We start from the raw sequence: 56824 nt of genomic DNA, 5'->3' as shown, positions 1-56824 counted from the left end.
CTGCGGATAGCCGGTCTTGGTGACGTTGTAGCCGTCGACCACCAGATGCGCCTGCGGCAGGGCGAGCAACTGGTCGAGGATGGCCGGATCATGCTCGGACAGGGCGCGCGCCGCGATGTCCTTCGGGCTCATTCGTCCCGGTTCGACCGCGTCGACCGTCTCGGCGGGCCGCACGGACACCGGAGGCAGGGCGAGTTCACGGCGCAGCCCCTGGGTGGCATCCAGCAGGGTGTCCAGCAGCAGCCGTACCCGCATGTCCTCCACACTGCGGCCCTCGCGGGCCGCCCGGCGGGTGGCCTCCAGCGCGGCCTCCGCCTCGCCCAGGCGGGCCTTGAGCCGGCGGGACTCGCTCTCGGCGGCCGACACCTGCCGGTGCGCCTCCGTGCGTACGGCGTCGGTCTCGCCGCGGGACTTGCGCAGGGCGGCCTCGCCGCGCTTCACGTCGCTGAGGGCGGCACGGAGTTTACGGTGCAGCGACTCGGCTTCCTTCCTCGCCGACTCCAGCTCCGTGCGCAGCCGTTCGGTCTCGGCGCGGGTGTGGTCGCGGGCCTGGGCCAGCTCGGCGCGCAGCCGCTCCAGCTCGGCCCGGCTCTCCTCGTCCGCCCGCTCGGCGTCGGCGCGCTGGGCCTCCTCACCGGCCGCGGCGACGAGCTTCACCCAGCCCGACGGGCGCAGTACATAGGCCGCGGCCGCCACGTCGAGCGGGTCCGCGGCCGGGGGCGGGGAGCCGGAGTCGAGAGCACCGGCGAGCTCCGGCTGGGCCTCTCTGAACTTCTCCCCGATCCGCTGCCGGAACAGCGGATCGGTCTCCAGCGCCGCCGCCATCGCGTTCCCGGCGAACTTCGCCCGGCGATTGGGGGCGAACCGGGCGTACTGCCGCAGCTGGGCGGGCAGTTCCACCATGGTCAGCCCGCCGAAGGCGTCCGAGACGATCTGCACGACCCGGCGGCGCACGCCGTCGGGCAGCGGACGGTCAAGCACCTCGGCGGTGCCGTCGCCCGGCCCCCCGCCTGTGGTCTCCACCATCCGTCACACCCCACTCGGTCTGCTACTTCTCCGCGGCCGCTCCGCTCAGGAGCCGGCACCCGGCCTGTCCACGAGTTCCACCTGGTCCACCGCGTTGCACCAGCGGCAGCGCACCGACTCGATGGTCTCACTGACCACCTCGCGCTCCTCCACCGTCGGCTCGCCCGCCAGGTCGAGGTGGACATACTCGACGACCTTCGAGGAACGCGTCACGTCGAAGCGGGTGAGGTTGCCGCACAAAGCGCAGCGCCATCGGGTCGTCGCGGTCGGCAGGGGAACCGTCATCGTGGGTGTCCGCTTCCTTCTCGTCTCGCTCCCGCGCCGTCGCCCGACGCGTGTGGCCGTAACCCTACGGCCTGCCGGGGACTCGCCGCCCGTCCGTCCGCGGCGGCGAGGCGGTCTGTCGGCTTGCGTCCCGTTACGTCATGCTCTGTGTTCATGATCAGCGAGTGGAGCACGGCGGCCGGCAGGGCCCTCAGAGCGGTCCGGAGCGCCCCGGCACCCATGACATACGTCCTCATCGGGCTGTGCTGTCTGCTCTTCGCCCTGGGTCCGGCCGCGGGGCTCGCCCCGGGATACGGCTCCGGGGACGCGCTGCTCGCCGCGCAGCGGGCGTACTTCCGGCGCTGGGGCGTGGTGCCGGCCGAGCTGTTCGCCAGACCGGCGCGCGCGGCCCTCACTCCCGCCACGGCCCTGTTCGTGCACGGCAGCTGGGTGCATCTGCTCGGCAACATGCTCTTCCTCTTCGTCTTCGGCGTGCTGACCGAGGAACGGATGGGCCGGGTCGAGTTCACCCTGTTCTACGTCGGCTGCGGCTACCTGGCCCTGCTGGGCTACGCGGCCGCCAACGCCGCCTCCGAGCAGTCGCTGGTCGGCGCGTCCGGGGCGATCTCGGCGGTCCTCGGAGCGTTCCTCTACCTGTTCCCACGCGCCCGCGTGACCAGTCTTCTTCCCTTCCTGTTCTTCCTGCCGCTGCGGTTCCCGGCGTGGGTCGTGCTGCCGTTCTGGGCGGCGCTGCAGTGGGCGGCGGCACGGCAGGCCTCCGACGGCCCCGGGGTGGCGTATCTGGCGCACCTGGTCGGCTTCGGGCTCGGCTTCGGCTACGCATGGGTGCGCTACGGCCGTACGACTAGAGTGAGGTCCGCCCCAGCTCCGGCACCCGAGGGAGAGAACCAGCCGTGATCACCGCGATCGTCCTCATCAAGACCAGCGTGGACCGGATCCCCGAGATCGCGGAACAGATCGCCGCGCTGGAGAGCGTCAGCGAGGTCTTCTCGGTCACCGGCACCTACGACCTGATCGCCATGGTCCGGGTCGGCCGGCACGAGGACCTGGCCGAGATCATCCCCGGCCGGATCAGCAAGATCCCCGGCGTCGAGGTCACGGACACGCACGTCGCGTTCCGCACCTATTCCCAGCACGACCTGGAGGCCGCGTTCTCGATCGGCCTGGACAACTAGAGGCTGCGCCGCTCAGCCGGCGATTCAGCCCGGTGGGGCGGGGCGCCGACGCCTTCGCGCCTGCCGGGCGCGGTTCATGTGCGGGTGCGAGTCCGTCTTGGGTCGCTCGCGCAGTTCCCCGCGCCCCTTCGGGGGCGCTGCCCCCGACGCCTGCTTCACACCGCCGGCACGCAGCGGCCGTCCTCCGTGCGATACGTCCACTGCGCGCCCTCGGTCACCAGTTCCTTCACCGCGGTGACGAAGCGCTCGACGTGTTCCTCGGGGGTGCCCGCGCCGAAGCTGACGCGGATGGCGTTGAGGGACTTCTCGCCCGGGGCGGCCTCGGGGGCGCCGCATTCGCCCTGGGTCTGGGGGTCGCTGCCGAGGAGGGTGCGGACCAGGGGGTGGGCGCAGAAGAGGCCGTCGCGGACGCCGATGCCGTACTCGGCGGAGAGCGCCGCGGCGAAGTGGGAGCTGTTCCAGCCCTCGACGACGAAGGAGATGACGCCGACGCGCGGGGCGTCGTCGCCGAAGAGGGACAACACCTTCACCTGCGGGACCTCGGCGAGGCCCGCGCGGACCCCGGCGACCAGGTGCTGTTCGCGGGCGACCAGGGTGTCCCAGCCGGCCTCGGTGAGCGCCTTGCAGGACGAGGCGATGGAGTAGGCGCCGATCACATTGGGTGACCCCGCCTCATGCCGCGCGGCGCTCTCGTGCCACTCCACGTCCACTCCGCCGTCCTGACGCCGGGTCACCTTGCGGCTGGCGCCGCCGCCCGCGAGGTACGGCTCGGCCGCGCGCAGCCAGTCGGCGCGGCCGGCCAGCACACCGGAGCCGAACGGGGCGTACAGCTTGTGGCCGGAGAATGCGACCCAGTCGACGTCCAGGTCGCGGACGGACACGGGGTGGTGGGGGGCCAGCTGGGCGGCGTCCAGGACGATCCGGGCGCCGTGCGCGTGCGCCGCCGCCGCCAGTTCGCGCACCGGCCACAGTTCGCCGGTGACGTTGGAGGCGCCGGTGACGCAGACCAGCGCCGGGCCGTGGCCCCCTTCAACGGACACGGTGCGGTCGGCGAGGGCGCGCTCCAGGGTCTCGACGGCCTGCTGCGGGGTGCGCGGGGCGTTGAGGTAGGTGACCCTCGCGTCCTGCCAGGGCAGCAGGGAGGCGTGGTGCTCGGTCTCGAAGACGAAGACCTCGCAGCCGGCGGGGAGGGCACGGGCCAGCAGGTTCAGGGAGTCGGTGGTGGACCGGGTGAAGACCAGCTGGTCGTCGGTCCGGCAGTCCAGGAACTCCGCGACCGTCCGGCGGGCGTTCTCGAACAGGTCGGTGGAGAGCTGGGAGAGGTAACCGGCGCCGCGGTGGACGCTGCCGTAGTACGGGGCGTAGGCCGCCACGTCGTCCCAGACACGCTGCAGGGCAGGGGCGCTGGCCGCGTAGTCGAGGGCGGCGTAGGTGACCTCGCCGCCGGTGACGAGCGGGACAGTGACATCCCGGCCCAGAACCGGCAGAGGGGCACAAACGGACTGATCGGCGGCAGCGGTGAAGACGGACATGGCGAACTCCCGTGAGGACATACGCCCTGAGGGCGCAGGAAGAGAAAAGGGTGTGCGGAGGCGGGGCTCTGCGGCCCTATCGCATTCGCTTGCTCACGGAAGGCTCCCTCGAACGACCAGGACCCCTGGTCCCGCGCTCTCAGAAGCGCGCGAGGGGTCCGCGCTTGCCGTAGACCTCGCTGCCTACGGCCTGGTCTTCACCCGGGGCACCCCGCCACGGACGGAGGGTTGCCGGACAGTCGGCCGGGGCCTCATGACTGTCACTCATGACCTGGTACAGGAACGTACGTGAAACGATCGTCGTCCCGCAACCCGCGTCCGGATCGCGGGACGACCGTCGGTGGACGCTATGCGTTGCTGGCCGCCACCCAGCGATCCAGCGTCCGCTTCGCCGCACCGGAGTCGATGGACTCCGCCGCCCGGTCCATCCCGGCCCGCAGCTGCTCGGCCAACGGCGCGTCCACCGGCCGCAGCGCGACGAGCGCCGCCGCCGAGTTGAGCAGCACCGCGTCCCGTACGGGCCCGGTCTCACCGTCGAGCAGACGGCGGGCGACCTCCGCGTTGTACGACGCGTCCGCGCCGCGCAGGGCCTCCACGGGGACGAGGCCGAGGCCGACGTCCCGCGGGTCGAAGGACTCCTCGGCGACCTTGCCGTCCCGGACCACCCACACCCGCGAGGTGGCGGTCGTGGTCAGCTCGTCCAGGCCGTCGTCGCCGCGGAAGACCAGGGAGGAGTTGCCGCGCTCGGCGAGGACACCGGCCACGATGGGCGCCATCCGGAGATCCGCCACCCCGACGGCCTGGGCCCGCACCTTCGCGGGGTTGGTCAGCGGGCCGAGCACGTTGAAGGTCGTACGGATGCCCAACTGGCCGCGCGCCGCGGCCACATGGCGCAGCGCCGGGTGGAACTTCACCGCGAAGCAGAAGGTGATCCCGGCCTCTTCGGCGACCTGCGGGACCCGCTCCAGCGGAAGGTTCAGATTGACGCCCAGCTTCTCCAGCACGTCCGAGGCACCCGACGCCGAGGACGCGGCCCGGTTGCCGTGCTTGACGACCTTCGCCCCGGTGCCGGCGACGACGATGGACGACATCGTGGAGATGTTCACCGTCTTGGCACCGTCACCGCCCGTGCCGACGATGTCCACGGTCTGCCCCGGCACCTCGATCACGTTCGCGTGCGCGTACATCGCGCGCACGAGCCCGCTGATCTCCTGCACCGTCTCGCCCTTGGCACGCAGTGCCACGGCGAATCCCGCGATCTGCGCGTCCGTCGCCTCGCCGCGCATGATCCGGTCCATGGCCCATGCCGTGGCGTCCGCGCTCTGGTCGCGGCCCTCCAGCAGGGCGTTCAGTACCTCGGGCCAGGAACGGCCCGCCGCGGTGTCGCCTCCAGCGGGGGTCACAGCGCTCATAGCCGCTCCTGGTGTCGTGAGAACAGTGTGATCCCACCCTATCCAGCCGCGGACACGGCGAAGGGCCCCGTCCGTAACCCGGACGGGGCCCTTCAGCGTGGCGTGGCGACGCGGGGATCAGTGGTGGCCGTGGCCGCTCGCGATCTCCTTGTACTCCTCGACGGTCGGCTTCGGGATCTGGTTGTCCTCGCCGTAGTAGGCGTTGGACAGCTTCGCCCGGAGCTTCTCCGAGGCCGGCACCTTGCGCTCGACACCGTTCTCGTCGACCGTCGGGCCGATCTCGGCCGGCGCGTACTGGTGGTGAGCCGTGAGGGTGTGCAGCTGCTCCTGGCTGAGCGGCTCGTGCACCTCGATGAACTCACCGTGCGGCAGGCGCTTGATGATGCCGGTCTCGCGGCCGTGCAGCACCTTGTCGCGGTCGCGGCGCTGCAGGCCGAGGCAGATCCGCTTGGTGGCGATGAACGCGACGACCGGTCCGACGAAGAAGCCGATCCGGACGAACCAGGTGACGGCGTTGATCGACAGGTGGAAGTGGGTGGCCCACAGGTCGTTGCCACCGCCGACCAGGCCGATCATGTAGACCGTCACCCAGGCGACACCGAACGCGGTACGGGTCGGGGCGTTGCGCGGGCGGTCCAGGATGTGGTGCTCGCTCTTGTCGCCGGTGACCCAGGACTCGATGAACGGGTAGACCGCGATCGCCGCCAGGACGAGGCCAAAGAGCACCAGCGGGATGAACACACCCAGGACCAGCGTGTGACCCCAGAAGTTGATCTCCCAGCCCGGCATGTAGCGGACCAGACCCTCGGCGAAGCCCATGTACCAGTCGGGCTGGGCGCCGGTGGACACCTGGTCCGGGCGGTAGGGGCCCATGGCCCAGATCGGGTTGATCTGGGCGACCGCCGCGATGGCCGCGATGACACCGAAGACCAGGAAGAAGAAGCCTCCGGCCTTGGCCATGTAGACCGGCAGCAGCGGCATGCCGACGACGTTCTTCTCGCTCTTTCCGGGGCCCGCGAACTGCGTGTGCTTGTGGTAGAAGACCAGGATCAGGTGCGCCACCATCAGGCCGAGCATGATGCCCGGCAGCAGCAGGATGTGGATCGAGTAGAACCGGGCGACGAAGTCGTGGCCGGGGAACTCGCCGCCGAAGAGGAACATCGAGATGTACGTGCCGACGATCGGCATCGACAGGATCGCGCCCTCGGTGAAGCGCACACCGGTGCCGGAGAGCAGGTCGTCCGGGAGCGAGTAACCGGTGAAGCCGGTGAACATGCCGAGGACGAACAGCAGGAAGCCGAACAGCCAGTTGATCTCACGCGGCTTGCGGAAGGCGCCGGTGAAGAACACGCGCATCATGTGCACGAACATGCCGGCGAGGAAGATCAGCGCGGCCCAGTGGTGGATCTGCCGGACGAGCAGACCACCGCGCACGTCGAAGGAGATGTGCAGGGTCGAGTTGAACGCCTCGGACATCAGCTGCCCCTGGAGCGGGACATAGCTGCCGTGGTACTCCACCTCGTTCATCGACGGGTGGAAGAACAGCGTCAGATAGACACCCGTCAGGATGATGATGATGAAGCTGTACATGCACACTTCGCCCAGCATGAACGACCAGTGGTCGGGGAAGATCTTGCGCATGTTGGCCTTGGCCAGGGAGTAGATCCCGAGCCGGCCGTCGGCCCAGTCGGCGATCCGCTCGCCGGCCGGTGCCTTCCCGCGAGAGCGGCCCGCCGCGCCGGCGGCAGATGAATTCGTGTCGTTCGCTGCAGTACTCATCCGCGCTCCCAGAATGCAGGACCGACGGGCTCCTCGAAGTCGCCGAGCGCCTGGAGGTAACCCTCACTGTCCACGCCGATACGCAGCTGCGGCAGGGCGTGGCCGGCGGGGCCGAAGATCACTCGGGCACCGTCGGAGAGGTCGAAGGTGGACTGGTGGCACGGGCACAGCACGTGGTGCGTCTGCTGCTCGTACAGCGAGATCGGGCAGCCGACGTGGGTGCAGATCTTGGAGAAGGCGACGATGCCTTCGTGCGACCAGTCGAGCTCGCGCTTGTCCTTGATGTTGCCCGGCTGCAGCCGGACGATCATCAGGGCCGCCTTGGCGATCTCGTTCTGGAACTCCTCATCGGTCTCCTCCAGGCCGTCGGGCTTGGCGAAGGTGAGGGAGCCGACGGCGACGTCCTCGGGGCGCAGCGGCTGGTTGGTGTTCATGTTGATCAGGCGCTTGCCCTTGGCCCACAGGGTGTGCCGGAGCATCGTGCCGGGCTTCGGGCCCAGGCCGCCGAGCAGCATGACGGCGGAGAGCGGCATCAGGGCCATCGCGCCGAACATGGTGTTGCGGATCAGCTTGCGGCGGCCGAGGGCCGACTCCTTGGCACCCTGGCGGAAGTCCGCGTGGACCTTCGCGCGGACCTCGGGCGAGGCCTCGATCGGGTGCCGCTCGTCGGCGACCTCCACGTCGGACATCAGGGTGCGGGCCCAGTGGACCGCGCCCGCGCCGATGCAGAACAGCGCCGCGCCGAGGGTCAGACCCAGCGCGAAGTTCAGCGCGTTGACGTGCCCGATCGGGAAGACGAAGATCGACTTGTCGTGCGGGACCGCGAAGTACGCGGCGATGAAGCCGATGGTGGCGAGCATCGACACCGTGAACAGCAGGGCGACCATGCGCTCGGACCGCCTGGCGGCCCGCTCGTCGATGTCCTGGATCCGGTGCTCGTGAGGCGGCAGCCCCGGGTCCGCGAACGGGTTCTCCTCGTCCGCGATCCCTACCGCGCCGTGCGCGTGGTCCTGCTCAGCGGGCAGGTTCTCTTCTGGAATGTCTTGGCTACTCATGACTTCTTGGCCTTTGCGGTCCGAGCGGCGACCCAGACGGCGACGGCGATCAGCGCGCCGAGACCGAAGATCCAGGCGAACAGACCCTCACTGACCGGCCCGAGGCCGCCCAGCTCGAGACCGCCGGGGTTCGTCGTATCGCTGCTGTCGACCGCGTGCAGGTACGCGATGATGTCCTTCTTGTTCTTCTCCGTCAGCGTGGTGTCGGGGAAGGACGGCATGTTCTGCGGGCCGGTCTGCATGGCCTCGTAGATGTGCTTGGGGTCGACGCCCTCGAGGGTCGGCGCGAACTTGCCCTTGGTCAGGGCACCGCCCTTGCCGGTGAAGTTGTGGCACTGCGCGCAGTTGGTGCGGAACAGCTCGCCACCCTTGGCGATGTCCGCGCCGGCCGGGCCGTACTGGTCCTTGGTGGGCACGTTCGGGCCGGCGCCCAGCGAGGCGATGTACGCGGCGAGCTGGTCGGTCTGCGTCTGGTTGTAGACGACCTTCTTGCGCGGGACCTGGGCGCCCTGCGAGGTGGCGGCGGGCATACGGCCGGTGCCGACCTGGAAGTCCACGGCCGCGGCGCCCACGCCGACCAGGCTGGGCCCGTCGGAGGAGCCCTGGCCACCGGTGCCGTGGCAGCTGGCGCAGCCGACCTCGTAGAGCTTCTTGCCCTCCTTGATGGTCAGGGACTGGGCGGAATCATCGGCCTGTGCCTTGCCCGCGGGTGCGAACGCGGCATACAGCCCCCCAGTGGCCGCCAGCGCGAGGAGTAGGACGACGACCGCCGCCAGCGGATGGCGTCGTCGTACGGAGAGCTTTTTCACGGATTACCCCGGTGTCAGGATCTTCTGCGTCGGTGCTTCTGGATGTGCGGGAGCCGGTCCCGCTACTTGATCAGGTAGATCGTGGCGAAGAGGCCGATCCAGACCACATCGACGAAGTGCCAGTAGTAGGACACGACGATGGCGGCGGTCGCCTGCTCGTGGGTGAACCTCTTGGCCATGTACGTGCGGCCGAGGACCAGCAGGAAGGCGATGAGGCCGCCCGTCACGTGCAGGCCGTGGAAGCCGGTGGTCAGGTAGAACACCGAGCCGTACGGGTCGGAGGAGAGCGAGATGCCCTCGTCCTTCACCAGGCTCGTGTACTCGTAGATCTGACCGCCGATGAAGATCGCACCCATGATGAAGGTGAGGATGAACCAGCCACGGAGCTTCTTCACATCGCCGCGCTCGGCCGCGAACACGCCGAGCTGGCAGGTGAGGGAGGAGAGCACCAGGATCGTGGTGTTCGTCGCGGAGAAGGGCACGTTCAGCGCGTGCGCCATCTCCTTCCAGTGATCCGGTCCGGTCACCGACCGGAGGGTGAAGTACATCGCGAAGAGGGCCGCGAAGAACATCAGCTCGGAACTCAGCCAGATGATGGTTCCGACGCTGGTGAGGTTCGGCCGGTTGACCGACGGGTGCGCGTGCCCGGTTTCTACTGTCGTTGCTGTCGCCACGACCGACATTATGTCGGTCGCTTATCCCGCCCTCACTCCGGGGGGTGCCGTTCGGAGTGTTGCCCCCCGCCGAACCGGCGTTGACGTGGTGTTCACGGGGACTTCGACGGGAGTAAGCTCCGCCCCGAACGGCCCTGTCCGTCCGTCCGTACGACGCTGACGTCCCGGAGGAACAATGCAGCCGACCGCCACGGTGCTGGTCTACAGCGACGACTCCACCACCCGCGAGCAAGTACGGCTGGCCTCCGGCCGCAGGCCGGCTCCTGACGTCCCCCTGGTCGAGTTCGTGGAGTGTGCGACGCCCGAGGCGGTGCTGCGCGAGCTGGGCCACGGGGGCATCGATGTGTGTGTGCTGGACGGCGAGGCCGTGCCGATGGGCGGCATGGGGGTGTGCCGGCAGATCAAGGACGAGGTCTTCAACTGCCCGCCGGTGCTGCTGCTGATGGGGCGGCCGCAGGATGCGTGGCTGGCCACGTGGAGCCGGGCCGATGCGGCGGTCACCTTGCCGGTGGATCCGGTGGAGTTCGCCTCGGCTCTTGCCTCTCTGCTGCGTCAGAAGCGGTTGGTGGGCGCCTAGGGGCTCGGGACGCGGGGTGCGTGCGCGAGTGCGGGCCGGTGGTTCCTCTTCGCGTCCACGCGGCGCCAGCCGCAGGTCAGACGCAGCCCCGCGCCCGTGCATCACAGCGCCGTCGGCCGGAGGCGTACCGTGTCCGCCGGGGTCGGGCCCTCCGGCTGGTCGGTGTTCAGGGCCGAGCCCGTGCGCCACTTCTTCCAGTCGACGTTCCAGTCGCCGAAGCCGTTGCCGAAGGGTTCCATCGGGTCGCCGTTGGAGTTGACGACCCTGACGATGTCGCCCTCGTGGATGTGGTCGAAGAACCACTCGGCGTTGCCGGTGCTCATCCCCGTGCAGCCGTGGCTGACGTTGGCGTAGCCCTGTGAGCCCACGGACCAGGGTGCGGCGTGGACGTACTCGCCCGACCAGGTGACCCGGGTGGCGTAGTAGACCGGCAGGTCGTACGAGTCGGAACTGCCCTCGGCGATGCCGACGGTGACACCGCGCATCCGTACGAAGTACTGCTTTTCCAGGACGACCTTGACGCCGTTGCGGGTCTCGTAGCCGGGCTTGCCGGTGGTGACGGGCACCTGGTTGATCACCTTGCCGTTCTCGTAGAACGTCAGCTGGTGCGCCGAGGCGTCCGTGACGGCCTCGATCCTCTCCCCGATGGTGATCCTCAGCGGCTTGGACCTGCCGCCCCACAGCCGGTCGCTGATCCGGACGCCGTCCAGGTTGCTGTGCACCTGGATGACGGCATGGGTGGGCCAGTACTCCTTGGGGCGGTAGTGGAGCTCCTTGTTGCTCACCCAGTACCAGGAGCCCGGCACGGCCGGCGTGGAGTCCACCCTCAGGGCGCGCTCCACGACGGCCCGCTGCGCCTTGTCCCTGACCTCCTGGTCGAGTTGGGCGGTGATGGGCTGTCCCACGCCGTACTGACCCGCGTCCGGTCCGAAGGTGACGTTCAGACGCTTCTTGCCGCTGGGCTTGCTGGTGTCGAACGTGTAGACCTTGCGGCCCGGCGCGCCGTCGTCGTCCTCGGTGCTCACCGTGACCGTGTAGTGGGCGTTGGCGGCCAGCGGGGAGGTGCTGTGCCAGCGACTGCCGTCGGCGGCGAGTTCGCCCGTCACATAGCGCCCTGTGGAGTCCTGGGCGGTGACGTCGGTGATGCGCCCCTCGTCGTCCACGGTGACCTCGAGGGGCTTGTCCGGGTCGGCCCGCTTGCCCGCGTCGGCGGGGCCGTTGAAGGAGATCAGGTCCGCTGCGTCGTACGGCTTGGCCGACAGGGGGTTGCCGTCCGAACCGCAGGCAATGAAGCCCGCGCCGAGGACGGTCACCAGCAGGGTGCAGCTGACGACGGTGCGGGTCCGCGGAGTGTGGTTCATATGATCACGCTATGAGACGCCGACCCCACTGGCGCGGCAGGTAATCCGTACGAGTCATCGACACTACGGCAGACGCCGGAAGCCCGGACCCTCCTGATGGAGTGTCCGGGCTTCCGGTGTGCGCTCTCGTGTGCTACTGGGTGCGATTCTCACCGTGGTAGTACTCGAACACCCAGCCGAACAGGCCGATCACGATGAACGGGGCCGAGAAGTAGATCAGCCACCAGCCGACCGCGATGCTGAGGAAGGCGATCGCACCGCCGAAGCCCAGCATGAGCGGCTGCCAGCTGTGCGGGCTGAAGAAGCCCAGCTCGCCCGCGTCGTCCGCGACGTCCGCCTCCTTGTCGTCCTGGGCGCCCGCGTCGACCCGCCGGGCGGTGAAGCCCAGGTAGAAGCCGATCATGACGCTCAGGCCGAAGGCCAGGAAGAGTGCGGTGGTACCGGCCGGCTCCTTCGACCACACGCCATACACGATGGCCATGATCAGGATGAAGACGCTCAGCCAGATGAACATCCGACCCTGGATCTTCACTTGCCGGCCTCCTTGCTGCCCGCGATGGCGGTGCCGTGACCGGCGTGCTCGAGCTGCTCGAGCGCGGCGACCTCAGGGTGGTGCAGGTCGAACGCCGGGGATTCGCTGCGGACCCGCGGCAGGGTGACGAAGTTGTGCCGCGGGGGCGGGCAGGACGTCGCCCACTCCAGCGAACGGCCGTAGCCCCACGGGTCGTCGACGTTCACCGGCTTGCCGTACTTGGCCGTCTTCCAGACGTTGTAGAGGAACGGCAGGATCGACAGGCCGAGCAGGAACGAGCTGATCGTCGAGATCGTGTTCAGGGTGGTGAAGCCGTCGGCCGCCAGGTAGTCGGCGTAACGACGCGGCATGCCCTCGGCACCCAGCCAGTGCTGGACCAGGAAGGTGCCGTGGAAGCCGATGAACAGCGTCCAGAAGGTGATCTTGCCGAGCCGCTCGTCCAGCATCTTGCCGGTCATCTTCGGCCACCAGAAGTGGAAGCCGGAGAACATGGCGAAGACGACCGTACCGAAGACCACGTAGTGGAAGTGGGCCACCACGAAGTACGAGTCGGAGACGTGGAAGTCCATCGGCGGCGAGGCCAGGATGACACCGGTCAGACCACCGAACGTGAAGGTGATCAGGAAGCCGAGGGCCCAGAGCATCGGCGTCTCGAAGGACAGCGAGCCCTTCCACATGGTGGCGATCCAGTTGAAGATCTTCACACCGGTCGGGACGGCGATCAGGAACGTCATGAAGGAGAAGAAGGGCAGCAGCACACCACCGGTGACGTACATGTGGTGGGCCCACACCGTCACGGACAGACCGGCGATCGCGATGGTCGCCGCGATCAGGTTCATGTAACCGAAGATCGGCCGGCGGCTGAAGACCGGGATGACCTCACTGATGATGCCGAAGAACGGCAACGCGATGATGTACACCTCGGGATGGCCGAAGAACCAGAACAGGTGCTGCCACAGCAGCGCTCCGCCGTTGGCCGGGTCGAAGACGTGCGCACCGAACTTGCGGTCCGCCTCCAGGGCGAACAGCGCGGCCGCCAGGACCGGGAAGGCCAGCAGGACCAGCACACCGGTCAGCAGCACGTTCCAGGTGAACACCGGCATGCGGAACATGGTCATGCCCGGGGCGCGCATGCAGATGATCGTGGTGATGAAGTTGACCGCACCGAGGATCGTGCCGAAGCCGGAGAAGGCCAGACCCATGATCCACATGTCGGCGCCGATGCCCGGGCTGCGGACCGCGTCCGACAGCGGGGAGTAGGCGAACCAGCCGAAGTCGGCCGCACCCTGCGGGGTGAGGAAGCCGCCCACCGCGATGGTCGAGCCGAACAGGTACAGCCAGTAGGCGAACATGTTCAGCCGCGGGAACGCCACGTCCGGCGCGCCGATCTGCAGCGGCATGATCCAGTTCGTGAAGCCGGCGAACAGCGGCGTCGCGAACATCAGCAGCATGATCGTGCCGTGCATCGTGAACGCCTGGTTGAACTGCTCGTTCGTCATGATCTGCAGGCCCGGCCTGGCCAGCTCGGCGCGCATCAGCAGCGCCATCACGCCGCCGATCAGGAAGAACGCGAACGACGTGACCAGATAGAGCGTGCCGATCGTCTTGTGGTCGGTGGTCGTCAGCCACTTAACCACGAGATTGCCGGGCTGCTTGCGCCTGACCGGCAGCTCGTCGGCATAGCCTTCAGCTGCCGCGGCACCCTGGGGTTCGTTGAGGATGCTCACAGGTTGTTCGTCTCCCGGTTCTTCTCGTGGCTCGTCTGCGCGATGCCGGCGGGAATGTAACCGGTCTGCCCCTTCTTGGCGAGGTCCTTGAGGTGCTGCTCGTATGCCGCCGGGGAGACGACCTTCACGTTGAACAGCATCCGGGAGTGGTCGACGCCGCAGAGCTCAGCACACTTGCCGAGGAAGGTGCCCTCGTGGTTGGGGGTCACCTGGAAGGCATTGGTGTGGCCCGGGATGACGTCCTGCTTCATCAGGAACGGCACCACCCAGAAGGAGTGGATGACGTCACGAGAGGTCAGGACGAAGCGGACCGTCTTGCCCTTGGGCAGCCAGAGCGTCGGACCGGGGTTGTTCGTCTCCGGGTTCCGCGTGCCCGGGGTACCGACGTCGTAGACACCGCCGGCGTTCGCCGGGAAGTCCTTCTTGAACCGGTCCGGAATGGCGTCCAGGTTCTTGTCGGTCTTGGCGTCGCCGGAGACACCCGGGACGTTCTCGACGTAGTTGAAGCCCCAGCTCCACTGGAAGCCGACCACGTTGACCGTGACATCGGGCTTCTTGGAGAGGTCCAGGAGCTTGGACTCGTCCCGGGCCGTGAAGTAGAAGAGCACCGAGATGATGATGATCGGGACCACCGTGTACAGGGCCTCGATCGGCATGTTGTACCGGGTCTGCGGAGGTACCTCGACCTTGGTGCGGCTGCGCCGGTGGAACATGGCGCTCCACAGGATCAGGCCCCACACCAGCACGCCGACGGCGAGCGCGGCAGCCCAGGAGCCCTGCCACAGGGAGAGGATCCGCGGAGCCTCTTCCGTGGTCGGGGTGGGCATGCCAAGGCGGGGGAAGTCCTTGTATGTGCAACCGGTTGCGGTCGCCAGGACCAGGCCCGCGGTCAGTGCCTGCAGCAGCTTCCGCCGCATCGGGCGCCGCGGCGAGCGGTCGGAGCCGTTGGGACTCACGTAGCGCCTTCCCGAGAGTCTCGCCCGCGCGGTCGGCTGCGGCCTTCTCGCTGGTCGGTCGCCGCCCTGCGTCGGGCAGGGGTTTGGATGTTTATGCGGACCAAACCCTAGCCCACCCTCTCCGAGGGTTCGCGGGGAGGGGTGCCTACTGACTCGGGTGGTTCGCTTGATTGGCGGCTGCGGGGCCATCATGGCTGGTCGCGCCCCGCGACGGAGCCGCAATCGATACGGTCCGGCGCCCCTTCGGGGCACTGCCCCGACCGGCGGTCTAGCGTTGCCGTATGGCCTACTTTGACGCTGCTTCCGCCACTCCCCTCCATCCCGTGGCCCGTCAGGCCTTGTTGGCCTCTCTGGATGAGGGATGGGCGGATCCGGCCCGGCTCTACCGGGAGGGACGCAGGGCGCGGATGCTGCTGGACGCCTCGCGGGAGGCGGCTGCGGAGGCCGTCGGCTGCCGGGCCGACGAGGTGGTGTTCACCTCCTCCGGGACCCGAGCCGTACATACGGGTGTCGCGGGGGCGTTGGCCGGGCGGCGGCGGGTCGGGCGCCACCTGATCGTGTCGTCCGTCGAACACTCCTCCGTCCTCCATTCGGCGGAGGTGTTCGAGGCGGACGGGGGGACGGTGACCCAGGTGGCGGTGGACCGGGCCGGAGTCGTGGACCCGTCGGCCTACGCGGCCGCCCTGCGGGAGGACACCGCGCTGGCGTGTCTGCAGTCGGCCAACCACGAAGTCGGCACCGTGCAGCCGGTCGCCGAGGTGGCCGAGGTGTGCCGGGCCGCCGGGGTGCCGCTGCTGGTGGACGCGGCGCAGTCGCTGGGCTGGGGGCCCGTCCCAGGTGCCTGGTCGCTGCTGACGGCCAGCGCGCACAAGTGGGGCGGGCCGTCCGGGGTCGGGCTCCTCGTCGTGCGCAAGGGGGTGCGGTTCGCCGCCCAAGGCCCCCATGACGAACGGGAGTCGGGGCGGGCACCCGGGTTCGAGAACCTCCCGGCGATCGTGGCGGCCGTGGCCTCCCTGCGGGCGGTACGGGCGGAGGCGGCCCAGGAGGCGGTACGGCTGCGGGAGCTGACGGAGCGGATCCGGGCACGGGTGCCGGAGGCCGTACCGGATGTGGAGGTCGTCGGCGACGCCGAGCGGCGGCTGCCGGGAATCGTCACCTTCTCCTGCCTCTACGCCGACGGCGAGGCGCTGCTGCACGAGCTGGACCGGGAGGGCTTCTCGGTCTCCTCCGGTTCGTCCTGCACGAGCAGCACCCTGACGCCCAGCCATGTGCTGAAGGCGATGGGGGTGCTGAGCGAGGGGAACGTACGGGTGTCCCTGCCGGTGGGGGCGGCCGAGGAGGACGTGGAGCGGTTCCTGACGGTGCTGCCGGGGGCGGTGGCGGGGGTCCGGGAGAAACTGGGCGCACCGGCACCCGAGACGGCCGTGCAGGCCGAGGAACTGGTTGTCGACTCCCTCGGCAAGCGCTGTCCGATCCCGGTCATCGAGCTGGCCAAGGTGTTCGCACAGGTGCCGGTCGGGGGGACCGTACGGGTCCTCTCCGACGACGAGGCGGCCCGCCTGGACATCCCGGCGTGGTGCGAGATGCGGGGGCAGGAGTACGTCGGAGAGGAACCGGCACAGGGGGGTACGGCGTATGTCGTGCGCAGGGTGAGCTGAGCGTCCCGAAGGGGCGCGGGTGGCCGGACCGGGCCTCAGCCGAGGTGAGCCTGGACCTCCGCCGCGGCCTCGTCCCCGTACGCCTTGGTGAAGCGCTCCATGAAGTGCCCGCGGAGCAGCCGGTACTCCTGCGTGCCCACCGTCTCGATGACGAGAGTCGCCAGCATGCAGCCGACCTGCGCCGCCCGCTCCAGCGAGACACCCCAGGCCAGCCCCGACAGGAACCCCGCGCGGAAGGCGTCGCCGACACCCGTGGGATCGGCCTTGCGCTCCTCCTCCGGGCAGCCGACCTCGATCGGGTCCTCGCCGACCCGCTCGATGCGCACGCCCCGCGAGCCGAGCGTGGTGACGCGGTGGCCGACCTTGGCCAGGATCTCGGCGTCGTTCCAGCCCGTCTTGGACTCGATGAGGCCCTTCTCGTACTCGTTGGAGAACAGGTACGTCGCGCCGTCCAGCAGTATCCGGATCTCCTCGCCCGCCATCCGGGCGATCTGCTGGGAGAAGTCGGCGGCGAAGGGGATCGCGCGGGAGCGGCACTCCTCGGTGTGGCGGAGCATCGCCTCCGGGTCGTCGGCGCCGATGAGGACCAGGTCGAGGCCGCCCACGCGGTCGGCGACGGTCTTCAGCTCGATGAGGCGGGCCTCGCTCATCGCACCGGTGTAGAAGGAGCCGATCTGGTTGTGGTCGGCGTCGGTGGTGCACACGAAGCGGGCGGTGTGCAGGGTCTCGGAGATCCGGACCGAGTCGGTGTCCACGCCGTGCCGGTCGAGCCAGGCCCGGTACTCGTCGAAGTCGAAGCCGGCGGCCCCGACCAGGATCGGCTCGGTGCCGAGCTGGCCCATCCCGAAGGCGATGTTCGCGGCGACACCGCCGCGGCGCACGTCGAGGTTGTCGACCAGGAAGGAGAGCGAAACCGTGTGCAGCTGGTCCGCGACGAACTGGTCGGCGAACCGGCCGGGGAAGGTCATGAGGTGGTCGGTGGCGATGGAGCCGGTGACTGCGATGCGCACGACGGGGATTCTCCTGCGGGAGGCTGGATTGACAGTTCACGCTACCCGGTCGGCCGCCGGGGCTGCAGCAGGCGAAACTACCCGATAGTAGATCTTTCTTCACGGCGCGGAGCAGGCCTACGGTGCCGTCATGACGAACCTCAAGTTCCGCTCCGCCGCCCCGGCCGACCTCGAGGGCGACCTCGCAGCGCTGCGCGGTGACTGCGCCCGGATGGCTCCGCACTGGACGGTTCCCGAGCACGCCGAGTCCCGGCCGGTGCCGCCGTCCCTGATCCATGGGGTGAAGGTGCCGGCCCGGTCCGCGCGGCTGCTGGACGCGATGTCGGACTACGGCGACTGACGCGCGGGCGCATTCCGCAGGCGCATTCCGGAGGGAACCGCACGCTCCCCTCGCGCGTCCCATCGCCGTCCCCCAGGCGGGGGATGCGGGATACGACCAGCGAGGAGCGATGCGGTGAACACCGAGCGACCCGAGAACCGCGAGCAACCCGAGGGCTCCGAGCGGGCCGAGAGCGTCGAGGACGCCGGGAGCCAGGAGGGCGCTGAGGGGCCCGAGGACTCGGGGAAGCCCGAACCGGCGATCACGGCCGCGGACGACGCGGACGACGTTGTCGGCGTTGTCGGCGTTGTCGGCGTTGTCGGCGTTGTCGGCGTTGGTACTGACGGCGCTGGTGGCGCTGGTGGCCCGGAGAGCGACGGCACGGACGGCGGGCGTGCCGGGCGGCGGCGGTCACGGATCGCCGTCGTCTCCGTCGCCGCCGCCGTGCTGCTGGTCGGCGGCGGCGGCGCCTATCTCGCGTCAGGCAGTGACACCGGAGGCCGTACGGCCGGCGACGGTGCCCCTCCCCCGCCGCTCGCCCTGGACGGCCGGAGCGGCACGGCCGGTATCGCGCCGGGCGAGCCGAACCCGTACGGGGCGACGTACGTGGCCCGGGGTGAGCTGCCGGCCGGTCCCGGCTCCGCGCCGGTGTACGTGCCGAAGGACGAGGTCGGCACGGACGCGGTGGCCCGGCTGGCCAAGGCGCTCGGCGTCGACGGCGCTCCGGTGGCCGAGGGCCGGATCTGGCGGGTCGGCGGCAAGGACGGCTCCGGGCCGAGCCTGACGGTGAACCGGGACGCGCCGGGCAGCTGGAGCTACAGCCGGTATGCGCCGGGCACCGACGACTGCAGGAAGGGCCCGCTCTGCGCGCACGATCCGATGGGTCCCGCCGGCGCCCCGGTGAGCGTGGCGAAGGCGGCCGAGACCGCCGCGCCGGTGCTGAAGGCGGCCGGTCTGGACGACGCGAAGATCGACGCGAGCCAGGTCATGGGCGCCCAGCGGGTGGTCAACGCCGATCCGGTGGTCGGCGGGCTGCCCACGTACGGCTGGACGACCGGCCTGACCGTGGACCGGCAGGGCGAGCTGGTCGGCGGCCACGGGCTGCTCGGGGCTCCGGTGAAGGGCGACACGTACCCCGTGCTGAGCGCCGCGAAGACGCTGAAGCTGATGGACGCGGCTCCGAAGGGCGGCCACCGGATGGGGATCGGCGGCTGTACCCGCCCGATGCCGCTGAAGGACCGGCTGGAGCAGCCCTGCGGGGCGTCCACGGGGGCGCCGAAGCAGGGAGCGGATGCGGGCACCGGCACGGTCACGGTGGACAAGGCGGTCTTCGGGCTGGCCTCGCACTCCGTCGCCGGGCGGCAGACGCTGGTGCCGTCCTGGCTGTTCGAGGTGCGGGGGCCGGCGGGCCAGGGCGTGTCCACGGTTTCGTATCCGGCGGTCGATCCGCGGTATCTGGCGTCCACGGCCGCCCCGTCGGCGCCGGCGCCGTCCCGGGCGCCCCGGAACGTCAGGGTGACCGGCTATACGGCCGAGGGCCGGGCACTGACCGTGAGTTTCTACGGCGGGGTGTGCGCGGACTACAAGGCGTCGGCACGCGAGAGCGGCAAGCAGGTGACCGTGACCGTCACCGAGCGGCCGTGGCCGGACAAGGTGTGCGTGCTGATCGCCAAGGAGTACGTGAAGACCGTGCGGCTGGCTGCGCCGCTGGACGGGCGGACGGTGGTCGGTGACGACGGCGGCCGTGTTCCGCAGGGCAAGCCGGGCGGGCTGCGGGGAGGGGAGTGACGGTCGTCGGACGGGTCAGGACGAAGGCGGCGGCCCCCTCGCAGGGGGCCGCCGCCTTTCTCATGCCGTCAGGCCGGATCCGTCGGCTCAGCTGAAGGAGTCGCCGCAGGCGCAGGAGCCGGTCGCGTTCGGGTTGTCGATCGTGAAGCCCTGCTTCTCGATCGTGTCCACGAAGTCGACGGTGGCGCCGCCCAGGTACGGAGCGCTCATGCGGTCCGTGACGACCTTGACCCCGCCGAAGTCCTTCTCGACGTCACCGTCGAGCGAGCGCTCGTCGAAGAAGAGCTGGTAGCGCAGGCCGGAGCAGCCGCCGGGCTGGACGGCGACACGCAGCGCGAGGTCGTCACGGCCTTCCTGGTCGAGCAGGGCCTTGACCTTGGCCGCGGCGGCGTCGGTCAGGATGATGCCGTCGGTGACGGTGGTGGTCTCGTCCGATACGGACATCTACATCTCTCCCGGGTTGTACGGAGACTGCTTGCCGACGAGTGCAACCGGCGCTTCCGCGGATTCATTCCGGGCCGGGCAGTCGCGTTGTCGCTTTTTTCCTTCTGTCTTCATGCTCGCACATGCCCCTGGGCGCCGGCAGCGGCCTGTGGAGGGACGGGGCGGGTAGCCGAACAGGATTCACGTCACATCGACGCTATGGCCATCGTCAAACTGACGTGAACCAGTTATGATAGATAGCGTCAGTTAGACGAAAAGTAGAAAGGGTGCGTGTGGTGACCACCGCCCAGACCCCGGAGCTCGACGTGCAGCCGACTCCGCTCGCCCTGCTGCTGCTCGGCCGTGAGGCCGACCCGAAGAGCGAGCGGGGCGTCGAGTGCCCCGGTGACCTGCCGTCGCCGTCCGACCCCGACCTGGTCGAGCGCGCCCGCGCGGCCAAGGAGAAGCTCGGCGACAAGGTCTTCGTGCTCGGCCACCACTACCAGCGCGACGAGGTCATCCAGTTCGCCGACGTGACGGGTGACTCCTTCAAGCTGGCCCGGGACGCGGCCGCGCGCCCGGAGGCCGAGTACATCGTCTTCTGCGGTGTGCACTTCATGGCCGAGTCGGCGGACATCCTCACCTCCGACGACCAGAAGGTCGTCCTGCCCGACCTCGCCGCCGGCTGCTCCATGGCCGACATGGCGACGGCCGAGCAGGTGGCGGAGTGCTGGGACGTGCTGACGGAGGCCGGGATCGCCGAGCAGGTGGTCCCCGTGTCGTACATGAACTCCTCCGCGGACATCAAGGCGTTCACCGGCAAGCACGGCGGCACCATCTGCACCTCCTCGAACGCCAAGCGGGCGCTGGACTGGGCCTTCGAGCAGGGCGAGAAGGTGCTGTTCCTGCCGGACCAGCACCTGGGCCGCAACACCGCCGTCCGGGACATGGGCATGTCCCTGGACGACTGCGTGGTCTACAACCCGCACAAGCCGAACGGCGGCCTGACGGCGGACGAGCTGCGCGCGGCGAAGATGATCCTGTGGCGGGGCCACTGCTCGGTCCACGGCCGCTTCAGCCTCGACTCGGTGAACGACGTCCGCGAGCGCATCCCCGGCGTGAACGTCCTCGTCCACCCCGAGTGCAAGCACGAGGTCGTGGCCGCGGCGGACTACGTCGGCTCGACCGAGTACATCATCAAGGCCCTTGAGGCGGCCCCGGCCGGCTCCAAGTGGGCCATCGGCACCGAGCTGAACCTGGTGCGCCGCCTGGCGAACCGTTTCGCGCCCGAGGGCAAGGAGATCGTCTTCCTCGACAAGACGGTCTGCTTCTGCTCCACCATGAACCGCATCGACCTCCCCCACCTGGTCTGGGCCCTGGAGTCCCTGGCCGAGGGCAACCTGGTCAACCGGATCGAGGTCGACCAGGAGACGGAGGCGTTCGCCAAGCTGGCGCTCGAGCGGATGCTGGCGCTGCCGTAACCGCCTGCGCTGCCGTAACCCCCTGCGCTCCAGACTCCTCGGCGATCGGGCCGGCCCGTCCGGCCGGCCCGGTCGCCGGAGCTCAGCCCGGGTGCCCGCAGAACGGGGCCGTGATGCTCAGGCCGCCGTCGACCACCAGGTTCTGGCCCGTGATGTACTCGGCGGCGGGCGACAGCAGGAAGTCGACGGCGTCGGCGACCTCCTGGGGGGAGCCGGGGCGGCCCTTGGGGATGTGCGGGACGATGTCGTCGGCGGTCAGGCCCGTGGCCCTGAGGTAGTGGCCCAGGGAGTCCGTCGTGATCATCCCGCCGGTCACCACGTTGACGTTGACGCCCTGGGGTGCCAGCTCGGCCGCGAAGTAGCGGGCCCAGGCCTCCAGGGCTGCCTTCTGCGCGCCGATGGCCGCGTATCCGGGGATGGCGCGCCCGGCGGCCAGCGACGAGACGGCCACGATCCGTCCCCCGCGGTCCATGAGCCGGACCGCATGCTGCGCGGCGACCACGAAGGACTGGGAGTTCATGGCGTGGCTGCGCGCGAGGTGGCGCAGTTCCACCTGCTCGACGGTCTTCGCGGGGCCCGCCGCCGCGTTGGCGACGAGGTGGTCGAGCCTGCCGTACCGTTCCTCCACGTAGGCGAACAGCTCCGCGATCTGCTCGGGCTCCTCCACGTCGGCCCGGCAGAGGCTGCCGTGTCCTCCCGCCTTCTCCACCTCCCGCAGGGCGCTGCGCGCGGCCTCGTCGTCCTGCTTGTAGTTGATCACCACATGGCCGCCGCGGCGGGCGAGCGTGCCGGCCACGGCCCGCCCGATGCCCCGCGAGGCGCCCGTGACGAGGGTGACCTCATCCTGACCCGAGCGTCCCGGCCGGCTCACGCGGCGTCCCTGCGCCCGGCGCCGAAGTCCTCCGGCCCGCACCAGCGCAGCACCGTGCCGCCGTAGCTCATCCCCGAGCCGAAGGACACCAGCAGGACCTCGTCGCCGGGGCGCAGCCGGCCCGACTCGACGGCTTCCCACAGGGCCAGGATCACACTGGACCCGCTGGTGTTGCCGAGCCGGTCCGCCACGATGACGGCCTTGCTCTCCGGCTGGCCGAGTTCGCGGATCAGCCGGCGCAGCAGCGTCGGGTTGGCCTGGTGGGAGATGATCAGGTCGACGTCGTCCAGCGTGGTCCCGGCCGCCTTGACGACCTGTTCGGCGAAGTCCGGGATGACGTCCAGCGCGAAGCCGCGCACTCCTGCGCCGTCCATACGCATGTAGTTGGGGCCGCTGAAGCGGTTGGGCAGGCCCTCGGGCGGATCCTGACGCTCCGTGAAAGCCGTGTAGTACAGCTCCGGTTTGGTGCGCATGAGCGTGGGCCCGACGCCCTGCCCGTCCCGGCACGCTTCCAGCAGGTAACAGCCCGCGCCGTCGCCGAAGATGGCGTGCCCGGTGCGGTCCTCCGGGTCCAGGCACTGGGCGACGGTGTCGGCGATGACGACGGCGACCCGGCTGTACTCCCCGGAGCGGATGTACTTCACGCCGACGTCGAGCGCGAAGACGCCCCCCGCACAGCCGCCGGCGTTCACGTCGAACCCTCTGATGTCGAAGAGGCCCGCCTTGCGCAGCACGGCCGCGGCCATCGCCGGCAGCATGTGGTCCGGGGTGCCGGTGCAGCAGATGACGAGATCGATGGTCTCCGGGGCGATGTTCGCGCGGGCGCAGGCGTCCTGGAGCGCCTCGACCGCGAGGTCGGAGGTCAGCTGACCGGGCCGGGCCACCCGGCGCGCGGTGATGCCCAGCTTGGTCCGAATCCATTCGTCACTGGTGTCGAAACGGGCGACGACTTCCTCGTTCGATATCTCGAGGTCGGGCACAAAACGCCCTACCGACCGAATCCCCACGGATACCGGAGCTGTGTTCCACACCGTCCGCACACCCCTTTCCAGAAAGACTTGCCTTGTATTGCCCGGTCACTCACGATTGAATAATCCTGCCGCGTTTTCGGCTCCGTGTTTTCGGCTCCGTGTTTTCGGCTCCGTGTTTTCGGCTCCGTTTCCAGGAAAGGTCCTCATGTCTCGTGCCGTTGCTCTCATCACCGGCGGAACCTCGGGTTTGGGTCTCGCGACCGCGCAGCGGCTGCGGGAGGACGGAATGCGGCTCGTGCTGCTCGGCCGCTCACGGGAGCGGGGTGAGGAGGCGGTAGCGCTGCTGGGTGGCGAGGCGGTGTTCGTGCCCGGCGACGTCGTTGTCGAGGGCGATGTGGAGCGCGCCGTCGAGGCCGCCGTGGACCAGGGGGCGCTGCGGACCGTGGTGAACTGCGCGGGCCGCGCGCACGCGGCGCGGGTGGTGAGCCGCTCCGGTCCGCACTCCCTGAAGGACTTCATGGAGGTGATCGAGGCCAACCTCCTCGGCACCTTCAACGTCGTCCGCCTGGCCGCCGACGCGATGGCGGCCAACGAGCCGGTCTCCGGGGAACGCGGAGTCATCGTCAACACCGCCTCCATCGCCGCGTTCGACGGCCAGACCGGGCAGGCCGCCTACGCCGCCTCCAAGGCCGGGGTGGCCGGGATGACCCTGCCGCTGGCCCGGGATCTCGGGCCGTTGCTGATCCGGGTGGTCACCGTGGCCCCGGGACTGTTCGACACCCCGGCGGCCGATGTCCTGCCCGCCGACAAGAAGGCCGAGCTGGCCGGGCTGGTACCTCATCCGCGCAGGTGGGGAGGGGCGGAGGAGTTCGCGGAGCTGGTGCTCCACATCCTCCGCAACCCCATGATCAACGGCGAGACGATCCGGCTCGACGGCGGCCTGCGACTGCCGGCCCGCTGAGCGGGTGGGCCTTTCGCACGGCGCGCGGGGCGGGCATCGGTTGGCCCCGCGCGCCATGCCGCTACCACGCGACCGGCAGTTCCTGGCAGCCGTAGACGATGGCTCCGTCCCGCATCCGCACCTGGTCCGCCGGGACCGTCAGACGCAGCCCGGGCAGCCGGTCGAGCAGCACCTGGAAGCCGATCCGCAGCTCGGCGCGCGCCAGTTGCTGGGCCACGCACTGGTGCACGCCGAAACCGAAGGCCAGGTTGCCGGAGGGCACGCGCGTGAGGTCGAAGCGGTCCGGCTCCGTGAACCGCTCGGGGTCCCGGTTGGCGGCGGGCAGCGACACGGTGACGGTCTGCCCGGCGCGCACGGTCCGCCCGCCCAGCTCCACGTCCTCGGCAGCGCCGCGCGAGATGCCGAACTGGATGACGGTCAGATAGCGCAGGAGTTCCTCGATGGCGCTGTTCATCAGGCCTGCGTCGGCGCGCAGGGCGGCGAGCTGTTCCGGGTGGGTCAGCAGCGTGTAGGTACCCAGCGAGAACATGTTCGCGGTGGTCTCGTGGCCCGCGGTGAAAAGCTGGAACGCCACACTGGCGAGTTCCACCTCGGAGAGTTCCGCCGACTGCACGAGCCCGCTCAGCAGATCGTCGCCGGGCTCTTTCTGCTTGAGCGCCACCACATTCGCGAGGAATTCGAAGATAATGCGGTAGCAGTCCTTCACCTCTTCGGCGGAGGAGTCAATGCGCAGCATTTTCTCGGAGACTGGCTGGATGTCCTGCCAGTCGGCGTACTGAATTCCAAGCAGATCGCAGATGACCCGGGACGGCAGCGGCATGGCGAACCCGCTGACGAGGTCCGCGGTGTCCGCGCCGTCCGCCTGCATCCGGTCGATCAGCTCGTGCGCGACCGCGGCGATCTTCGGTTCCATCTCCCGCATCCGGCGGGTGCTCAGCTCGCCGGTCAGCAGCCGCCGGTACTTGGTGTGCTCCGGCGGGTCCATGCCGACGAACATGCCGGGCACGTCCTCCTCCGGCGGCTGGCCATCGCCCAGGACGTCGTGCACCGCGGAGTGCCGGAGGCGCGGGTTGGAGCTGAACCGGGAGTCGGACAGCACCTGCCGGGCCAGCTGGTGACTGGTGACGATCCAGCCCTCGTGGCCGTCGGCGTAGGTGAGCGGGGCCACCGGGCAGCGCCCGCGCATCTCGGACAGCTCCGGCGGGGGATCCAGCGGATGGGCTCGTGCCGTGGGGATACGGGGTGGCGTGGTTTCCTGCCGGGTCATGCGCGCTCCTGGTTTGTGGTGCGGGCGCGGAGCAGTTCCGCGGTGCGTTCCGCGAGCGCCGTGCGCTCCGCTGTGGAGAGCAGGCCCTCGGGCGAGGTGATCTCGATGCTGAGCCGGCCGCCGTACGAGGTGACGACGAACAGCAGCAGGCCGTGCATGGTGGTCGTGGTGTAGCCGCGGAAGTCCGTGACGCGCAGACCACGTGGCGCGGTGAATTCTGGGATGGGGCCGAGGTTCGTGACGACCAGGTCGACGGAGACGGGTTCGGCGGCGGCGAACTGGCCGGCCTGGAGGATGGCGTGCTCGGCCTCGCCGTCGTCGATGGCCTTGTCGAGCCGCTCCTTGATGACCCGGCCGACCTCGGTCGGGTCGGCGCCGCGCGGGACGGGGACGGCCGTCTCGACGCCGCTGACGAAGTTGGTGGACTCCTCGACGGTCACCGGTGGTTCCGTCCGGTTGCGCAGGTCCACCGGGCAGCCGCAGACCAGGTCCAGGGCCTCCGTGCCGGGCCGGCCGTCGCGGACGGCCACGGTCGCGGCGCCCGCCACGAAGCCGTGCACCGAGAAGGAGTCGGCGCGCAGCGCGTCCCGCAGCAGGGCGGTGTCCTCGGTGTCGAGCCGCAGCCGCTGGGGCACCACTCGCAGCGGCTCGGGGGAGGGCGCGGCGGCCAGGGCCGCGCGCAGCGCGTCCCGGTCCACGGCGCTCTCCAGGACACCGGCCGTGTGACGGTCCCTCAGCAGGGTCTCGGCGGACAGCTGGGCGGGGGCCGCGGGGGTGGCGTAGGGCGGTGTCCTGCCCTCGGTGAGCGCGGTGTAGTTGCGGCACAGCTTCTCGAGCAGGGTGACACCGCCGCGCCCGTCGATCATGCTGTGGTGCAGGACGAGGATGATGCGCGCGCTGTGCTCGGAGCGCACGACGACGAGCCGGCACAATTCCTGGGTGGAGTCCAGGGGGCGTGCCATCTCGGCCAGGTAGACGGCCTCCTCGTCCTCGGGTGTGCCGTCGGTCTCCCGCAGGGTGATGTCGGGCAGCCGGCCGGGCGGAATCCCGAAGAAATAGCCGTGCTCGTCCCGTCCGAGGTTTCCGGTCAGCAGCGGAACCGCGTGGCACAGTGCCGTGAATGCCTGGATGAGCCGGTCCGGGTCCAGGGCGCCGACGGCGGCTATCGAATAAGAACCGGACCAGTCGACAAACGCGTGATAAGCCTCGCTGGGATCCAGATACCGCAGCCGTGACATCAAGCACTCATTCCCATCGGATCCGTCCAGCAAAATGCCGTGTACCAGCGTCCCGAATCGATTCGGCAAGAATTCTCACGGAACGCGTGACCTCAGTATTTCCGGACGTCACCCGCGGTGTCTTCGGCCCAAGAACCAGGTCCACGAGCCCGTCTCCGGGCCGGGCTCGCCGAGCTGGGTCCTGGACCATCGACCAGGCTGCGTACCCCTGGGAAGGGGTCAGGCGCCCCGGGCTCCGATGGAGTGGCCGTGGGGCGTGGTGAAGGAGCCCATGGCGGCGATGAGCTGGGCTCTCGTGCTGACACCGGACTTGGCGAGCACGTTGGAGACATGGAACTTGACGGTCTTCTCGGTGACGCACAGGGCCGTCGCGATGGCCCTGTTGGACAGCCCCTGGCACAGCAGGCTGAGGACGCCGTTCTCGCGCTCGGTGAGCAGGTCCCGGAAGCGGTGGTCCACCCCCGGCGGCGTACACCCTGCTCGGACGGCCTGGAGCAGACAGGTGGTGAGTTCGGGGGAGGCGAAGCCGCCGTCGTCCACCACCGCGTGGACGGCGTGGACGACGTCGTCGTTGGCCGCGTCCCGGTGGACGACTCCCCGTACATTGCCTCTGACCAGGTCGGCCAGTCGCTCGGGGGCCATCGCCTCGATGCCGTAGACCACGGTGGCCGGAGGGTTGGGGACGGCCCGGTCCAGCTCCTGGACCAGTTCGGTCAGCCCCGCCTCCAACAGGACGACATCGGGACGACATTCAGCGACCCGATTCACCGCCTCTCGCTCGTCCGCGGCTTCCGCGACCACGGAAATACGCGGATCCCGGGTGAGCAGCATTTTCAATCCGAATCGTGCGTGTGGATGACTGTCGCAGACCATGACATCGACCGAATTACGTATGGAATCGAACCGAGTCCTACCTGTGAGACTGACCGGCAATGGGTTCCCCCTACCTCGATACCGTCAGCTCAGGCTAATCGAACACCGGTGCCCACCACAAGAGTTCAGCCATCCTGACCGCATCACATCGCAGCTGTGAGCGCTTTCATTCACCCTTCTCCTTGCGCCCGTCCATTACCACGTCCGTCACAGAAATCGCCTCGCATGGACAGTTGTCGGACGCGATCTTGACCGAATGTTCTCTGCCGGGTGGCGCAAAACGCTCCAAGAGGATCACGCGGCCGTCCGTGTCTCGCTGGTCGAAGACCTCGGGCGCGCTCAGCGCGCACATGCCCGAGCCGCAGCAGCGCTCCTGGTCGACGGTGACGCGCACGGTCACGGGCAAGGCACCGGCTCCCGGCGCCGGACCGGCGAAACCGTCATAGGCATGTGGTTGGGGTTGACCGTGGCCCACGGCATCTCCTTGACCTTGACTCCGTCGGCGAGCGTCAGCTGCCAGCGGCGGACGATCGTGCCCAGCACCACGTGCATCATCGCCCAGGCGAACTGCTCGCCGATGCAGTGCCGGGGACCCGCCCCGAACGGTGTGTACGCGCCCTTGGGGAGACTCGCGACCGGCTGGTCCAGCCAGCGGTCCGGGTCGAAGCGCAGCGGGTCGGGGAACAGATCCGGATCGCGGTGCACGGCGTACGGGCTGTAGAACAGCTCGGTGCCGGCCTTCACATGGCCGCCGCCCAGCGGGAAGTCCCGTACGGCACGCCGGGAGATGACGAGGATCGGCTGCCGCACCCGCATCAGCTCCTGCAGCACCCGCCGGTTGTACGGCAGGTTGCCGACGTCGGCCATCTCGAAGTCCCGCTCGCCGACGACCTCCAGGACCTCCGCGCGCACCCGCTCCTCGATCTCGGGGTGCCGGGCCAGCTCGTAGAAGAGCCAGGCCATGGCGGTGGCGGCGGTCTCCGAGCCGGCCATGGTGACCGAGACGATCTGGTTGCACAGCTCCTCGTCGGACATCGCGCGGCCGGTCTCCGGGTCGCGGGCCGCCAGGAGCATGGACAGCATGCCCGCCTGGCCGGGTTCGGCGGCGCCCCGCCGGTAGGCCAGCATGACGCGGCTGATCGCGTCGCGGAGCTGGGCGAAGGCCGCGTCGAAGCGGCGGTTCATGGGCAGCGGCAGCTTCTCCAGCAGGTCGCCCGGCGACACCGTCCGCCACATGATGGCCTCGAGCACGGTGGGCAGGATGGCCGCCAGTTCCTCGTGTGCCGCCCGGTCCACGACCGAGCCGAACATGGTGCGGGCCAGGATGTTGAACGTGATGTCCCGCATGGCCTTGTCCACCGGGATCTCGGCGCCGTCCTGCCAGTGCGCGGTCTTCTCCTCGGTGACCTCGCGCATCACCTGGACGTACCGGGTGATCTCGTCACGGTGGAACGAGGGCTTGATCATGGCCTGCTGGCGGCGGTGCTCGTCGCCGTAGGCGTGGATCACGCCGTTGCCGGTGAGCGGCCGGACCTTGTCGTAGAACCGGCCCTTGTCGAGCAGGTCCTTGCGGTCCGTGAGCAGGGTGTGGATCAGCGGCGGCGAGGTCACGAACAGCGAGGGCATCGGGCCCAGGTCCACGCGGACCAGGTCGCCGTGGGTGCGCAGCGAGGTCAGGAAGCGCAGCGGGCTGCGCATCAGCGCCACCGCGTGGCCGATTCCGGGCACCCGGCCGGGGGCGGTCGTGTACGAGGCGCTCACGCGTGCGCCTCCGAGGCCGGAGCGGCCAGCCGGCAGTAGGCGCGGTCGCTGTAGACGGTGCGGTTCAGGTGCAGGGTGAGCATCCCGGAGCGCACGCCGTTCCAGCGGTGCCCCGGCCCGTTGTAACGGGACGTCAGGTACGACCACTGGAGGTTGCCGGCCATCATGTGCCACAGCGCGTCCAGATAGGCGCGGATGTCCTCGCGCCGGCCCAGTTCGCTCGCCTCGATGGCCGCCCTGGCCTTCATGAACTCGGCCCGCTTGCCGTCGATGAGGGCGAACAGGCGGTCCACGCCCTCCTGGAGACCGAGTCCCTCGCTCAGCCGCAGCACCGAGAGTGCGTTGACGTAGTCGTCCATCATCGCCTCGGCCCGGAAGGAGAACATGTCGTTCGTCAGCATGATGTGCACGAGCGCGATGTCGATGATCTCGCGCAGTTCCGCATGACGCCCAAGGTCCTCGGTCAGGTCGATGCCGAGCCCGTACTCGCCGAGCACGAAGTACATGCCCATGCCGACGCTGTCCTTGCGGACCTGTATGTAGGTGTCGTAGTCGAAGACGCGGTCCTCTGCGCGGGAGGTGATCTCGTGGACGCACCCGGCGAGGAAGCGCCGGACCTCCGCGAGGAAACGGTCCCACACGGCGGGCGGCATGTCCGCGCGCATCTCCTTCCACAGGCCCTGGAGCACCGAGCCCCACATCTCGGTGCCGTCGGCCTGCTCATCGAGGATGCCCGCCAGCAGGACGAACAGCTCCTGGGCCGCGGCGGGATCCTTGCCGATCTTGTCCCGGTCGACCATCGCGTTGTCGAACACCGAGAGGTACTCGGTGTACTTGCACAGGTGGCGCAGCCGGTCCTCGCGGGCGGTGGGCAGCACCAGACAGGTCCACAGGGAGGCGGTCTCCTCCAGGAGGAGGTCCATCTCCCGGGGATCGTCCATGGCGAAGCCCATGGTGTCGCGGACCCAGGCGTCCGACTCCCGCCGGATGTCGTCCGTCCGCGGGTGGCTGCAAGCGGGCAGCAGATAGGGGAACTCGGGGAGATAGATCTCCGTGCCGTCCGAGAACGGCTTCGGGATGGTGGACATCCGGTCATTCACCTTTCACGATGCACGCAGGCTGCCGCCAGCGACTCCAGCTCGGCCAGCGCGGGAGGCTGGATACCGGCGCCGCGCAGGGCCTGGACCGCGCCGGTGTGCCGCTCGCCGATCATCCGCTCGATGACGGTGGGCGCCCCGGTCGCGCGGACCACGTCCCGCAGTTCGGCGAGGTCGTCGAGGCCGAGCCGCTCGGATCCGTAGAGCAGGTCCAGCCGGGCGTGCTGCACGGGGTCCGCCATCTTCCGGGCGACCGCGATGAGCGCGGTCGGCTTGCCCTTCCGGGCGTCGTCCAGCGGCTCCTTGCCGGTCAGCTCGGGCGCGCCGAACAGGCCGATCACGTCGTCGCGCAGTTGGAAGGCCTCGCCCAGCAGCAGCCCGAAGGTGTCGTACGCCGCGAGCAGCGCCTCGTCAGCGCCGGCCAGGGCGCCGCCGATCTGCAGGGGGTAACGGATGGTGTAGCTCGCCGTCTTGTGCCGGACGATCTTCAGCGCGTCGGCGAGCCGGCCGCCCCGCGCCTCGCCGACGAGGTCGAGGAACTCCCCGTACAGCGCCGAGGTGCGCAGCCGGGCGAACAGCCGCCGGGCCCGCTCGCCCCGGACCACCAGAGGGCTGTCGTTGAACATCTCCTCCGACCAGACCAGGCAGGCGTCCCCGGCGAGCAATGCGCCGTGGTGCCCGAACGCCTGGCTCTCGCCCTGCCAGTCCTGTTCGGCGTGCCACTTGCCGAGGGACAGGTGGACGGTGGGCCGGCCGCGCCGCAGATCGCTGTCGTCGATGATGTCGTCGTGGATCAGCGCCGCGGCGTGGAACAGCTCCAGCGCGGCGGCCACCGCGATGAGGTCGGGGTCGTCCGCGGATCCGCCGGCGCCGCGCCACCCCCAGTAGCAGAACAGGGGGCGGACCCGCTTGCCCCCGTTCAGGATGAAGTCCCGCAGGACCACCAGCAGCTGGTGGGCCGCCGGGTCGGTCTCGTCGGCGATCCGCCGCTGGAGGAACACCTCGAGGCTCCGGTCGACCCGCGCCGTGACCGTCGCGCTCTCCGTCAGCGCGTCGGTGATGGTCACTTGTCGCGCCTGACGACCTTCATGGGCAGCTCCCCGGGAACGAGGGCACCCATGGCGATCGGCTTCACCGGCTCGCCGGTGACGGGCTGCACGGACCAGCGCTGCAGCAGGGTCGCGAGGACGGTCTGGGTCTCGAACCAGGAGAAGGACTCGCCGATGCAGTTGCGGACACCCGCGCCGAACGGCATGAACGCGCTGCGCGGCACCCCCTGGGCCCGCTCGGGCAGCCAGCGGTCGGGGTCGAACGCCTCCGGGTTGTCGTACACCTTCGGATCGTGGTGGACGGCGTAGATGGAGTACAGGACCTCGGTGCCGGCCGGGATGAGGTGACCGCCGAGTTCGGTGTCCTTCACGCACTTGCGGCCCAGCGCCCACACCGGCGGGTACAGCCGCAGCGCTTCCTGGATGACGCGCCGGGTGTAGTCCAGGGCGCGCAGGTCGCCTGCCTCGACCGGGCGGTCGCCGACGACCTCGTCGACCTCCTCCTGCATCCGGCGCTGCACCTCGGGGTGGCGGCCGAGCAGCATGCAGGTCCAGCTCATGGCGCTCGGCGTGGTCTCGGACCCCGCCGTCAGGAGCGTCATGAACTCGTCCTGGATCTGTTTGTCGGTCATCGACTTGTTGCCCTCGTCACGCGCGGTGAAGAGGAGGTTCATCAGGTCGTCCGGCCGCTCGCCGGTGCCCTTGACCCGGTAGTCGGCGATGATGCGCCGGCCCATCGAGTAGAGCCGGCCGATCGCGCTGTGGAACTCCCGGCTGGACTTGTTGGGAATGCGGTCGAGCAGGGCGGGCGGAATGGCCGCACGCTTCTCCACACCGGAAATCACGATCGGCATGGACTTGAAGACCTCGGCCACGTCCTGTTCCACCATGTCGGTGGAGAACAGCGCCTTGATGACGATGCGTACGGCGAGTTCGTAGAACATGCTGTACATGCCGACGCGCTGGCCGTCCCGCCAGGTGTCGAACACGTCGGTCGCCGACTCGCGCATCACGTCGACATACGTGGCGATCTTCTCGTGGTGGAAGGCCGGCTGCATGAGCAGGCGCTGCCTGCGATGGAAATCACCCTCGGACAGCAGGATTCCGTTGCCGAGCAGCGGGCGCGCCTGATCGAACTGCATTCCCTTTTCGAAGGACTTGGCCTTGCGGACGAGAATGTCGTACAGCATGTCGTGGTCGCTGACCACATAGGCCTGCTTGGTGCCGAGCCAGATGCGTACCAGGCCGCCCTGCTCGCTGACGCTCTGGAAGAACCGGAGCGGGTTGCGGAACATCTGCACGGCGTGGCCCGCGAGCGGAATGCGCCCCGGCATCGGAGGAACTGACGGTGCGGCGGTCGCGAGAGCCATGGTTCTTCTTGCCTCCGTGGGTGGGACGTAGGGGGGTACGACGGGGGGCCGAGACGGCCGGACGCGGCTCAGGACCAGGTGACGGGCAGCTCGGCGAGGCCCCGGAAGACGAAGCCGCCCGGCAGGTACCGGGGCTCGAAGCCGTCCGCGAGACGCAGTCCGGGCAGCGCCTCCACCAGCGTCTCCAGGGCGATCCTCGATTCCAGGCGGGCGAGGGAGGCGCCCACGCAGAAGTGGATGCCGTGGCCGAAGCCGAGGTGGCGCCCCGGGCCCTGTCGGTCGAGGCGGAACGTGTCGGGGTCGTCGACCCACTCCGGGTCGCGTCCCGCGGCGGAGAACATCACGCGCAGCCGGGCCCCTTCGGGGACCTCGGTGTCGCCGACCCGCAGGGCTTCGGTGGCGACGCGGGGCGCGCCCTGCACCGAGGAGTCGAAGCGCAGCGTCTCTTCGACGGCGGCGGCGATCAGCTCCGGGTCCTTGACGAGCTGCTCCCACAACCGGCGGTCGCCCAGCAGCTGGTGGACCGCGTTGGAGATCAGGTTGGTCGTGGTCTCGTGCCCCGCCGCGATCATCACCCGCAGGGCGACGACGGCGTCCTCGACCGTGCACACCGGGTCGTCCGCGTCGGCGGCCCGCACCAGTTCGGTGAGCAGGTCGTCGGCGGGCTCCCGACGGCGCTGTTCCAGCAGGCCGAGGACGTACTTCTCGTACGTCACCACGTCGGTGGCGCAGTGCACCTGCTGCTCCGGCGGCAGCGGGACGACCTGCAGCGCGAGCCACTCGTTGTTCCACTGCTTGACCGTGGCCCGGTCCTCCTCCGGGATACCGATGATGTCGCAGATCACCGTCATCGGCAGCGGGTAGGCGAATTCCTGGAGAAGATCGCAGCCGTCCTTCGCCACGATATCGCCGACGAGCCGCTTGGCTATCTCCCGGATCGACTCCTCACGGCGCCGCAGGGCGCGCGGGGTGAAGTACTCGCTGATGAGGTTACGGAACCGGGTGTGGGCCGGCGGGTCCACGTTGTAGAGGGCGACCCGGAAGAACAGGGAGCCGTCCAGGATCGCCTTCGCCTCCGGGCAGAAGGGATAGGAGCCATCGAGGTTGTAGCGGCTCGTGAAATGCTCGTGATCCCGCTGGACGGCCTCGATTTCCGCGCGTCCGGTGACGATCCATTCGTCCAGCGCGGTCTGATGGGCGACCGGCTGTTCCTTCCGGGCGCGCGCGAATGCCGCGTAAGGGCACGCCGTGTATTCCGGCGACATGGGGTCGAAGAGTTCTGCGGCGGAAGTGTCGGGCGACATCGGGAGCGCTTTCCTCCTGTTTTCGGGCGGTTGCCGTCCGCCGGAGGCGGCAGGATCTCGCCCGCACGATCGGATTAAAGGATCACCGACCGGCCGTAGGGGTGTCTTCCGCCGAGAGGCCAGGATCCGCATGCCCGGCCAAAGACGAGGAGGTGCGGTTTCCTGGTCGCCGGACCAGGAAACCGCACCATCCTCAGCGCCCACCGCAACGCTGTTCAGTGATCGGGAATACGGCCGGGGCCCAACGGCGGGCGGCCGGCTGTCTACACTCCGGCCGGCTCCGGAGTCCGCTGTGCCTGCGGCTCCTTCGTCGCCGCCCGCTTCTTCGCCCGGCGCTCCTTGCGCAGCTCCAGCATCGCGTAGAGCGTGGGCACCAGCAGCAGGGTCAGCAGCGTGGACGTGATCAGGCCGCCGATGACGACCACCGCGAGCGGCTGGGCGATGAAGCCGCCCTCTCCGGTGACGCCCAGGGCCATGGGAAGCAACGCGAAGATCGTCGCCAGCGCCGTCATCAGGATCGGGCGGAGGCGGTGGCGACCGCCCTCGATCACCGCTTCCACGACGCCGTAGCCCTGCCTCCGGTACTGGTTGATCAGGTCGATCAGCACGATCGCGTTGGTCACCACGATGCCGATCAGCATCAGCATGCCGATCATCGCCGGGACGCCCATCGGGGTGCCGGTGGCGACCAGCAGTCCGATCGCGCCGGTCGCCGCGAACGGGATGGAGACCAGGAGGATCAGAGGCTGCGCGAGGGAGCGGAAGGTCGCCACCAGCAGCATGAAGACGATCGCGATCGCCGCCAGCATGGCCAGGCCCAGGTTCTTGAACGCGTCGTTCTGGTCCGAGGTCACACCGCCGATCTCCGCCTTCGCGCCCGCCGGCAGCTTCAGGGCCTTGATCTTCGACTGGAGCTTGGTGCTGATCGCACCCGTGTTGTCACCGGTCGGCTTCGCGGTGATGGTGGCGGCGCGCTGGCCGTCGATCCGGGTCAGTGACACCGGGCCGTCCACCAGCTTCACCGTGGCGATGTCAGCGAGCTTCACCGGGCCGAGGCGCAGCGCCTTCAGCTGGGCCAGCGTCGTCGCGGGCTTCGCCGACCGCACGACGACATCGCGCTCGGTGTCGTCGAGCATCGCCTTCGCCGCCGTCGTACCGCGCACCGCCTGAGCGACCGCCGCACCGAGCTTCTGGTCGTCGAAACCGGCCGCCGCGGCCTTCGCGCCGGCCTTGACCGAGATCCGCGGCACGCTGGTCGAGAGGTCGCTGGTGACGTCCGTGACGCCGTCGAGGCCGGCGACCGTGGAGCGGACCTGCTCCGCCGCCGTCCGCAGCGCCTGCGGGTCGGACGCCTTGACCACCACGCTCAGATTCTGGTTGCCGAAGCCGCCACCGGCCGACACGGTGGTCGTACCGGTGCCCTTGAGCTGCTTGAGGCCCTCCTCCAGGTGCTTCTGCACCTCGTCGTACGACTTCGAGTCCTTCAGCATCACCTGGTACGACGCCTGGTTGGTGTCCGTGCCGCCGCCGAAGGCCGCCATGAAGCCGGAGGAGCCGACGGTGACCTGGTAGTCCTTCACGCCCTCGGTGGCGGCCAGCAGCTTCTCCACCCGCTTCGCCTGCGCGTCCGTGGCGGCCAGGCTCGTACCCGGCTTCAGTTCCTGCTTGACCGTGAGGACCTCCTGGTCACCCTGGTCGAAGAAGTTGGTCTTCAGGCCGCCCATGCCGAACGTGACGACCAGGACCACGATCGCGATCAGCACGCTGGTGAGGCGGCGGCGCGTCGCGAAGCGCAGGACGGGGACGTACGCGCGCTGCAGACGGCTTTTCGCCTCCTTCTCCTCGGCCCTGCGGCGAGCCTGCTCGGCGTCCTCGGGCGTGCCCTTCGGGGCGCGCAGGAACCAGTACGACAGGACCGGAACGACCGTCAGCGACACGAGCAGGGAGGCCAGCAGGGCCGCCGTCACCGTGATGCTGAACGAGCCGAACAGGGCGCCCACCATGCCGCCGACCAGGCCGATCGGCAGGAACACGGCGACCGTGGTGAGGGTGGAGGAGGTGACCGCGCCGGCCACCTCGCGCACGGCGTTCAGGATCGCGTCCCTGCGCTCCTCGCCGTAGCCGAGGTGGCGCTTGATGTTCTCCAGGACCACGATCGAGTCGTCCACGACCCGGCCGATGGCGATGGTCAGCGCGCCGAGCGTGAGCATGTTCAGGGACAGGCCGCGCGTCCACAGCACGATCAGGGCCAGGACGACCGACAGCGGGATGGAGACCGCCGTGACCAGCGTCGAGCGGATCGACGCCAGGAAGACCAGGATGACGAGGACCGCGAAGAGCAGGCCGAGCGCACCCTCCGTGGTCAGCCCCTTGATGGACTTGGAAACGGCCGGGCCCTGGTCGCTGACGACGGTGAGCCCGGCCCCGGCGCCGAGCTGCTCGCGCAGGCCGGGCAGCTTGTCCTTGACCGCGTTCGAGATGGTCACCGCGCTGCCGTCGTGATCCATGGTCACGTTGACGGCGAGGCTGGGCCTGCCGTCGGTGCGGGTGAGGGAGTCGGCCGGGGCCGGCTGCTCCTTGACGGTGGCCACGTCACCGAGGCGTACCGGCTTGCCGCCGCTTGGGCCGCCGACCATGAGGTCCTGGATCTGCCGCAGCGAGGTGAAGCCGCCGCCGACCTGGACGGTGCGGCCCGCGCCGTTCTCGTCGAAGGAACCGGCCGGGACGGTCGCGCCGCCCGCCTGGAGGGCCTGGCCGAGCGCGGCGGAGGTGAGGCCGGCCCGCGCGAGCTTCGCGTCGTCGGGGGTGACCGTGACCTGGAGGTCGCGGACGCCCATGACCTGGACGCGGCCGACGCCGTCGATGTCCTTCAGGGCGGGTACGACGGTCTTGTCGAGCTGGTCCGCGAGCGCCTGCTGGTCCTTGCCGGAGGTGACGGCGAGGACCACGGTCGGCATGTCGTCGGTGGAGCCGGATATGACCTGCGGGTCGACGCCGTCCGGGAGCTGGTTGCGGGCCCGGTTCACGGCCTGCTGGACGTCGGAGACGATCCGCTTGGTGTCGTTGTCGTAGTCGAAGGACGCCGTGATCACGGCGTTGCCCTCACGGGCGGTGGAGGTGACTCCGGTGACACCGTCGACGCCCTGGAGGTTGTTCTCGATCGGCTCGACGACCTGCTTCTCGACCACGTCGGGCGAGGCGCCCCGGTACGGCGCGATCACCGACACCATGGGCAGGTTGATGGTGGGCAGCAGCTGCTGCTTGATCTGGGGGATCGCGATCAGCCCGAAGACGAGCGCGACGAGCGACATCAGGCCGATCAGGGCCCGTTGCCGGAGGCTGAATCTCGACAGCCATGACATGGATCAGGTCTCTCTTCCGTGGGCCTGTGAGCGGCAGACCCCCTCACCCTCACCCATCACAGAAGGCCGATCCGTAGGCCCAGGGTCCATTTCCTTATCCGGGCCCTACTCCGTCCGCAGTACGCCGGGGTGGAGATCCGCGGTAGTCCCGGGTGGAGATCAGTCCATCCTCGGACGTACCAGCCCCGACTCGTACGCGATGACCACGAGCTGCGCCCGGTCACGCGCGCCCAGTTTGGCCATGGCCCGGTTGACGTGCGTCTTCACCGTCAGCGGGCTGACCTCCAGGCGCTCGGCGATCTCGTCGTTGGAGTGGCCGCCGGCGACCTGGACGAGCACCTGCCGCTCCCGGCCGGTGAGCGCGCCGAGCCGCTCGGAGCGGGCGGGGTCGCGGCCGTCGTCGTCGCCCCGGGCGAGGAAGCGGGCGATCAGGCCCTTGGTGGCGGCGGGAGACAGCAGGGCGTCACCGCCCGCCGCGAGCCGGATCGCGTTGAGGAGCTCTTCCGGCTCGCTGCCCTTGCCGAGGAAGCCGGAGGCGCCCGCGCGCAGCGCCTGGACCACGTAGTCGTCCACCTCGAAGGTGGTCAGGATGACCACACGGACCTGCGCCAGGGAGGGATCGGCGCTGATCAGCCGGGTGGCGGCGAGCCCGTCCGTGCCGGGCATCCGGATGTCCATGAGGACCACGTCGGCGGCCTGCTCCTTGGCCAGCCGGACCGCCTCGGCCCCGTCGGAGGCCTCCCCCACGACGTGCATGTCGGGCTCGGAGTCGACCAGCACCCGGAACGCGCTGCGCAGCAGTGCCTGGTCGTCGGCGAGCAGGACACGGATCGTCATACGGGCTCCCCCGGGGCCGTCGTACGGGTATCGGTACGGGTCTCCGTACGGGTCTTGAGGGGCAGGATCGCATGGACGCGGAACCCGCCGCCGTAGCGGGGTCCGGTGGTGAGGGTCCCGCCGACGGCGGTGACCCGCTCGCGCATGCCGAGCAGTCCGTGCCCGCCGCCGGCCCCGGGCACCCCGGCCGCGCCCGCCCCGTCGTCCAGCACGGTCACCTCGATGACCGCCCCCACCCGTACGACGCTGACCTCGGCCTTGGCCTCGGGCCCGGCGTGCTTCTGCACATTGGTCAGGGCCTCCTGGACGAGCCGGTAGGCGGCCAGGTCGACGGCGGCGGGCAGTCCGGTGCCCTGGTCGGCGCGGGCCACCTGTACCGGCAGGCCCGCGTTGCGGAAGGTGGCGGCGAGCTCCTCCAGGCGGCTGAGGCCGGGTGCGGGCTCGGTCGGTGCCTCCGGGTCGCCGGACTGCCGCAGCAGGCCGACGGTGGCGCGCAGTTCGTCGAGCGCGGACCGGCTGGCCTCGCGGACGTGGGCGAGGGCTTCCTTGGCCTGGTCGGGCCGCTTGTCCATGACGTGTGCGGCGACCCCGGCCTGCACGTTCACGAGGGCGATGTGGTGGGCGACGACGTCGTGCAGATCTCGGGCGATGCGCAGCCGCTCCTCGGCGACGCGGCGGCGGGCCTCCTCCTCGCGGGTGCGTTCGGCTTTCTCGGCGCGCTCCCGGATGGCCTGGACGACCGCGCGCCGGCTGCGTACGGCGTCTCCCGCGGTGGCGCCGATGCCGGTCCAGGCGAGCACGCCCAGGTTCTCCTGCGCGTACCAGGGCAGGGGGCCGCCGAGCATGGCGGCGGCCGTCAGTACGGTCATGGTGAGCAGGCCGACGCGCCAGGTGGTGGTGCGGTCGGTGGTCGCGGCGACGGTGTACAGGGCGATGACGGCGGACATCGCGACCGGTGCGCGGGGGTCGCCGGTGACGCACTCGATCGCGGAGAGGGCGCCGGTGGTGGCGAGGACCGTCTTGGGGGCGCGGCGGCGGAGGACGAGCGTGGCCGCGGCGAGGAGCATGAGGAGGAGGCTGAGGGGGTCGGGGGTGCGGACGCCCCAGGTGACGCCGTGCGCTCCGCGGGGGACGACGAAGGAGCCGGCCACCATGCATGCCAGCACTCCTGCGGCCAGGGCCGCGTCCAACGCGAGGGGGTGCGCTCGGAGACTGCAGCGGGCGCGGTCGAGAGTGCGGACGGTACTCACGGGGTGAACAGTACGGGTGCCGCGCGGTGCTGCAGCCCCCCAGGAGGGACTGCGCGACCGGCCATGACATACCCGTACCCGGCGGCGGCGAGCTTCCCTGACGGGGCTACCCCGGAATCAACCCGTCGTCGGCAAGCATCTCCCGGACCTCCGCCAGTGACGCGTCCGGCGAAGGAAGGATCAGCTCGGACGGTTCCAGCGCGTCGTCCGGAAGCGGGGTGCCGAGACGGCGGACGGCGTCCAGCAGGGCGGCGAAGGTGCGGCGGAACGCCGCCTCGTCGCCGCTCTCCATCTCGGCCAGCAGCTCGTCGTCCAGCTTGTTCAGCTCGACGATGTGGGAGTCGTCCAGCTGCACCTGGCCCTCCCCCATGATCCGTACGATCACGTCGGCCTCCTCGGCTCGGGTCCCGGCGCCGGGCTACTGCTTGTCGAAGCGCGGCGTGTCCTGCGGCTGCTGCTGGGTCTGCCCCTGGCCCGCGCCGCCCTCGATCGCCTGCTGCGGGGAGCCTCCGGCCAGCTCGGCCTTCATGCGCTGCAGTTCCAGCTCTACATCACTACCACCGGACAGCCGGTCCAGCTCGGCCGCGATGTCGTCCTTGGCCATGCCGGTCGGGTCGTCCAGGGCCCCGGAGGCGAGCAGCTCGTCGATGGCGCCGGCCCGGGCCTGCAGCTGCTGGGTCTTGTCCTCGGCGCGCTGGATGGCCAGGCCGACGTCGCCCATCTCCTCGGAGATGCCGGAGAAGGCCTCGCCGATGCGGGTCTGGGCCTGGGCGGCGGTGTAGGTGGCCTTGATGGTCTCCTTCTTCGTACGGAACGCGTCCACCTTGGCCTGCAGGCGCTGGGCCGCGAGCGTGAGCTTCTCCTCCTCGCCCTGGAGGGTGGCGTGCTGCGTCTCGAGGTCGGTGACCTGCTGCTGGAGCGCGGCGCGCCGGGACAGCGCCTCGCGGGCCAGGTCCTCGCGGCCGAGCGCGAGCGCCTTGCGGCCCTGGTCCTCCAGCTTGGTGGACTGCTGCTGCAACTGGTTGAGCTGGAGTTCCAGGCGCTTGCGGCTGGTCGCCACGTCGGCGACGCCGCGGCGGACCTTCTGCAGCAGCTCCAGCTGCTTCTGGTACGAGTAATCGAGGGTCTCGCGCGGGTCCTCGGCCCGGTCAAGGGCCTTGTTCGCCTTCGCGCGGAAGATCATCCCCATACGCTTCATGACACCGCTCATGGGCTTCGCGCGCCCCCTTCTGACGGACTCCAGCTCACAGATCCTGCGACAGGACCCACAGTACGGGCCCTGACTCCATTACCGCACTGTTCGGGGAGTGATGCGCTCATCCCCGAGGACGACTGCGGACGCTACCGCTCCGGCGCAAGGAGTAGGTGATCCCCCACCAGTCCCCCACCGGCCCCCTCCGGAACGTCCCCTCTGTCCCCCTACAGACGTCCGGTGTTGCCGGATCGTTCCCGGCCGGGCTGGGGTCCATGCCGGTGCAGCCCTTACCCTTGGGTTTTGTGTTCCGTAGCCGTGCCAAGGACGAGAAGGCCCCCGCCGACAAGACGGCGGTAGACCTCTCCAAGCAGCCCCGAGACCCGCAGGCCCCGAAGGGCAGGCCCACGCCCAAGCGCAGTGAGGCCCAGTCCCAGCGGCGCAGCGTGGCCCACACGCCGACCACCCGTAAGGAGGCCGCGAAGCGCCAGCGCGAGGAGCGGCGCCAGGCCCTGGAGCGCCAGCGCCAGGCGCTGGCCAGTGGCGACGAGCGCTATCTGCCCGCCCGGGACAAGGGCCCGGTCCGCAAGTTCGCCCGCGCCTGGGTGGACTCGCGGTTCAACGTGGCGGAGTTCTTCCTGCCGCTCGCCGTGGTGATCCTCGTGCTGAGCGTGGTGCAGGTGCCGGCGATCCAGTCGATCGCGCTGCTGCTGTGGCTGGTGGTGATCGTGCTGATCGTGGTGGACGCGGCGATCAGCGGGTTCCGGCTGAAGAAGCGGCTCAAGGAGCGCTTCCCGGACGAGAGCACGCGGGGCGCGGTCGCCTACGCCCTGCTGCGCTCCCTGCAGATGCGCCGGCTCCGGCTGCCGAAGCCGCAGGTCAAGCGCGGAGAGCGGCCCTGAGCGCAGAGGCATTCACCGGGGGTGCGGCGGATGCCTGGCTGAGCAAGCTGGGCAGGCTGCGTGATGTCGTACGGCAGGAGCTGGTGGCCCGGCAGCTGGACGAGCAGATAGCCGGGCGGTTCCCGGTCGGGCAGCGGCTGCGGGTGCTCGACGTGGGCATGGGCCAGGGCACGCAGGCGCTGCGGCTGGCCCGGCTCGGCCATCAGGTGACCGGTGTCGAGCAGGACGCGACGATGATCGCCGCCGCGCACGAGGCGCTGGCCGCCGAGCCGGAGGGGATCCGGGAGCGGGTCCGGCTGGTGCAGGGCGACGGGCGGGACACCGGTGTGCACTTCCTGCCGGGCAGCTTCGACGTGGTGCTGTGCCACGGCGTGCTGATGTACGTGGAGGAGCCCGACCCGCTGGTGGCGGGGCTGGCGAGGATGCTCGCCCCCGGCGGACTCCTCTCCCTGCTGGTCCGCAACGGCGACGCGCTCGCCATGCGGCCGGGCCTCGCCGGTGACTGGGCGGGCGCGCTGGCCGCCTTCGAGACGACCTCCTATCGCAACCGGCTGGGCCTGGACGTCCGCGCCGACCGGCTGTCGGCGCTCACCGCGACGCTCGCCGGGATCGCGGCCCCGCTGCACGCCTGGTACGGCGTCCGGGTCTTCACGGACACCGCGGCGGACGACGCGCCGGTCCCGGACGACCTGGAGGCACTGCTCGCGGTCGAGGAGCGGGCCGGGCGCACGGACCCCTACCGCGCGGTGGCGGCGCTGCTGCACCTGTGCGGCGTACGCGGCTGAGACCGTTCGGAGGAACAGCGCGGGCCGGGTGATCACCGCCCCATGAGACTCGGGGCATGGACGCTTCCCTCACCCGTGCCCTCCGGAAGGCCGTGTCCGCCGTCGTGCCGGCCTGCTGCGCGGCCCTCGTCGCCGGCTGCACCGGCTCCGCCGCTCCGGCCGTCCAGGACACCGCCGCACCCGCGCGGGCGGCCGTGCCGCAGGCCGTGAGTGATCTGCAGGCCCAGTACCAGAAGGTCATCAAGGAGGTCCTGCCGTCGGTCGTGCAGATCCAGGCGCGCCAGGACCTGGGCTCCGGAGTGGTGTACGACGGCAAGGGACACATCGTCACGAACGCGCACGTGGTCCAGTCGGAGAGGACCTTCCACGTGACCACGGCCAACAGCGAGGAGCCGCTCACCGCGCGCCTGGTGTACTCCTACCCCGAGCAGGACCTGGCCGTGATCAAGCTGGACAAGGTGCCGGACGGGCTGAGGGCGGCGGAGCTCGGCGACTCCGAGAAGGTGGAGGTCGGCCAGATCGTGCTGGCCATGGGCTCGCCGCTCGGGCTGTCCTCCAGCGTGACCCAGGGCATCGTCTCGGCGACCGGGCGGACCGTCAGCGAGGGCAGCGCGGGCGGGGGTACCGGCGCGACGATCGCGAACATGGTGCAGACCTCGGCCGCCATCAACCCCGGCAACAGCGGCGGCGCGCTGGTGAACCTGGCCGGGCAGGTCATCGGCATCCCGACGCTCGCCGCCGCCGACCCCGGCCTCGGGGGCAGCGCGGCGCCCGGCATCGGGTTCGCCATCCCGGCGTCCATGGTGAAGACGGTCGCCGGCCAGATCGTCAGGAACGGCAAGGTCGTCGACTCCGGGCGGGCCGCGCTCGCAATCACCGCGCGGACGGTCGTCGACGACCGCTACCAGCCCGCCGGGGTCGCGGTGGTCACCGTCGGGAGCGGCGGCGCGGCCGGCAAGGCGGGCCTGCGCCCCGGCGACATCATCACCAAAGTGGGTGACGAGCCCATCACCACCATCACCTCCCTCTCGGAGGCGCTGGCGGCGGACAGGCCGGGCCAGCGGACGACGGTGACCTTCCAGCGGGACGGCGCCGAACGGACGGCGGAGGTGACGCTGGGCGAGCAGTGAGACAGCGGGGGGTACGGCCCCGAGCCGTACCCCCGGAGGCTCGGGCCTACGCCTCCATGGCGGCGTGCAGGCTCATCGGCCCGTAGATCTCGGTGTTCTCCTCGAACAGCCGCACCTGGTCGGCCCCGCCCTCCAGCAGCGCCTTCCAGTGCTCCCCGATCCAGGACTCGGCGTCGCCCTGGGTGGTGAACTCCTCGGGCTGCACGGCGGGCTGGACCTCCGTCCCGTCGGCCTTCTCGAACCGCCACGTCCATGCCGTCATGTGGGCCTCCTTGTGATCCAACACCTGCCGGAAGACTAGCCGGAAGCGCAAGACCTGATCGGACAGGCGAAAATCGGTCCGTGGACGTGACTCTGCTCGGTACCGGCGCCCCTGCCGGACTGCCCCGGCCCGACTGCCCCTGCGCCGCCTGCGCGACCGCGCTGGGGCCCGACGCCCGGGCGGCCACGGCCGTGTTGGTGGACGGGGCACTGCTGCTCGATCTGACGCCGGGCGCGGCGTTCGCGGCGGCGCGGGCCGGGCATTCGCTGGCCGGGGTACGGCAGGTGCTGCTGTCCCATCCGCACAACGGGCCTGTGGTGGAGGTGCCGGCCGGACTGCCGCAGCCCGGGCGGGTACCGGACGGGCGGGAGTTGGCGCTGCTGACGGGGCATCGGGTGCGGGCCGTGGCGATGGACGCGGGCGGCACCGGGTACGCCGTGACCGGGCCGGACGGGCAGCGGCTGCTGTATCTGCCGCCGGGCGGGGCGCCGGCCGGTCTGGAGGAGGCGACGGCGGAGTCGTACGACATGGTCCTCGCGGACGTCGTGGGCCGCCCGGACGCGCTGGCCCGGCTGCGGGCGGTCGGCGCCGCCGGTCCGACCACGGACGTGATCGCCGTCCACCTCGACCACGATGTGCCGCCCGGCCCGGAGTTGCGGCGCCGGCTTGCGGCGGCCGGGGCGCGGGCGGTCGCCGACGGTACGACGCTGGTCGTCGGCGCGTACGAGGACGTACCGGACGTGCCGCGCCGGACGCTGGTGCTGGGCGGGGCGCGCTCGGGCAAGTCGGTGGAGGCCGAGCGGCGCCTGGAGACCTTCCCGGACGTGCTGTACGTGGCGACCGGCGGGACGCGGGGCGGGGACGGCGAGTGGGCGCAGCGGGTGGCCGTGCACCGGGAGCGGCGGCCGGGGTCGTGGCGTACGGCGGAGACGACGGACCTGGTGCCGTTGCTCCGCGAGGACGGGCCGCCGCTGCTCATCGACTGTCTGTCGCTGTGGCTGACGGACGTCATGGACTCCGTGGGGGCGTGGGACGACGCGGAGTGGGCGGGCGGGGGTGAGAAGTCCCTGCGGGAGCGGGTGCGGGAGCTGACGGGCGCGGTGCGCCGTACTCGGCGGACCGTTGTCGCCGTGTCCAACGAGGTGGGGTCGGGGATCGTGCCGGCGACTGCCTCCGGCCGTCGGTACCGGGATGAGCTGGGGCGGTTGAACGCGGCGTTCGGCGACGAGTGCGAGCAGGTTCTGCTGGTGGTGGCGGGGCAGGCCGTGGTGATCCGGGGCTGAGCGGGCACCCGGCGCCGGTAGCGGGCCGGGGGCCGGGTCGCCTGCCCGCGCCTGCGGCGGAGGCGCCGGGTGAGCCGACGGCACTGCAGCTCCCCGGGGGCGCGGGGAACCGCGTGACCGGCCCCCGCACCCCCGCAGTCAGCCGCGGTCCTTGCGGGCCACGATTCTGTACGCGTTGGAGAACGTGGTGCGGCGGAACAAGGGCGCCAGGATGTGGTCCACGGCCGACGCCAGGTCCAGCAAGGGCGCCGCGGCAATCCTCAGCAGAGGATGCGGGGCCGAGGCCAGGGCGACGGCACCCGAGAGGTCGTAGGGGATGTGGGGCGCGCGCCGGTCCGTGACGAGGATCGTGCAGCCCAGGGACTCCAGCTCCGCACGCAGGTTGGCCAACGGCATCAGGTGCAGGTGGCGGGGCTGACCGTAAGGCAACCAGAGCCTGCCGAGCAGCGCGGCGAACGCGCAGCGCGGGTCGGCGACTTCCACGACGAGGTGGCCGCCGGGACGGAGGACCGTCAGGGCCGCGCGGAGTTCGGCGCGCGGGTCGGGTGCGTGCTCCACATGCCGGAACATGCTGACCACGTCGTAGCGGGCGCGCAGCCGGGCCGTCATTCCGGGCGTGGAGAGGTAGCCGCGGTGGGCCTCCTCGACCCGCTCCTCCAGCTGGGCCTGCTGCACCCGGGCCGTCGGGTCCAGGCCGTCGAAGCTCGTGTACGGGAAGAACTCCTTCGCCGCCTCGGGGAAGCGGGCGTGGCCCGTGCCCACGTCCAGCCAGCTCTCCGCCTCGGCCAGCGCCGACAGCTTGCGGGCGGTGGCGCGGTGCCGGCGGCGGACCGCGTCGGCGGACAGGATCCGGGCGGTGAACTCCTCCAGGTGCCGTTCGTAGAAGTCCCGGTGGAAGAAGGTGAACCCTTCCGCCGTGAGCCGGGGGTTCTGGAAGACATGGGCACAGTCACGGCACTGGTCGACGACGAACCTGCCGGGCCGGTGGCGCAGGGGGTCGCCGGCGCGCACCCGGGTGCGCAGCCGTGCGGAGCCGCACCAGGGGCAGTTCTCGCGGCGCGGCTCGAGGAACGGGTCGGCCGACCGCGGGGGGATCGTCGGTGTGAAGGGCGAGGTCGGCATGGGCGGCTCCCTGTGCGACATTCCGCTGCAAACCGGAACGTATGGGATCCCGATCTTGGGTGCAATGACGTCGCGGGGGTGTGGTGGCGATGTGGCGCGGAAGCGTGCGTTCTCTGGCGGTACTGTTCGGCGAATGAGCAGGCTTAATCTGGACGACTTCACCGATCTGATCGAGCGCCCGGACGGGGGCGTGCGCCGTGACGCCGAGGCCCGGCGGGAGCGCCAGACCGTGCCGCCCGGGGCGCTGGGACGCCTCGACGAGCTGGGCGAGTGGCTGTCCGCCGCGCAGAGCGCCGTCCCGGTACGGACCGTGGAGCGGCCGCGGGTGATCCTCTTCGCCGGTGACCACGGAGTCGCCGAACTGGGCGTGTCGGCGCGTCCCGCCGGCAGTGCCGGGCAGCTGGTGCGGGCCGTGCTGGAGGGCGCGAGCCCGGTGTCCGTGCTCGCGCGGCGGCAGGAGGTGCCCGTACGGATCGTGGACATGGCCCTGGACTGCGCGCCCGACGCCTTCCCGGAGGACGTCGTACGGCACCGGGTGCGGCGCGGCAGCGGCCGTATCGACATCGAGGACGCGCTCACCCTTGAGGAGGCCGAGGCGGCGCTGCGCGCGGGTGTCGCCGTCGCCGACGAGGAGGCCGACTCGGGTACGGACCTGGTGGTGCTCGGCGACATCAGCGTGGGCGGGACCACGGCCGCGGCGGTGCTGATCGCCGCGCTGTGCGGGACCGACGCGTCGGTGGTGACCGGGCGGGGCGGGCTCGCGATCGACGACCTGGCGTGGATGCGCAAGTGCGCGGCGGTCCGGGACGCGCTCAGGCGGGCGCGGCCGGTGCTCGGGGACCAGCTGCAGCTGCTGGCGACCGTGGGCGGGGCGGACCTGGCGGCGATGACCGGGTTCCTGCTGCAGTGCGCGGTGCGGAGGCTGCCGGTGATCCTGGACGGGGTCGTGGCCGCCGCGTGCGCGCTGGTCGCCCAGCGGGTGGCCTTCCGGGCGCCGGACTGGTGGCTGGCCGGACACGACAGCGGGGAGCCGGGGCAGGCGAAGGCACTGGACCGGATGGCCCTGGAGCCGCTGGTGGACCAGGGGGTGAAGGTCGGCGAGGGCGCGGGAGCGTTGCTGGCGCTGCCGTTGGTCCGGGCCGCGGCGGCGCTGGCCGCCGAGCTTCCCGAGAGGGAGCCGGAAGGGCTTGCCGAGAAGGAGCCTGAGGGGCTTGCCGAGAAGGAGCCGGAAGAGGCGAAGGAGTAGCCGGGTCCGGCCGGTTCGGCACCACCGGAACCGGCACCGGGCCGGCCGTGGAACCGTACGCACGCCACAGAAGCCGGAAAGGTACGGTTGGCCCGTGCAACGCCCATATCATCCTGCCCCATGGGAGATGCCCGAATTGCCGTGCAGCAGGCCGCGCCGGGGCGCACGGGTGAGGAGGGGCGGCGGTCCACCGGGACCTCCCGACGGGCCGCCGCCTTCGCCGTCTGGTATCTGCGGACCGTCGCCTTCATCAACTTCCTCAGCGCGGTCTGGGTCTCGCTCGGCCAGGACGTGCGCCGGCACAACCAGGACGACTTCTTCACGCCGTACCTGCTGACGGCCGGTTTCGCCTCGGGCGTCTTCACCGCGTTCCTGGCCATCACCATGCGGCGCAGAAAGCGGGCCGCCTGGATCCTCAACCTCGTGCTCAGCGGCTCCTTCCTCGCCCTGTTCGCACTCGCCATGGCGTTCCCGGAGATCCAGCGGTACGCGCAGAACTGGATCTCACTCGTCCTCACGGCCGCGTTCGTCGCCGCGCTGCTGGCGGGCCGCCGGGAGTTCTACGCCAAGGGCGACCGGTCCAACCCGCGGCTGGCGGCGACGGTCGCCGTCGGCGGCGGGCTCGTGGCCAGTCTGCTCGCCGGGCTGCTGGTGACCGTCACCAACCAGGCGCCGGACGCGGCCCGTTCGACCTTCCCGGAGCGCTGGCACTACGGCACCCTGCGCCTGGTGTCGGTGGCCGCCGACGAGTCCCGCTTCCAGGGGATCGACCCGCCGAACTGGGCCAACGTCGCCGTGAACGTGCTCAGCACGGCCCTCGTCCTCGCCGTGCTCTACGCCGCCTTCCGCTCCCGGCGCGCCGTCGACCCGCTCACCGAGGACGACGAGAAACAGCTGCGCGCCCTCCTGGAACGGCACGGCGAGCGGGACTCGCTGGGCTACTTCGCGTTGCGCAGGGAGAAGAGCGTGGTGTGGTCGCCGACCGGGAAGGCGGCCGTCGCCTACCGGGTGGTCGGCGGGGTGAGCCTGGCCTCCGGCGATCCGCTCGGGGACCCCGAGGCCTGGCCGGGGGCGATCACGCCGTGGCTGGCCGAGGCGCGGACGCACGGCTGGATCCCGGCGGTGATGGGGGCGGGCGAGGAGGCGGGGACCGTCTATGCACGGCACGGGCTGAACGCCCTGGAACTCGGCGACGAGGCGATCGTGGAGGTCGCCGACTTCACGCTGGAGGGCCGGGCGATGCGGACGGTCCGGCAGGCCTACAACCGGGTGAAGCGGGCCGGTTACGAGGTGCGGATCCGGCGCCACGAGGACATCCCGGCGGACGAGATGGCGTATCTGGTGACCCGCGCGGACGACTGGCGGGACGGGGCGACCGAGCGCGGGTTCAGCATGGCGCTCGGCCGGCTCGGGGACCCCGGGGACGGGCGGTGCGTGATGCTGGAGTGCACGGACGCCGAGGGCCGGCTGCGCGCCCTGCTCTCCTTCGTGCCGTGGGGGCCGCACGGGCTGTCCCTGGACCTGATGCGCCGCGACCGGAACGCCGAGAACGGGCTGATGGAGTTCATGGTCATCGAGCTGCTGCGGCGAGCCGGCGAGATCCAGATCACCCAGGTGTCACTGAACTTCGCGATGTTCCGTTCGGTCTTCGAACGTGGTGCGCGCCTCGGTGCCGGCCCGGTGCTGAGGTTGTGGCGGTCGCTGCTCAGCTTCTTCTCACGCTGGTGGCAGATCGAGTCGCTGTACCGCGCCAACGCCAAGTACCGGCCCATCTGGGAGCCGCGGTTCCTGCTCTTCGAGAAGAGCGCGGACCTGCTGCGCATCGGCCTCGCCTCGGCCCGCGCGGAAGGCTTCCTGGAGGCGCCCGGACTGCCGAAGTGGCTGCACCGCAGGCACCTCGGCGCGCACAGATGACCGCACGGGGGATGAGGAACGCTTGATGGGAACGCTCGCCCGCTGGGCGCGTGAGGAATGGGGTCTGCTGTACGTCACCGTACGGGAGGCCCTGCCGAAGCGGCGCCTGCGGGCGATTCCGATGGCGCTCGGAGCGGTGTGTCTGACGGCCCTGCTGCAGTACGTGCAGAACCAGTCGTGGGGCTACGAGTTCGTGCAGAAAGCGGGCGGCGTACGGGCCGAGGACCCGCTGTGGCTGGCCCTGCTGCGCACTCCCCTGTCGCTGTTCGTGCCGGCGCCGGATCTGCCGGTGTGGGGCGCGCTGGCGCAGATCCTGCTGGTGTTCGGGATCGCCGAGGTGTGCATCGGCTGGTGGCGGACGCTGACCATCGCCTACGTCGCCACGCTCGCCGGGACGCTGTACGCCCGCATCGGCATCACGCTCGGCACCCACGCCCCGTTCGGACTGCCCTGGACGGACGCGCAGGTGGTGGACACCGGTCCGTCGGCGGCGGTGGTGGGGGTCGCCGTGTTCGTGAGCTGGCGGTACGGCGCCTACCTCACCTCGGGCGCGGTGACCCTGGCGATGGTCGTCGAGGTACTGCTCAAGGAGAACCTGGCGGGCAAGGAACATCTGGCCGCGCTGATGGCCGTGGGAATGCTGTGCCTCGCGGTGGCGCTGCGGCACCGCCGCGGGCACGGGCTGGAGCGCGCGTACGACGGTCTGCTGCGGGCCGGTCAGCGGCGGCCGGGCAGCCGGACCGGGCGCGGGTCGGGCTTGCCGCCGATCCAGTCCTGAACAGCGCGGCGCGGCCGGGCCCAGCGGCGTTCGTGGCGGTAGGCGCGCAGGGCCGCCTTGGCGCGGGCGCGGGGGCGGCGGCCGTAGAAGCGGCGGGCCCACGGGGAGCCGGGGCGGGCGAGCCGGATCGCGCCGACGAGCGCGACCAGCGGCACGATCACACCGAACACCGCGATGCGGGCCTTGCCCTTGCTCAGGGCCACGAGGGAGAGCAGGAAGTTCCCGGCGATGTTGGAGATGACCGTGCCCCGGTCGGCCAGTTCCTGCTGGGAGAGGTCGTTCACGCCGAACGGCGCGAAACCGGCCAGCAGCAGCCCGACGAGCGCGGCGGTGAGCACGACGACCTCGACGCTCTTGCGGCCCTCCTCGGTCCAGTAGACGTCGTCCAGGTGCAGGAGCAGTGCGAACTCGTCCAGGACCAGACCGGCACCCGTCCCGAACAGGACGGCGGCGACGGCCCCGCCCGTACCGTGCCGGTCGCTGGCGACCGCGCCGAATCCGCCGACGACGGTGAGGACCACCCCGGGGACGACGTGGTGGATGTGCAGCCCGCCCGCCTTGACGTTGCCGAACGGGCCCTTGCCGGCCCGGATCAGCCGGGTGATCACCCGGGTGATCACGAAGGCCAGCAGGAAGGCGGCGAGGGCGAGCAGCAGCGGGAGTTTGCCCGGTTCGACGATGTTCCGTGCCCACCAGTGCCCCATATGCGCACCCTATCCCCGGGCGCGGACGACGGCTCCGCGACCGCCGGATAACCTTCGCCGGTGCTCAAGTCCAGTCCTCTCGACGGCCTCCGCTTCGCCTTCGGCACCCTCACCGTGCTGCCCGTCCGGGTACACCGCTGGGACCGGCAGGCCGCACGCGGCGGCATGCTGGGCGCCCCGGTCGCCGGACTGGTCGTGGGCGCCTGCGCGGCCGGACTCGGGCTGCTCCTGCTCCTCCTGGGCGCCGGCCCGTTGCTCGCCGCGGTCGCCTCGGTCGCCGTACCCGCCGCCCTGACCCGGGGTCTGCACCTCGACGGGCTCGCCGACACCGCCGACGGCCTGGGCAGCGGCAAGCCCGCGGAGGACGCCCTCAGGATCATGAAGCAGTCGGACATCGGCCCGTTCGGTGTCATCACCCTCGTCCTGACACTGCTGGCCCAGGTCGCGGTCCTGGCGCAGCTGTACGGCGACTCCTGGGCCCGGGGCGCACTGGCTGCCGCGGTGTCGGCCGTCACGGCTCGGCTGGCCCTCACCCTGGCCGCCCGAGCAGGGATACCGGCCGCCCGCCCGGAGGGGCTGGGCGCGGCGGTGGCCGGGGTGGTGCCGGTGGCGGGGGCGACGGCGGTCGCGGCGGCGGTCACGCTCGTCTCGGCTGCGGGGGGTTGGGCCTTCGGCCCGTACGGCGCCGTGCGCGCCGCGGTCGCCGTGCTGCTGGCCCTCGCCGCCGCCGAGCTCCTCCTCCGCCGCTGCGTGCGCCGCTTCGGCGGAGTCACCGGGGACGTCTTCGGCGCGCTGGAGGAGACGGCGGCGACGACCGCGCTGGTGCTTCTGGCCCTGGGCCGCTGAGGCGCCCCTCACGGGGCGCGGGGATCTGCGCGACCAGCCACGACGCAGCCGCGGCCGCAGCCGCCCGACAACCGGTCCCGGCAGACGCTGAGCACTAGGATCTCCGCCCGTACACGGACAACAGAGTTACGCATCGGGGGGATTCCGTGCTGAAGCTGCGCCGCTTCACGGCCTGGTCCATAGACTTCGCACTCATCGCAACCGCGGCCACCCTGCTGGCCGTCCTCACCTTCCACAGAATCACCGTGCTGGTGACCGACGTGCCCGGGTTGGCGACGAAGGGCGGCCTCGACCTCGTCACCTCGCGCGGCGACGTCATCGGCGCCTCCGAGCACCTCGGCCTGTCCCTCTGGGACAAGGTGGTGCTGGACGTCGAGGAGGCCTTCGGCACGCTCGTCCTCGTCACGTTCCTCTACCAGTGGGCCTGCCTCACCTGGCTCGGCCGCACCCTCGGCAAGGGCCTGCTCGGCCTGCGGGTCACCCCGCGGCTGTCCCGGCACGCCCTGCGCCGGGCCGCGGTCACCACCGCCGCCGATGTCGCGGTGTACGCGCTGGCCTGTGTGCTGCTGGTCGAGGGGCACTTCGCGCTGTCGGTGCTGGTGTGGGCGGTCGCGGCGGTGCTGTTCCTGGTCAACGCGCTGACGGTGTTCTTCCCCGGCCGCCGCTCCCTCGCCGACCGGATGGCCGGAACCTCGGTCGTGGGCGCATTGAGTGGCCACCACGCCACACGCGGATGAACACCCGAAGGAATGAGCGAACGGGCATACGCGCGTAGTCTCGTCCCGGGTGTTCGCCGACAGGGTGAAGGCCCCGGTTGCCACCTGCGCCCAGGTTTGGACCTAGGGTCGGCTCTCGGGCCCGGTCGACCCACCCCACTTCGGCCACAGCAACTTCACATCGGAAGCGAGATCTCACCACCGTGACTGCTCTGACTCTCAGCACCGCCGCGGCGCCCGGCCTGCGGGCCGACGCGATTGTGATCGGCGTCGCCAAGGGCATCAAGGGCCCCGTCGTCGCGCCGGGCGCCGAGGCCGTGGACAAGGCGTACGACGGCAAGCTGGCCGGCGTCCTGGAGACCCTCGGCGCCTCGGGTGCCGAGGGCGAGCTGACGAAGCTGCCCGCTCCGGCCGGCTTCAAGGCACCGCTCGTCGTGGCGGTCGGCCTGGGCGCGGAGCCGGACACCAAGAGCGAGAACGCGGGCGACGAGGGCTACGACGCCGAGGCGCTGCGCAAGGCCGCCGGCGTGGCGGCCCGGGCGCTGGCCGGATCGAAGAAGGCCGCCTTCGCGCTGCCCGTGGACAGCCCGGGCGCCCTCGGCGCGATCGCCGAGGGCGTGCTGCTCGGCGCCTACTCCTTCGACGTCTACAAGGAGAACGGCCAGGCGAAGGGTGCCGCCGCCAAGAACGGCAAGGGGCCGCTGGCAGAGGCCGCGCTGCTCGGCGGCAAGCCGCGCGACACCGCCCACAAGGGTGCGGTCGCCCGCGCCGTCGCGGTCACCGAGGAGCTGAACCGGGCCCGCGACCTGATCAACACCCCGCCGAACGACCTCACCCCGGCCGTCTTCGCCGGCCTCGCGCAGACCGCGGCCAAGGAGCACGGCCTCAAGGTGCAGGTGCTCGACGACAAGGCCCTGGCCAAGGGCGGCTACGGCGGCATCCTCGGCGTCGGCGGCGGTTCGGCGGCCACCCCGCGCCTGGTGAAGCTGTCGTACACGCACCCGAAGGCGGCCAAGCACCTCGCCTTCGTCGGCAAGGGCATCACCTACGACTCGGGCGGCATCTCGCTGAAGCCGGCCGGGCACAACGAGACGATGAAGTGCGACATGAGCGGTGCCGCCGCCGTGTTCGCCGCCGTCGTCGCCGCCGCGCGTCTCGGCCTGGAGGTCAACGTCACCGGCTGGCTCGCGCTGGCCGAGAACATGCCGTCCGGCTCCGCCGTGCGCCCGGGTGACGTGCTGCGCATGTACAGCGGCAAGACGGTGGAGGTCCTCAACACCGACGCCGAGGGCCGGCTGGTGCTCGCCGACGCGCTGTGGGCGGCCTCGCAGGAGAACCCGGACGCGATCGTGGACGTCGCGACGCTCACCGGCGCGATGATGCTGGCGCTGGGCAGCCGGACCTTCGGGGTCATGGCCAACGACGACGCGTTCCGCTCCGCGGTGTTCGAGGCGGCGGAGGAGGTCGGCGAGCCGGCCTGGCCGATGCCGCTGCCGGAGCACCTGCGCAAGGGCATGGAGTCCCAGGTCGCCGACATCGCGAACATGGGTGAGCGGATGGGCGGCGGGCTGGTCGCGGGTCTGTTCCTGCGCGAGTTCGTGGGCGAGGGGATCACCTGGGCGCACCTCGACATCGCCGGGCCGGCGTTCAACGAGGGTGGGCCGTTCGGGTACACGCCCAAGGGTGGTACCGGATCCGCGGTGCGTACGCTGGTGCGGCTGGCGGAGCTTACGGCCGCGGGTGACCTGGGCTGATGCTCGGCTGAGGGCCCGGATCCGCCCGTCGTACGGCGGCTTGGAGGGGTGTGGGGGTCGTTCGCGCAGTTCCCCGCGCCCCTTCGGCGCGCTCCAGTGGGGTGTCTCACACTCCAGCCCGGCGTCTCGTCCGCCTCGAACAAGTGCAAAGATGGAGCCCGGCAGGACAGGGCCCCCACCGAAGGGCCGAAGCATCAAGCGGCCGGACACCAGCCGCCCGCCGGTCATCGGAGACCGGCGTAAGGCGCACATGCATGGAGGACGTGACGTGGCGAACGACGCCAGCACCGTTTTCGACCTAGTGATCCTCGGCGGTGGTAGCGGTGGTTACGCCGCGGCCCTGCGCGGGGCGCAGCTGGGCCTGGACGTCGCCCTGATCGAGAAGGACAAGGTCGGCGGCACCTGCCTGCACCGGGGTTGCATCCCCACCAAGGCCCTGCTGCACGCGGGCGAGATCGCGGACCAGGCCCGCGAGAGCGAGCAGTTCGGTGTCAAGGCGACCTTCGAGGGCATCGACGTCCCGGCCGTCCACAAGTACAAGGACGGCGTGATCTCCGGCCTGTACAAGGGCCTGCAGGGTCTCATCGCGTCCCGGAAGGTGACGTACATCGAGGGTGAGGGCCGGCTGTCCTCCCCCACCTCCGTCGACGTCAACGGCCAGCGCGTCCAGGGCCGCCACGTCCTGCTGGCGACCGGCTCCGTGCCGAAGTCGCTGCCGGGCCTGGAGATCGACGGCAACCGGATCATCTCCTCCGACCACGCCCTCGTCCTGGACCGCGTGCCGAAGTCCGCGATCATCCTGGGCGGCGGTGTCATCGGCGTCGAGTTCGCCTCGGCGTGGAAGTCCTTCGGCTCGGACGTCACGGTCATCGAGGGCCTGAAGCACCTCGTCCCGGTCGAGGACGAGAACTCTTCGAAGCTTCTTGAGCGTGCGTTCCGCAAGCGCGGCATCAAGTTCAGCCTCGGCACCTTCTTCCAGAAGGCCGAGTACACCCAGGACGGCGTCAAGGTCACCCTCGCCGACGGCAAGGAGTTCGAGGCCGAGGTCCTCCTCGTCGCCGTCGGCCGTGGCCCGGTCTCCCAGGGCCTGGGCTACGAGGAGCAGGGCGTCGCCATGGACCGTGGCTACGTCCTGGTCGACGAGTACATGCGGACCAACGTCCCGACCGTCTCCGCCGTCGGTGACCTCGTCCCGACGCTCCAGCTCGCGCACGTCGGCTTCGCCGAGGGCATCCTGGTGGCGGAGCGTCTGGCCGGTCTGAAGGTCGTTCCGATCGACTACGACGGTGTCCCGCGGGTGACGTACTGCCACCCGGAGGTCGCCTCCGTCGGTATCACCGAGGCCAAGGCCAAGGAGATCTACGGCGCGGACAAGGTCGTCGCTCTGAAGTACAACCTGGCGGGCAACGGCAAGAGCAAGATCCTCAACACCGCGGGCGAGATCAAGCTCGTCCAGGTGAAGGACGGTGCCGTGGTCGGCGTCCACATGGTCGGCGACCGCATGGGTGAGCAGGTCGGCGAGGCGCAGCTGATCTACAACTGGGAGGCGCTGCCGGCCGAGGTCGCCCAGCTCATCCACGCCCACCCGACGCAGAACGAGGCGATGGGCGAAGCGCACCTGGCGCTGGCCGGCAAGCCGCTGCACTCCCACGACTGAGCCTTCGGTCAACGGGCGCGACGACACAGACTTCCGCAATTCGTTAGGAGCAACCGAAACCATGGCGGTTTCCGTAACCCTTCCGGCGCTCGGCGAGAGCGTCACCGAGGGCACTGTCACCCGCTGGCTGAAGGCCGAGGGCGAGCGTGTCGAGGCCGACGAGCCGCTGCTCGAGGTCTCGACCGACAAGGTCGACACCGAGATCCCCTCGCCGGCCGCCGGTGTGCTGGCCTCCATCAAGGTCGCCGAGGACGAGACGGTCGAGGTCGGCGCCGAGCTGGCCGTCATCGACGACGGCACCGGCGCGCCGGCAGCCGCTCCGGCCCCGGCCGCCGCCGAGGCCCCGGCTCCGGCCGCCCCCGCCGCTCCGGTGGCTGAGGCCCCGGCCCCCGCCCCGGCCCCCGAGGCCCCGGCCGCCCCCGCCGCTCCGGCCGGTGGCGCCGAGGGCACGGACGTGGTCCTGCCCGCGCTCGGTGAGTCCGTCACCGAGGGCACCGTCACCCGCTGGCTGAAGTCGGTCGGTGACTCCGTCGAGGCCGACGAGCCGCTGCTCGAGGTCTCCACGGACAAGGTCGACACCGAGATCCCGGCGCCCGCCTCCGGTGTGCTGCTGGAGATCGTGGTGAACGAGGACGAGACCGCCGAGGTCGGCGCCAAGCTCGCCGTCATCGGCGCCCCGGGTGCCGCCCCGGCCGCCGCTCCGGCTCCGGCCGCCCCGGCCCATCACCGCCACCGCGCTGGAC

Annotated in this window: 53 protein-coding genes and 1 riboswitch (1 of these 54 cut by a window edge); of the genes, 20 read left to right on the top strand and 33 right to left on the bottom strand. The window is 70.6% G+C overall.

Going from position 1 to position 56824, the window contains the following annotated elements:
• Both ABZ624_RS15955 and ABZ624_RS15950 read right to left on the bottom strand, forming a co-directional pair.
• Positions 1–1026 carry the 5' portion of an NYN domain-containing protein gene (locus ABZ624_RS15955; RefSeq protein WP_360087996.1) on the bottom strand. It extends 318 nt beyond the left edge of the window, so the window shows 1026 of its 1344 coding nt (coding positions 1–1026); it begins with the start codon at positions 1024–1026; its stop codon lies off the left edge, out of view.
• A 45-nt stretch (positions 1027–1071) separates the two neighbouring features.
• The gene (locus tag ABZ624_RS15950; RefSeq protein WP_029382693.1) at positions 1072–1311 is read right to left on the bottom strand and encodes a hypothetical protein; all 240 of its coding nucleotides are present in this window, start codon (positions 1309–1311) and stop codon (positions 1072–1074) included.
• Positions 1312–1464: 153 nt separating this feature from the next.
• On the opposite strand from ABZ624_RS15950, the gene ABZ624_RS15945 reads away from it, so the two are divergent.
• Positions 1465–2208, top strand: a complete 744-nt coding sequence (locus ABZ624_RS15945; RefSeq protein WP_360087993.1) for a rhomboid family intramembrane serine protease — start codon at positions 1465–1467, stop codon at positions 2206–2208.
• Positions 2205–2486, top strand: coding sequence for an Lrp/AsnC ligand binding domain-containing protein (locus tag ABZ624_RS15940; RefSeq protein WP_360087990.1), 282 nt, complete (start codon positions 2205–2207; stop codon positions 2484–2486). The genes ABZ624_RS15945 and ABZ624_RS15940 overlap by 4 nt, the downstream gene beginning before the upstream one ends.
• 155 nt (positions 2487–2641) lie before the next feature.
• Here ABZ624_RS15940 and ABZ624_RS15935 read toward each other — a convergent pair whose 3' ends face one another.
• The 6 genes from ABZ624_RS15935 to ABZ624_RS15910 form a co-directional block, all read right to left on the bottom strand.
• Positions 2642–4018, bottom strand: a complete 1377-nt coding sequence (locus tag ABZ624_RS15935; RefSeq protein WP_360087987.1) for an aminotransferase class V-fold PLP-dependent enzyme — start codon at positions 4016–4018, stop codon at positions 2642–2644.
• Between the two features lie 155 nt (positions 4019–4173).
• A riboswitch (SAM riboswitch) is annotated at positions 4174–4290 on the bottom strand.
• 75 nt (positions 4291–4365) lie between these two features.
• On the bottom strand, positions 4366–5430 hold the full coding sequence (gene trpD, locus ABZ624_RS15930) for an anthranilate phosphoribosyltransferase (RefSeq protein ID WP_360087984.1): 1065 nt from the start codon (positions 5428–5430) through the stop codon (positions 4366–4368).
• Between the two features lie 117 nt (positions 5431–5547).
• Positions 5548–7209 (bottom strand): cytochrome bc complex cytochrome b subunit, encoded by a 1662-nt coding sequence (locus ABZ624_RS15925; protein WP_360087981.1) that lies wholly within the window; start codon positions 7207–7209, stop codon positions 5548–5550.
• Entirely contained in the window at positions 7206–8264 is a 1059-nt protein-coding gene (locus tag ABZ624_RS15920) for a Rieske 2Fe-2S domain-containing protein (RefSeq protein WP_360087978.1), read from the bottom strand. The genes ABZ624_RS15925 and ABZ624_RS15920 overlap by 4 nt, the downstream gene beginning before the upstream one ends.
• Positions 8261–9073 (bottom strand): c-type cytochrome, encoded by an 813-nt coding sequence (locus tag ABZ624_RS15915; RefSeq protein WP_360087975.1) that lies wholly within the window; start codon positions 9071–9073, stop codon positions 8261–8263. Before ABZ624_RS15915 ends, ABZ624_RS15920 begins: the two co-directional genes overlap by 4 nt.
• Positions 9074–9135: 62 nt before the next feature.
• On the bottom strand, positions 9136–9756 hold the full coding sequence (locus ABZ624_RS15910) for a heme-copper oxidase subunit III (RefSeq protein ID WP_360087972.1): 621 nt from the start codon (positions 9754–9756) through the stop codon (positions 9136–9138).
• 166 nt (positions 9757–9922) lie between these two features.
• Between ABZ624_RS15910 and ABZ624_RS15905 the strand changes: the two genes are divergently transcribed.
• Complete coding sequence (locus ABZ624_RS15905) at positions 9923–10324, top strand: hypothetical protein (protein ID WP_360087969.1); 402 nt, start codon at positions 9923–9925, stop codon at positions 10322–10324.
• A 101-nt stretch (positions 10325–10425) separates the two neighbouring features.
• On the opposite strand, the gene ABZ624_RS15900 is transcribed toward ABZ624_RS15905, so the two are convergent.
• The 4 genes from ABZ624_RS15900 to coxB form a co-directional block, all read right to left on the bottom strand.
• Positions 10426–11685, bottom strand: coding sequence for an Ig-like domain-containing protein (locus ABZ624_RS15900; RefSeq protein WP_360087966.1), 1260 nt, complete (start codon positions 11683–11685; stop codon positions 10426–10428).
• Positions 11686–11818: 133 nt separating this feature from the next.
• Positions 11819–12217, bottom strand: coding sequence for a cytochrome c oxidase subunit 4 (locus ABZ624_RS15895; protein WP_031166647.1), 399 nt, complete (start codon positions 12215–12217; stop codon positions 11819–11821).
• Complete coding sequence (gene ctaD, locus ABZ624_RS15890) at positions 12214–13944, bottom strand: cytochrome c oxidase subunit I (protein ID WP_360087964.1); 1731 nt, start codon at positions 13942–13944, stop codon at positions 12214–12216. Before ctaD ends, ABZ624_RS15895 begins: the two co-directional genes overlap by 4 nt.
• Positions 13941–14900, bottom strand: a complete 960-nt coding sequence (gene coxB / locus ABZ624_RS15885) for a cytochrome c oxidase subunit II (protein ID WP_360087961.1) — start codon at positions 14898–14900, stop codon at positions 13941–13943. Before coxB ends, ctaD begins: the two co-directional genes overlap by 4 nt.
• A gap of 281 nt (positions 14901–15181) precedes the next feature.
• On the opposite strand from coxB, the gene ABZ624_RS15880 reads away from it, so the two are divergent.
• Entirely contained in the window at positions 15182–16558 is a 1377-nt protein-coding gene (locus tag ABZ624_RS15880; protein ID WP_360087958.1) for an aminotransferase class V-fold PLP-dependent enzyme, read from the top strand.
• A gap of 35 nt (positions 16559–16593) precedes the next feature.
• On the opposite strand, the gene ABZ624_RS15875 is transcribed toward ABZ624_RS15880, so the two are convergent.
• Positions 16594–17568 carry a carbohydrate kinase family protein gene (locus ABZ624_RS15875; RefSeq protein WP_360087955.1) on the bottom strand — a complete coding sequence of 325 codons (975 nt, stop codon included), beginning with the start codon at positions 17566–17568 and terminating at the stop codon, positions 16594–16596.
• Positions 17569–17698: 130 nt separating this feature from the next.
• Between ABZ624_RS15875 and ABZ624_RS15870 the strand changes: the two genes are divergently transcribed.
• The gene (locus tag ABZ624_RS15870; protein ID WP_360087952.1) at positions 17699–17908 is read left to right on the top strand and encodes a hypothetical protein; all 210 of its coding nucleotides are present in this window, start codon (positions 17699–17701) and stop codon (positions 17906–17908) included.
• A 114-nt stretch (positions 17909–18022) separates the two neighbouring features.
• Positions 18023–19675, top strand: coding sequence for a hypothetical protein (locus tag ABZ624_RS15865; protein WP_360087949.1), 1653 nt, complete (start codon positions 18023–18025; stop codon positions 19673–19675).
• Between the two features lie 87 nt (positions 19676–19762).
• Here ABZ624_RS15865 and ABZ624_RS15860 read toward each other — a convergent pair whose 3' ends face one another.
• Entirely contained in the window at positions 19763–20119 is a 357-nt protein-coding gene (locus tag ABZ624_RS15860) for an iron-sulfur cluster assembly accessory protein (protein WP_023551351.1), read from the bottom strand.
• A gap of 275 nt (positions 20120–20394) precedes the next feature.
• On the opposite strand from ABZ624_RS15860, the gene nadA reads away from it, so the two are divergent.
• Positions 20395–21579, top strand: coding sequence for a quinolinate synthase NadA (gene nadA, locus ABZ624_RS15855; RefSeq protein WP_360087946.1), 1185 nt, complete (start codon positions 20395–20397; stop codon positions 21577–21579).
• 82 nt (positions 21580–21661) lie between these two features.
• Here nadA and ABZ624_RS15850 read toward each other — a convergent pair whose 3' ends face one another.
• Together ABZ624_RS15850 and ABZ624_RS15845 are read right to left on the bottom strand one after the other, a co-directional pair.
• Positions 21662–22450 carry an SDR family oxidoreductase gene (locus ABZ624_RS15850; protein ID WP_360087943.1) on the bottom strand — a complete coding sequence of 263 codons (789 nt, stop codon included), beginning with the start codon at positions 22448–22450 and terminating at the stop codon, positions 21662–21664.
• A complete protein-coding gene (locus tag ABZ624_RS15845; RefSeq protein ID WP_360087940.1) occupies positions 22447–23457 on the bottom strand; it encodes a ketoacyl-ACP synthase III in 1011 nt (336 codons plus the stop codon). Before ABZ624_RS15845 ends, ABZ624_RS15850 begins: the two co-directional genes overlap by 4 nt.
• Before the next feature lie 169 nt (positions 23458–23626).
• Here ABZ624_RS15845 and ABZ624_RS15840 point away from each other — a divergent pair, with 169 nt between their 5' ends.
• Positions 23627–24382, top strand: coding sequence for an SDR family NAD(P)-dependent oxidoreductase (locus ABZ624_RS15840; RefSeq protein WP_360087937.1), 756 nt, complete (start codon positions 23627–23629; stop codon positions 24380–24382).
• A gap of 61 nt (positions 24383–24443) precedes the next feature.
• On the opposite strand, the gene ABZ624_RS15835 is transcribed toward ABZ624_RS15840, so the two are convergent.
• The 14 genes from ABZ624_RS15835 to ABZ624_RS15770 all read right to left on the bottom strand — a co-directional run bounded on the left by ABZ624_RS15835 (position 24444) and on the right by ABZ624_RS15770 (position 41000).
• Positions 24444–25649: a cytochrome P450 gene (locus ABZ624_RS15835; protein WP_360087934.1), complete on the bottom strand. Its 1206-nt coding sequence runs from the start codon at positions 25647–25649 to the stop codon at positions 24444–24446.
• Positions 25646–26887: a hypothetical protein gene (locus tag ABZ624_RS15830; protein ID WP_360087931.1), complete on the bottom strand. Its 1242-nt coding sequence runs from the start codon at positions 26885–26887 to the stop codon at positions 25646–25648. Before ABZ624_RS15830 ends, ABZ624_RS15835 begins: the two co-directional genes overlap by 4 nt.
• Before the next feature lie 219 nt (positions 26888–27106).
• Complete coding sequence (locus ABZ624_RS15825; protein ID WP_360087928.1) at positions 27107–27718, bottom strand: response regulator transcription factor; 612 nt, start codon at positions 27716–27718, stop codon at positions 27107–27109.
• A gap of 208 nt (positions 27719–27926) precedes the next feature.
• Positions 27927–28154: a ferredoxin gene (locus ABZ624_RS15820; protein ID WP_360088578.1), complete on the bottom strand. Its 228-nt coding sequence runs from the start codon at positions 28152–28154 to the stop codon at positions 27927–27929.
• 2 nt (positions 28155–28156) lie between these two features.
• Positions 28157–29521 (bottom strand): cytochrome P450, encoded by a 1365-nt coding sequence (locus tag ABZ624_RS15815; RefSeq protein WP_360087925.1) that lies wholly within the window; start codon positions 29519–29521, stop codon positions 28157–28159.
• Positions 29518–30609 (bottom strand): terpene synthase family protein, encoded by a 1092-nt coding sequence (locus ABZ624_RS15810; RefSeq protein ID WP_360087922.1) that lies wholly within the window; start codon positions 30607–30609, stop codon positions 29518–29520. Before ABZ624_RS15810 ends, ABZ624_RS15815 begins: the two co-directional genes overlap by 4 nt.
• 8 nt (positions 30610–30617) lie before the next feature.
• Positions 30618–31685, bottom strand: coding sequence for a polyprenyl synthetase family protein (locus ABZ624_RS15805; RefSeq protein ID WP_360087919.1), 1068 nt, complete (start codon positions 31683–31685; stop codon positions 30618–30620).
• Positions 31682–33037 carry a cytochrome P450 gene (locus tag ABZ624_RS15800; RefSeq protein ID WP_360087916.1) on the bottom strand — a complete coding sequence of 452 codons (1356 nt, stop codon included), beginning with the start codon at positions 33035–33037 and terminating at the stop codon, positions 31682–31684. Before ABZ624_RS15800 ends, ABZ624_RS15805 begins: the two co-directional genes overlap by 4 nt.
• 68 nt (positions 33038–33105) lie before the next feature.
• Positions 33106–34341, bottom strand: a complete 1236-nt coding sequence (locus ABZ624_RS15795; RefSeq protein WP_360087913.1) for a cytochrome P450 — start codon at positions 34339–34341, stop codon at positions 33106–33108.
• Positions 34342–34604: 263 nt separating this feature from the next.
• Entirely contained in the window at positions 34605–37703 is a 3099-nt protein-coding gene (locus tag ABZ624_RS15790) for an efflux RND transporter permease subunit (protein ID WP_360087910.1), read from the bottom strand.
• 159 nt (positions 37704–37862) lie between these two features.
• Positions 37863–38540, bottom strand: coding sequence for a response regulator transcription factor (locus tag ABZ624_RS15785; RefSeq protein ID WP_360087907.1), 678 nt, complete (start codon positions 38538–38540; stop codon positions 37863–37865).
• Positions 38537–39790, bottom strand: coding sequence for a histidine kinase (locus tag ABZ624_RS15780; protein ID WP_360087904.1), 1254 nt, complete (start codon positions 39788–39790; stop codon positions 38537–38539). The genes ABZ624_RS15785 and ABZ624_RS15780 overlap by 4 nt, the downstream gene beginning before the upstream one ends.
• Positions 39791–39896: 106 nt before the next feature.
• Complete coding sequence (locus ABZ624_RS15775; protein ID WP_360087901.1) at positions 39897–40175, bottom strand: hypothetical protein; 279 nt, start codon at positions 40173–40175, stop codon at positions 39897–39899.
• Positions 40176–40208: 33 nt separating this feature from the next.
• Positions 40209–41000, bottom strand: coding sequence for a PspA/IM30 family protein (locus ABZ624_RS15770; protein ID WP_360087898.1), 792 nt, complete (start codon positions 40998–41000; stop codon positions 40209–40211).
• Positions 41001–41257: 257 nt separating this feature from the next.
• Here ABZ624_RS15770 and ABZ624_RS15765 point away from each other — a divergent pair, with 257 nt between their 5' ends.
• From ABZ624_RS15765 to ABZ624_RS15755, 3 genes are all read left to right on the top strand, one after another.
• A complete protein-coding gene (locus tag ABZ624_RS15765) occupies positions 41258–41884 on the top strand; it encodes a DUF3043 domain-containing protein (protein ID WP_360087895.1) in 627 nt (208 codons plus the stop codon).
• An 83-nt stretch (positions 41885–41967) separates the two neighbouring features.
• Complete coding sequence (locus ABZ624_RS15760) at positions 41968–42669, top strand: methyltransferase domain-containing protein (protein ID WP_360087892.1); 702 nt, start codon at positions 41968–41970, stop codon at positions 42667–42669.
• 56 nt (positions 42670–42725) lie between these two features.
• The gene (locus tag ABZ624_RS15755) at positions 42726–43799 is read left to right on the top strand and encodes a trypsin-like peptidase domain-containing protein (RefSeq protein WP_360087889.1); all 1074 of its coding nucleotides are present in this window, start codon (positions 42726–42728) and stop codon (positions 43797–43799) included.
• A gap of 46 nt (positions 43800–43845) precedes the next feature.
• On the opposite strand, the gene ABZ624_RS15750 is transcribed toward ABZ624_RS15755, so the two are convergent.
• A complete protein-coding gene (locus tag ABZ624_RS15750; protein ID WP_360087886.1) occupies positions 43846–44061 on the bottom strand; it encodes a hypothetical protein in 216 nt (71 codons plus the stop codon).
• A gap of 80 nt (positions 44062–44141) precedes the next feature.
• Between ABZ624_RS15750 and ABZ624_RS15745 the strand changes: the two genes are divergently transcribed.
• A complete protein-coding gene (locus ABZ624_RS15745) occupies positions 44142–45344 on the top strand; it encodes a bifunctional adenosylcobinamide kinase/adenosylcobinamide-phosphate guanylyltransferase (protein WP_360087883.1) in 1203 nt (400 codons plus the stop codon).
• 138 nt (positions 45345–45482) lie between these two features.
• Here ABZ624_RS15745 and ABZ624_RS15740 read toward each other — a convergent pair whose 3' ends face one another.
• Positions 45483–46466 (bottom strand): class I SAM-dependent methyltransferase, encoded by a 984-nt coding sequence (locus ABZ624_RS15740; RefSeq protein ID WP_360087880.1) that lies wholly within the window; start codon positions 46464–46466, stop codon positions 45483–45485.
• 133 nt (positions 46467–46599) lie between these two features.
• Between ABZ624_RS15740 and cobT the strand changes: the two genes are divergently transcribed.
• From cobT to ABZ624_RS15725, 3 genes are all read left to right on the top strand, one after another.
• The gene (gene cobT, locus ABZ624_RS15735; RefSeq protein ID WP_360087877.1) at positions 46600–47712 is read left to right on the top strand and encodes a nicotinate-nucleotide--dimethylbenzimidazole phosphoribosyltransferase; all 1113 of its coding nucleotides are present in this window, start codon (positions 46600–46602) and stop codon (positions 47710–47712) included.
• A gap of 120 nt (positions 47713–47832) precedes the next feature.
• Positions 47833–49626, top strand: coding sequence for a phosphatidylglycerol lysyltransferase domain-containing protein (locus ABZ624_RS15730; RefSeq protein WP_360087874.1), 1794 nt, complete (start codon positions 47833–47835; stop codon positions 49624–49626).
• 25 nt (positions 49627–49651) lie between these two features.
• The gene (locus ABZ624_RS15725; RefSeq protein ID WP_360087871.1) at positions 49652–50404 is read left to right on the top strand and encodes a hypothetical protein; all 753 of its coding nucleotides are present in this window, start codon (positions 49652–49654) and stop codon (positions 50402–50404) included.
• Here the strand turns inward: ABZ624_RS15725 and ABZ624_RS15720 are convergent.
• Positions 50344–51108, bottom strand: a complete 765-nt coding sequence (locus ABZ624_RS15720; RefSeq protein WP_360087868.1) for a hypothetical protein — start codon at positions 51106–51108, stop codon at positions 50344–50346. The genes ABZ624_RS15725 and ABZ624_RS15720 overlap by 61 nt on opposite strands.
• Positions 51109–51168: 60 nt before the next feature.
• On the opposite strand from ABZ624_RS15720, the gene ABZ624_RS15715 reads away from it, so the two are divergent.
• The 5 genes from ABZ624_RS15715 to ABZ624_RS15695 form a co-directional block, all read left to right on the top strand.
• Entirely contained in the window at positions 51169–51954 is a 786-nt protein-coding gene (locus ABZ624_RS15715) for an adenosylcobinamide-GDP ribazoletransferase (protein WP_360087865.1), read from the top strand.
• 146 nt (positions 51955–52100) lie between these two features.
• Positions 52101–52691, top strand: a complete 591-nt coding sequence (locus tag ABZ624_RS15710; RefSeq protein WP_360087862.1) for an RDD family protein — start codon at positions 52101–52103, stop codon at positions 52689–52691.
• Between the two features lie 182 nt (positions 52692–52873).
• A complete protein-coding gene (locus ABZ624_RS15705) occupies positions 52874–54424 on the top strand; it encodes a leucyl aminopeptidase (RefSeq protein ID WP_360087859.1) in 1551 nt (516 codons plus the stop codon).
• A 268-nt stretch (positions 54425–54692) separates the two neighbouring features.
• Positions 54693–56081: a dihydrolipoyl dehydrogenase gene (lpdA, locus tag ABZ624_RS15700; protein ID WP_360087856.1), complete on the top strand. Its 1389-nt coding sequence runs from the start codon at positions 54693–54695 to the stop codon at positions 56079–56081.
• A gap of 61 nt (positions 56082–56142) precedes the next feature.
• Positions 56143–56824: biotin/lipoyl-containing protein (locus ABZ624_RS15695; RefSeq protein WP_360087853.1), on the top strand; the 682-nt coding region annotated here is incomplete at its 3' end.

This window comes from Streptomyces sp. NPDC007205, from assembly GCF_040634095.1.
Lineage (GTDB): Bacteria > Actinomycetota > Actinomycetes > Streptomycetales > Streptomycetaceae > Streptomyces.
The sequence above is the reverse complement of the archived record's forward strand: the minus strand, read 5'-3'. Positions and strand labels throughout refer to the sequence as shown.

Bases quoted from the DNA above. Each gene is read 5' to 3' on its own strand.
- ABZ624_RS15790 (WP_360087910.1), bottom strand. From the start codon at position 37,703: ATGTCATGGCTGTCGAGATTCAGCCTCCGGCAACGGGCCCTGATCGGC.
- ABZ624_RS15905 (WP_360087969.1), top strand. From the start codon at position 9,923: ATGCAGCCGACCGCCACGGTGCTGGTCTACAGCGACGACTCCACCACC.
- ABZ624_RS15840 (WP_360087937.1), top strand. From the start codon at position 23,627: ATGTCTCGTGCCGTTGCTCTCATCACCGGCGGAACCTCGGGTTTGGGT.
- ABZ624_RS15785 (WP_360087907.1), bottom strand. From the start codon at position 38,540: ATGACGATCCGTGTCCTGCTCGCCGACGACCAGGCACTGCTGCGCAGC.
- cobT (WP_360087877.1), top strand. From the start codon at position 46,600: ATGAGCAGGCTTAATCTGGACGACTTCACCGATCTGATCGAGCGCCCG.
- ABZ624_RS15730 (WP_360087874.1), top strand. From the start codon at position 47,833: ATGGGAGATGCCCGAATTGCCGTGCAGCAGGCCGCGCCGGGGCGCACG.
- ABZ624_RS15795 (WP_360087913.1), bottom strand. From the start codon at position 34,341: ATGTCGCCCGACACTTCCGCCGCAGAACTCTTCGACCCCATGTCGCCG.
- ABZ624_RS15935 (WP_360087987.1), bottom strand. From the start codon at position 4,018: ATGTCCGTCTTCACCGCTGCCGCCGATCAGTCCGTTTGTGCCCCTCTG.
- ABZ624_RS15870 (WP_360087952.1), top strand. From the start codon at position 17,699: ATGACGAACCTCAAGTTCCGCTCCGCCGCCCCGGCCGACCTCGAGGGC.
- ABZ624_RS15770 (WP_360087898.1), bottom strand. From the start codon at position 41,000: ATGAGCGGTGTCATGAAGCGTATGGGGATGATCTTCCGCGCGAAGGCG.
- ABZ624_RS15945 (WP_360087993.1), top strand. From the start codon at position 1,465: ATGATCAGCGAGTGGAGCACGGCGGCCGGCAGGGCCCTCAGAGCGGTC.
- ABZ624_RS15920 (WP_360087978.1), bottom strand. From the start codon at position 8,264: ATGAGTAGCCAAGACATTCCAGAAGAGAACCTGCCCGCTGAGCAGGAC.
- ABZ624_RS15900 (WP_360087966.1), bottom strand. From the start codon at position 11,685: ATGAACCACACTCCGCGGACCCGCACCGTCGTCAGCTGCACCCTGCTG.
- ABZ624_RS15725 (WP_360087871.1), top strand. From the start codon at position 49,652: ATGGGAACGCTCGCCCGCTGGGCGCGTGAGGAATGGGGTCTGCTGTAC.
- ABZ624_RS15950 (WP_029382693.1), bottom strand. From the start codon at position 1,311: ATGACGGTTCCCCTGCCGACCGCGACGACCCGATGGCGCTGCGCTTTG.
- ABZ624_RS15910 (WP_360087972.1), bottom strand. From the start codon at position 9,756: ATGTCGGTCGTGGCGACAGCAACGACAGTAGAAACCGGGCACGCGCAC.
- ABZ624_RS15825 (WP_360087928.1), bottom strand. From the start codon at position 27,718: ATGCTGCTCACCCGGGATCCGCGTATTTCCGTGGTCGCGGAAGCCGCG.
- ABZ624_RS15830 (WP_360087931.1), bottom strand. From the start codon at position 26,887: ATGTCACGGCTGCGGTATCTGGATCCCAGCGAGGCTTATCACGCGTTT.
- ABZ624_RS15755 (WP_360087889.1), top strand. From the start codon at position 42,726: ATGGACGCTTCCCTCACCCGTGCCCTCCGGAAGGCCGTGTCCGCCGTC.
- ABZ624_RS15880 (WP_360087958.1), top strand. From the start codon at position 15,182: ATGGCCTACTTTGACGCTGCTTCCGCCACTCCCCTCCATCCCGTGGCC.
- ABZ624_RS15810 (WP_360087922.1), bottom strand. From the start codon at position 30,609: ATGTCCACCATCCCGAAGCCGTTCTCGGACGGCACGGAGATCTATCTC.
- ABZ624_RS15765 (WP_360087895.1), top strand. From the start codon at position 41,258: ATGCCGGTGCAGCCCTTACCCTTGGGTTTTGTGTTCCGTAGCCGTGCC.
- ABZ624_RS15740 (WP_360087880.1), bottom strand. From the start codon at position 46,466: ATGCCGACCTCGCCCTTCACACCGACGATCCCCCCGCGGTCGGCCGAC.
- ABZ624_RS15720 (WP_360087868.1), bottom strand. From the start codon at position 51,108: ATGGGGCACTGGTGGGCACGGAACATCGTCGAACCGGGCAAACTCCCG.
- ABZ624_RS15860 (WP_023551351.1), bottom strand. From the start codon at position 20,119: ATGTCCGTATCGGACGAGACCACCACCGTCACCGACGGCATCATCCTG.
- ABZ624_RS15835 (WP_360087934.1), bottom strand. From the start codon at position 25,649: ATGACCCGGCAGGAAACCACGCCACCCCGTATCCCCACGGCACGAGCC.
- ABZ624_RS15750 (WP_360087886.1), bottom strand. From the start codon at position 44,061: ATGACGGCATGGACGTGGCGGTTCGAGAAGGCCGACGGGACGGAGGTC.
- ABZ624_RS15925 (WP_360087981.1), bottom strand. From the start codon at position 7,209: ATGAGTACTGCAGCGAACGACACGAATTCATCTGCCGCCGGCGCGGCG.
- ABZ624_RS15800 (WP_360087916.1), bottom strand. From the start codon at position 33,037: ATGGCTCTCGCGACCGCCGCACCGTCAGTTCCTCCGATGCCGGGGCGC.
- trpD (WP_360087984.1), bottom strand. From the start codon at position 5,430: ATGAGCGCTGTGACCCCCGCTGGAGGCGACACCGCGGCGGGCCGTTCC.